The organism is Gimesia aquarii (assembly GCF_007748195.1).
In the GTDB taxonomy this organism is placed as follows: Bacteria; Planctomycetota; Planctomycetia; order Planctomycetales; family Planctomycetaceae; genus Gimesia; species Gimesia aquarii.
Window position 1 is genome coordinate 749,731 of record NZ_CP037920.1, and the last position, 57,671, is coordinate 807,401.

The window sequence follows — 57,671 nt, forward strand, 5'->3', positions numbered from 1 at the left end:
AGTCGCTGATGGCAATTCAGACTAAGCTACTGGCAGAGACAGGACGCGTTGTTGATGCTATTGAGACGTTAGAAGTGCTTTCGGATTTACAAGATCGACTGAAAGAGCAAGTTGCATCCATGAACGGTATGAGGCGTGAACTGCTTGACATTGTTCTGATGGAGAGCACTGTCGCAAAAGCGACTCGAATCCTGGAACCATTGGTAGAGTTAGGCAATCTGAGTCGGTTGAGTGATGCAGAAGTTCGAGAAGCAGCCCGTGTGATCATGGATCAGCGAGATACTCGGATGGGTAAACTTTCCTCACCAAAGTATCGCCGAACTCATCACGGTCCAGTACCTTCACGGACATCACAACTGACCTCAGATGAGAACACTTCATTAGAAGTAGAAGATAGCAGCAGCGGTGTTGAAGATAAGCTCGTTCCTACACCACCTGCTGATGAAGAGTAAAGAGAAAACAGTCTCCTGGGCTGAAAGTGGCTTGAATTAAAACAAGGCATGGGTGTTCCATGCCTTGTTTTAATTTGGTGAAGAACTATGTGAAAGAAGCTGTAATTACTGTTCTTTTTTCTCAGGCTTTACTTCTGGTTTTCCTGCTTTTTCTTTTGATTTCTCAGCTGGCTTTGGTGCCGTAGCAGGTTTTTCCTTTTCAGGTTTTGATTTTGGCTCGGTAGTCTTGTAGGTAATTGTCCCCGATACCGGAACTGAAGCAACCTGAAAGACATCTTTGGAAAGTTCCCCTTGGACGAAAACGACTAAGTGGAGTTTTTCCAAAGCCAAAGGGGCACCGGTGAAGTTTGCTCCTGATTTTTCTTCAAAGGCTGATAGATAATCTGTGAGACGGCCTTTGAAATCATTCAGTGGCAACGTTTTATTCAGAGATAATTTACCATCAACGGCGGGAAAGCCATTTGGCTCGCTTAACATTGATCGCACAATCATATCATGCACATTGATTCCGTTAGGGGCTTGAAATTGCAGTTCGTCTTCGGCGAGTACCGCGACGAGGCGCAGTGGCTCTTTGATTTTCTCTGTCCCAGACACATTTGCTTTTAATTCTAGATTGTCATCTTTGGCAATTGCAGACAGATCGATTTTGACATTGGTATTTTCTGAAAGAGTCGGGATTAGTGCTTCCAGAATTTGTTTATAAGATGAATCAACCTGCTCAACTCCACCAGCGACACCGGAGATGGGCTGACCATTCAAATTCGTCGATGGTGTTCCACGGTGATTATAAAGAATGAATCGCGCTTCAGAGTCAGTATTCGTAAGCGGGTCTGGAGCAGGAATATGTTGATGATATCTTAAGACAATGACTTTGGAGTCTGGGAAAGATGCTTCAATCACACCTGTTGCCAAGTCGGCGGCAACACAGGGAGGACAGGATGCCCCTGTAAACAACTCAATTAGCGAGACGCGATTCCCCTTCTTTAAATCAACTTCTTTAGCTTCTTTAGAAACAAAGCTTTGAAGAAAACGTTTGAATGACTTTGTGAGATATTCATCAAGGCCATCTGTCGAACCATGTTTCTCTTTCCAGAGTGTCGTGAGTGTATCCATAGGATGTTCATATTTGACAGCCTCAGGATTTTGTTTTGAGACAGCAATGAGTTGTTGTTCCCGACCTGTCAGAGGAGAACCTGCTAAAACTCCGAGGTAATCAATCGCCTTATCAATGCTACCGTGTGATTTCTCGTAGGTCACGAGTTCTGTTAAAAGTTGACGATTGTTAGGATGTTCTTTCAATTCGTCCTGAAGTAGTTTTCCAGCTGCCTGAATCTGTTCGGGTTTATCAGACTTTAATCCAGCACGTGCTCTGGCTAAGGCCATTTCTAATTTCCAGCCACTAAGTGGCGCTACCCCGTCTTTGATCAATTTGTCTGCCTGATCCAAATACTTTACAGCCAGATCAGAGTCGGAATCACTCCTCGCCAACATAGAACCAACACTGATTAAAGAATTCGCTTCCTGTCGTGTCCCCCAAAGTTTCGCCGTTTCCAGATAACGACTGATAATTTCTTCAATCGTTTTTTTATCTTTCTTCTGGCTGAGGGCGATCGCCATTAATGTGGGATAGGCATCCATGATCAGCGGAACGGACTTCATTTTGAGAGTGAACTCGTTCAGTTGTTTAAATGGATCGGGAGATTGCATTGCCTGCATTAATTCCTGTGAACCAGGTGAAGGCATTGGGCCTTTAATTTTGCTAAAATCCGTTTCCATAGTTGGCAATAAGAGTGCGGGTATGCAGTTTTCATTGTTAAAGGAAATATTTCCCAGGATCACACCCTGGTCCAATTGTAGTTTTCCTTGAAAACTCAATCGGAGAAATTCTTTTCCATCGTTTAACAGGCTCTCGTTAAATTCCACTGTAGTATCACTGACTTTAGATGACACGATTTTTGCTGGTGCGACATCTGCTCCTTTAGCAAGAATTTTGACTGCTTGTGCTTCGGTTTTTTCTTTGGATTGGTTTTTATCTTCGTTCGTAGTCGCATTTAGAGTAATCTTATAAAGGTACAATGGCATCATCTGCTCACGCTGTGGTAGCATTAAAACCCAGTTGCCTTGAACCGTTTTGGGAAGCTCCGGAATTTTGGGTTTTTCGTTTTCCTTTTCAGAAGGTCCTTCGGTTTCTGCTGACGAAGATGCGGGATCACCTGTGGTTTTTTGAGCGGTTTGCTCGGTTGACGAGGATGGTTGATTGTCACTGCTTGGTTCTGAGCCTTTCTGCTGGCAGCCGACAGTGATAATCAGCAAGCAGAGTATTAGGCTAACTCGAGAAATCGAAAGCATTTTTGTCCTCAAAAAAATTTAAGTGAAATTTATTCGAAAGTAGTTCTTATCCTGGTTTTATACGAATTCAGTACAAATGTTGATGGATATTAAATAAAAAAGGTCAATCTTCTCAAAATTGGACAGTGATTGACTTATTCCTGTATTTGTAGACAGGTATTTGTTGTTAGATTCGTGGAGTGTTTCTTTAGTTGATTTCTCCCCATTTATACTCTGCATAATACAGATTTTTTTACACGCTACCGAGTTCCTGCTTTAGATCTGTCAATTGTTGGCTTAACACTTGAACGGATTCTGTCAACATTTCAATCTGTTGTTTCATGGATTGATTCTCAGTCTGGAGTTGTTCAATCATTTGTAGCAAGCTACTCTCGTCACTCGAAGAAGTATTTACGGCAGGCTGATTGTGGGGGCCGCTTTCGTCTTTAGCCGATTCACTTTCGAGTGAAGATTCAAACCCCAGTTTTTTGCTTTCACTTTCTTTATACCAGTTGTGATCAACCTCGATGCCACGCCGTTCGATGCTTCCATTAGATTGTACATAGTTTTGGTCAAGAAGGCTCTTAAATTCTGCTCGCAGTTGATCTAAAGATTCAATTGGTACCATTCGACTGGCTCGACCGCGGAGTTCGCCCATCGTTTGACGGCCGCGCAACCACAGTTCTGTTAATATCGCCAGTTGAGGTTCTGTAAAATTGAATCGATGGCGCATGTAATGCCTGTAACGTTCAGTGCGACCACTTTCTGAGTGAACAACAGCCACAATGCCGGTTTCACGAAGTGTCTCCAGCGTTTCAAAGACTTGTGATTCGCTGTAATGTGAGATTGGATCCCTATTACTTTTTTGATTGCAACCTGTTGTGATTGCCTTTAATGTAAGAGGGTATTGATCGGGAGTGGTAAATGCTTTCTCTAGTAAAACACCTAGCACGCGGCGTTGTGGTTTTGAAAGTTCTGTGATTTTCAGGAGTTCTTTTTCTCCTTGAGTTGTATCATTCATCTTAATTTCTATTTTCTTTGTTGAGTAGAATGCTTAAGTCTGGGAAAGAGATTTTAATATCCACGATGAAGTATCGATTTTGTCGCTTCCAAACTACCCTGAGCTACCTTTGTGAGAAAATCAAAGTCGAGAGTGTCCACAGTGTCCGTAGGTTGATGATAATGTGGATTCCGCAAAAAACTGGTGTCGGTGATCATCAGAGCTGGGTAACCAGCGTCCCAGAATGGACTGTGGTCACTCAAACGAGTTGCTTGCAGCATTTCACCATTTTGAGGAACTTGTAGTGTCTCTACGGGTAACTCTACCACCTTTTCCAAGCCATGCTGGAATGCGGCAATCAGTGCTGCTGAGTTTTGGTTTCCAACGACAGCGATGAAATCTCCGGTGTCCGGGTAAAGCCCTACCAGTTCTCTGGGTAATGTCTGACTTCCTGGCGTAGAATCACAATATCCCAGCATTTCCAGAGAAACCATGCCTCGTAAATCGGTTTGTCTTTGTTGATGCAGACTGGCATGTTCTGCGCCACCCAGCATTCCATTTTCTTCTAAGTCAAACGCAACCAGTTCAACACTCCATTTGCAGGAAAGCTCTTCAAATAAAGGCAATAGTCTCCCTAGTTCTAACAAGGTCGCGACCGCGCTGGTATTGTCGTCTGCTCCGGGAGATTCAGGTCGCGTATCAAGATGAGCGCCAATACAAAACTGTGGTTTATTTTGCGAACTGAGTCGAGGATGCCGTGCAATCAGATTTTGCCCTTCAAGTGTCTTCAGCATAGAGTCCTGAGCTTGAAAGTGATGACGTTCGACTTTCCATCCTGATGTTTCAAGTTCCTGAGTCACATATTGACGAGCTGATTCCAGTTCTGTACTTTCAGCAGGTCGTATGGATCTACAGAGCAGTTCACAGTGCTCTTTCAATCGACTTTGTTGTACGTCCTTCATTGTGGCTTTCGATCCCTTGAACTGCCAGAATAAAAGTGGGTTTGTTTTCGAGTCACTACTAAATCACTGAGACAATTCGAACTGTTGAAACGACTCTGTTATGAATTTTGTGATGTTTTATCTCCAGCAGATTCTACAACGAATTTGAAATCTTTGTCACTGCGTAGAGAATCAAAGTCAGATTCTTCTTCAATTAATTTTATCAGTTTTGGTTCCATTCGTAATGAACGGCCCAGCCAGGAAAGGGCATTGGTTTTGTCACCGGCTAACGCAAAATAGCAGGACAAATTGTAAAGCACGACGGCTTCATCAGAGTGGTTTTGATAAGCCTCTTCCATGATCGAGATAGCCAGAGGTAATTGATCAGTCCTTTTATGACACCAGGCCATTCCCATCAGAGTCGTCAGGTTTTCAGGGGATTTTTCATAGGCGCGCTGATATGCATCTAGTGCTTCTTTATACCGCTTAGCGAGTTGCTGAGCCTGGCCCAGCAGACAATAGTATTTTTCTGAATCTTTTTCAGTAGAGCCAATACGGGAAAGCTCTCGCAAAGCTTGTTCGGGCATCTCAAGCAGTAGATAACCTTCTGCGGCATTAAAATGTCGTTTTTGTCGCGAAGCAGGCAGTAGTACCATTTGAAAACCCGTTGATAAACAGAAAAGCTTTGCCGCCTATTTTAATAGATCTGGCAAAGACTTTTCTATTCATCATGGAACCTTATTTTTGTCGTTCATCAAATTAGGTTGCGATGGCTGTGAGCCAGGCTCTATAACCGCCTACGAGATCGACGACGTTTTCAAAACCCTGCTTTTCGAGTAGACTGGCGGCAATCGAAGAGCGATAACCACCCTGGCAATGGACTACAACGGTTTCATCACGGGGAATTTCATTAAATCGTTCCTGTAGTTGATTTAATGGGATATTGATACTGTTTGAGATGTGTCCCGATTCCCACTCTGATTGAGAGCGAATATCAATGACTGTGATTTTTTCGTCCCACTCATGCAACGCTTGCGCAGAAATTCGCTTTGTTTGCGAGACCAGTTCAGGGTGTTCGTTGAGGCTGTTCAAGCCATCTTTTAGAAAGCCTTTGATCTGGTCAAAGCCAATCCGACCCAGTCGCATCATTGCTTCTTCGATCTGTTCCTCATCTTCAGCAATCACCAAAATCGGTAATTGTTTTCTAAGGACAGTTCCTGCCCAAGTCGCATAGCGGCCATCCAGTCCAATGTTGATCGTACCTTTGAGATGTGCTCCCGCAAATTCCGTGGCATCTCTGACATCGATAACTTGAACACTGTTGTTTAGCATTTCCAGGGTTTCATCCAGTGAAAACGCGTGCCATGCAGCACTGATTGATTCATTGAGTGTTTGTCTGTCTTTTCGATTCAGGATAGCATCATGTACAAAATAATGAGGAGCTTCGGGGAGGTCGGCAGTGACCATTTCAACGAAAGCTTGTTTACTCATTGGCTGTAGTGCGTAGTTGTACTTTCGCTGTTCTCCCAATGTGGTAACGGACTCACTGCTTAACTGTTTGCCACACATCGAACCAGCGCCATGTGCCGGATAGACCAGTGTTTCGTCTGGAAGTTTCAGGATTTTTTCATGCAACGAATCGTAAAGCATGCTGGCCAATTCCTCTGCCGTGACTCCAATTGATGCTAATAGATCAGGTCGGCCTACATCTCCCAAAAACAAAGTATCTCCGGTAAGCACCATTTCCGGCTGATCCGGATTTTCATTCAGATTATATACTAAAATAGAGATCCCTTCAGGAGTATGCCCGGGTGTTTCCAGGATGGATAATTTCACCGACCCCAGAATAAGTTCGTCTCCTTCTGACAGTGGGTGAAAACGGAATTCGGCGTCTGCTTTGTTTCCCAGATGAATTTGGGCACCGACTGCTTCTCGTAATTCAATATGACCTGAGATGAAGTCGGCATGGAAGTGAGTCAAGATGACGTGTTCAATCTGAAATCCATGCTCCTTCGCATCGTTCAGGTAGACCTCGATATCTCGTTGTGGATCAATCACTACAGCTTTTCCTGTTTGTTTATCAGCAATCAGATAGGACGCAAGTGATAAACAATCCAGATAATAGCGTTGAAAATACATCGCTAACTCCCTTACTTTTTGATTTTCATACGTGGCATTGTTTTTGTTTATTGTCGGAAACCTGATTCCAAGGCATTTTCGCAAGCAACATCGCCATGCCACAGGTATCTGTGATACCGGCAAACATTAATCCGGCACCTACAAAAGCGGAAAGGCAACTGAACCAGGGATTGACGAACATTCCTAACAACGCTCCTGTGAGAACCAGAAAGCCAGCGGCAATTCGGACTTGCCTTTCCAGTGAAATGGTTTTTTTTCCACGGTTCACCGGCAGTCCCAATTGATCCCAGGCACTGGTACCCCCTTCGACACTGACTACATTCGTAATGCCAGCTTCAATCAATTTCTGGCATGCTCGTGTGGAGCGGTTTCCACTTTGACAAATTACATAGACAGGCTCTGCACCATTTCCGTTTTGCCGTTCTTGAATGTGCTTTACGTCCAGTTTATCAAGCGGAATATTCACGGCGATGGGTGCATGGATTTCCCGAAATTCTGCTGGCGTACGGACGTCAATTAATTTAACGCCTTGCTCCTCATGGATTTTTGCTAACTCTTTTGGTTTGATCGTTTTGACATCTGACATTTTTGCACCTCGCTATATCGCTATTTTACGATATATGTCTTAAAAAAATACTAATTCTGAAAAAAACGTCCTTCGATACAATCCATTATTTTATTCAAATGTGGTTCTGCAACTTGATAATAGACGCTTCTTCCTTCTCGCTCACTGACAAAGAACCCACAGCGTTGCATCAATCTTAAATGCTCTGAAGCGACATTACTGGGAATGCCACAATCTTCCGCAAGCTCACCAACTGTATAACGACCCCGTAAAAGCAATTGAACAATGCGAATACGAGCCGGATGTGCCAGAACTTTGAGGCATTCAGCAGCCTCTTCCAGCGCTTGTCCGTTATACTCTGGGGTTTCTTTTAATTTCATATTTTTAACTCCTCGTATATATCATATCGTGATGTCACGATATGTCAACTCAATTTGTTTTCATTTTTTCAACATAAAATCTAATCGGGAATTTATTGTTTCGACATTGAATATTCATAAATGTCTGCCAAAATTATAACTTAACGCACTAAACTGGGTTTATGTTTGACAGGGATATTATTGATGAAAAAAAAGCCTTTATTTCCGACAGAGTCGCTGGGAAGACGTGCTTTTCTAAAAAATGGTGCTTTGATTCTGGCAGGGCTTTCATCAAACACAATTGGATTGCTATCAACCCGGGCAGTTGAAGTCAGTCAAAGAGGTGCCGTACGAATTGGTTTGGTAACCGATCTTCACTATGCTGATAAACCGGCGGCCGGCACTCGTCACTATCGAGAAACCATTGCCAAGCTAAATGAGGTCATTGCGCGATTTAAGACGGAGCGACCTGAATTTGTCGTCTTCCACGGAGATCTGATCGATTCAGGAAAGTCGTTGGAGCAGGAAAAGGGACACTTGCAGACGGTGGTCAAAGCCATCTCTGCAATACCTTTTCCTAAGCATTACGTTCTGGGTAACCACTGTGTTGACCTTTTAAAGAAAGTAGAATTTCTGGAAGGAGTAGGGCAGAAAGCTTCATATTATTCTTTTGACCAGAATGGCTTTCATTTTGTGGTGTTGGACTCTTGTTTTAAAAGTGATGGTACTCCTTACGGTCGTCGAAATTTTAAATGGACCGATGCTAATATCCCGGAACCAGAGTTGGAGTGGCTGCGTGCTGATTTAAAGCAAACGAAACATCCCACAATTGTGTTTGCGCATCAACCGCTTGACCTGAAAGATTCTGATGCGCATGCCGTCAAAAATTCGTCAGTTGTACGAAAAATTCTGGAAGAGTCGGACAAGGTTGCGGCCGTGTTTCAAGGTCATAGCCACCACAATAAATATTCAGAAATCGGTGGCATTCACTACTGTACGATGGTTGCAATGGTAGAAGGGTCTGGCCTGCAAAATAATGGCTATAGCACATTGGATCTTTTCGAAGATGGTTCTCTCGTTCTGAATGGATTCAGAAAGCAGCAGGACTATCGCTGGACTTGAAATAATAGCCGGTTGATCTAATAAGATGAATCACTCTTTCTTGCAGTTGATAAGCGGGGCTGTATAAGATGTATTCTTACTTAATGTCCAAAGTCAGACCGACTCGATGAGGAGCCACTTATGACCCGCTTTGTCAAATTGATCTTATGTTCCCTTTTATTGCTTTGTGTTTTACTCACGAGTACCTCCAACACTGAAGCAGCTTCAAAACAGTTGCCTAATATTGTTTTCATAATCGCCGATGATTTAGGCTATAAAGAGTTAGGTTGTTACGGGCAAAAATGGATTCAAACACCAAACATAGACAAGATTGCAAAGAACGGGATTCGGTTTACCCAGTTCTACTCAGGAAATGCTGTTTGCGCGCCTTCGCGCTGCAATCTACTGACGGGAAAACATCCCGGACATGCTTACATTCGCGATAATCGCAATCCCAAGCACCTGCAACATATGAAGGAAAAAGAGGGCTGGGAATTTCCCGGCCAATATCCGATTCCTGATGCGGAAGTGACGATTGCAGAAATGTTAAAGCAGAAGAATTATGCCACGGGAGCGATGGGCAAGTGGGGGCTGGGGCACTTCGGAACAACGGGAGATCCCAATCGACAGGGATTTGATCTGTTTTATGGATTCAATTGTCAGGTGCATGCTCACAATCATTATCCGAAATTTCTGTGGCGCAATAACACGAAAGAAACATTGCCCGGTAATGATCGAACATTATACGGCGATACCCATTCACAAGATAAGTTTGTAGAAAACGGATTGGCTTTTATCCGAGAGCATCAAGATCAGCCGTTCTTTTTGTATCTTCCTTTTGCGATACCACATTTGTCAATTCAAACTACTGAAGCATCATTGGCCAAATATCGAGGGAAAATTCCAGAAGAAGAATACAAACATCGTGGTTACATCAAACATCCCCACCCACGGGCTGGTTATGCTGGCATGATTACTCAAATGGATGATGGTGTCGGTCAGATTATGGCTTTATTGAAAGAACTGAAACTGGAAGATAACACAATTGTCTTTTTTACTTCTGATAATGGCCCCACCTATAACCGTCTGGGAGGCTCCGATTCCAAATTTTTTGAATCCGCTGGACCTTACCGTGGATTTAAAGGAAGCTTATATGAAGGAGGAATTCGCGTTCCTTTGGTTGTACAGTGGCCAGGGCACATTCAACCGGGAGAAGTCACCGATCATCTATCAGCATTTTGGGATGTGATGCCAACACTCGCTGATTTGACAGGCACAAAAGCACCAGCGGACATTGATGGAATCAGTTTCCTGCCCACATTATTAGGCAAAGAACAGCAGCAGAAACAGCATGAATATCTCTATTGGGAGTTTCCGTCCTATACGGGGCAACAAGCCGTTCATATGGGAGACTGGAAAGGCGTTCGTCAGAAGCTGATGAGAAAAAAGAACCCGCAAATGAAGATAGAGCTTTACAATCTCAAGGATGATCCTGGTGAAAAGCATAATGTTGCCGATCAACATCCGGAAGTTGTGGCCCGTATCAAAGAAATTATGAAAACAGGTCGTAGTCCTTCGGAAATGTTTCCATTCCCCGCGTTGGATCAGCAGTAACGAAAGACTTTTATAAGTGCTGGTTTCAAATCTAGCAGTCTATTTCGAGATTTCTTTCAACCAGCAGAACACAGTGTCACCGATTTGAAGATATCCATTGGTAGCAGGGTGAACGGCATTGTATTGGCGTAAAACTTTTTCAGAGTTATGTGCGTTCCGAGATTCATTTCTGGCTGGATAATTATGTGCGCAGTCCAGATTCAAATTGGTAGGCACCAAATAAACTTGCTGGTCTTGTTTGTTTTGGTAACGTTTTGATATTTGTTCTACTACATATTGCTGATTTCGTTTGTATTGCCAGCGAGTTTGACGACGACCATTTGTTGTACCAAACGCATTTTGAGTCGCTGCCGGCGGTACTGGTAGCATGAGGCCAATTTTTGTTTGATTACTGTAACTCTGAATCATCTTCACCAGAATATCCAGATTTGTGAGCATCGTGTCTGTTTTCTCTTTGATTGTCTCATCTGTAGCAGAATAGACATCATTTGGGCCAAGAAAGATGGTGACCAAGTCCGGAGCTTTTCCGTCGTTAAATTCTTTACAGTAGCGTGGAAAATCAAGTTTGGGTTTGCCACTTTCATCTGCATACAAAAAAGGGCTTCCCCGTTCCCGATAATTTCCAGTTCTTGCTGTTTCTTTGAAATGAGTTGCAAAGCGAACGGCAGTCCAGCCACCATAGCCTTCGTGTTTGACCTCGGGATCATTTTTCGGGTTATGAGAGCCGACAAACTTGAGGGAAGGTCCTTGGAATTTTTTACTCAGTTCGAGTACATGTTTGGGATAAATTGAATTATGTGTCAAACTATCACCAATCATGAGTAAGCTTACAGGTTTTTCTTTTCCCGCACTCTGTGGAACCACACGAAGTTTCGATTTTTGTGAGGCGATGATCTGATTATTCTGGTCAAGAATATTCAACTCGAAAGCATAATCACCAACTTCCTTTTCCACTGGGGTGTACGTCCAACGATCATCTTGTAAATGTCCTCTGTTGCAGTGCACATCAAAAACATAATTCGCGGGATTAACGACAAGACAGACATTATCAAAATACACATTCGTTTCAATGCCAGGGACAGCATAGATGATGGGTGGAAGAATTAACCTCAGTGAGTTGTTTGGTTCAGACTTGGCTTCGGTTTTTGTCGTTTCTCCTCCAAGCGAAGTAACGTTGTAAGTGAAGAAGATTAGATTGAAGAGCAGAATCAATTGCAGTGCAAATTTCATGCTGGTTCCTATAAGAATATGATATTTCGGAAGTATGAATCATTCAGAAATTGTCAGGGAGTTATCCTACCCAAATCGGGCTGGACCAAGCCAATTGTCCGTTAGACTGTGTGACACGAACGTAATACCAATCCGTTGTCTGAGTGTCACTACGTTGATCTTGCCAACGAATTTGTGCCGAATATTCACTTTGTCCCACGAGTCGATGGAGAATATAACTTTCACTGGTAAAGACACCCGTAAACTCAACCACATTATCATCAATCAGATCTTGCAACCGGGCACTGATGGTTTCTTCATAAGGTTTGCGTACGTGCAAAGTGAGCGTTGTGTCCGCTGTCCCCTCAATTTCACAGACAATGGATTTAGTCGGGTCTTCGCCGTAGCATTTCACACGTGTCGTATTTGAATCTAGGCTTAGTTCTTGATTGGAGATGATTTTGAGCTTATCTCGTAATTTTTCACTGAACGGGGCTGACTGAAAGCAGGGAATAGCGCGAGTGAACTTTCCGTTATCAAGTTTAACAGTCATATCCCACAAACAGGTGCGGCCCATTGCCAGATCGGCCCAGGGGCCCCAGCCATATTGAATGCGGCATTTAACTTTACCTGGTAACATTGGTTTGTCACCTAAATGGTCTTCTGGAAAATGACGCTCAATGACTTGCCCATTGCGAATGAGTTCGATCATCGAAATCGCGTCTTCACCTTGGACACGCACATCAATCTGGCGGTCTGAAGTTGCTGGAATATCACTACCCATTGGTTGACCATTGAGCGAAACTTCCAAAGCGATTCGATCGCCGGTGGCGGCATAAGTTCTTCGAGCGCGGACTGCTTCCATAAGAGATTTAGAAGACAAGTCTTCTGCCCAGACTCCGACCACTCCTTCACCGTAGGCGCCAGGATATCCCAAGTGGTCATCAGTTGAAGCGACAAAACCGAACCGCATCCCTTTTTGCAACTGTGGAACAATCATATTCGACGCGGAACGACCGCCATTGCTGTGTCGAATCATCGGAAAAGGAGAGCGGTCTGTTTCCGTACACCCATGCTCTGAAAAAACTTCCACAACAGGAGAGGCTGAGGGACGATAGTGTTTGAAGTTCGCACCGCGCCAGCCGATCTTGTAACCTACATGATGTGGAATTGCCAGGGCATATTTGTCTTCTGCAAAGTCGAGTAGTTTTTCGACATGATTGGGTAAGAACAATTCGGGTTGGTCTTCGGGGAATATCATGCAGTAGTCACCAAATTGACTGGAATGCCACTCATAACCGAGAAAAGCAACGAATTGATCTGAGTTTGCATCCTGCATCAACTGACGAGTTTTCGACCAATGTTTGGAATGGACTTCAAATCCATTAACCCATTTCATGTGGCGGTCACCAGGCATCTTTGGCATATCGTGCCAGGATGCGTGTCCGGTGAATGCAAAAAAATCGAGATGCTCTTGAGCCAGATCAATGGAACGTTCCAGCGAGCCTTTGGCATACCCGACGGCATTATGATTATGTAAGTCACCCCAGAAGAGTTGGAACTGTTTTTTGTCTTCACCACCATACAACTCTGAATTGACACGAATCCCTGATAGGACTGTCGCTGCCATTGATTCGCCCAGAAATTTTCGTCGATTGATTTTTTGAGAATCCATGTTGACTTTCTTAGGTTCATTAAGACATAAATGAGTTCGAAAAAAGAGGGACAGGTTGATTGCCTGTCCCTCCGATCTTTTTCAACTGCTGGCTATTTCTTTCCAATACAGTAGAGCTTGTCTGTCATTTTCAGATAGATTTTGCCATCTGAGAAAATGGGAGTTGCCAAAGCAAAACCTTCGAGTGGATTTTCTGCTTCCACTTTGAACTGGTCTCCTTGGTCCAGAACAAAGGTCGTACCATCTTCTCTGGTAACATAAATATGACCATCGGCGAGAATCGGTGAAGAGCTAAACTTGTGACGGCTTCGAGGCAGACGGCCTCCCCAGATTTTTTTTCCGGTCTTGATATCAAAGCAGAGAACCTCACCTTTGTCTGCACAAATATAGAAACGGCCATTGATGGCGGCTGGTGTAGGGACATCCGAAAATTCCCCTTTTGCTTCATTGGTCCAGGCTACATTCGACTTTGTGATATCTCCCGTTCCACCTAACTTGATTCCTGTGATTGAGCCACCACGTGCATAAGGGGCAATCAGATAGCCATCGCTGACAACAGGAGAGGAAATAGAGCGAAAGTATTTATGCTGAGTGGGATTCAGGCCACCGACTCTCCAGATTTCTTTACCGGTCTGTGCATCATGAGCCGTCACATGGTCTGCTCCTAGGACATAAATGATTTCTTTACCATCACGGCTGACGACAACGGGAGTCGAATAACTCTGGTTGGCCTCTTCCGGAGCATTGAGGTTACGAGTTTGTTTCCAGACTTCTTTGCCAGTGGCTTTATCAAAAGCGACAAGATAAGAGTTATCGCTCTGCATGCAGGCAATGACGACCAAATCGTTTGTCAGAACAGGAGATGTTCCCAAGTCCCACCAAAGTGTGTCTTCCCCGTAAATCTTCTGCAGGTTTTTTTTCCAGAGGATTTTTCCATCACGATTAATACAGGCTAAGTCCCCACTTTTGAAGTAGGTAAAAAGGTAATCATCATCGACGGCCGGAGAAGGGCTACTACCACTTCCTTTTTTGTGTTTACCCGCTCGCTCTGTGCCGAAGTCAACATGCCATTTTTCCTTGCCGGAATTTTTATTTAGACAAATGACTCGGTTTTTTCCACCAGTGGTGGTTGTCAGGAACAGGTCGTCTCCCCAGATTACGGGCGTCGAACCACTGACTCCGGGAAAGTCGACTTCCCAGAGAATGTTTTTTAAACTATTCCAGGAAACAGGATATCCGTTTCCCTGAGCGACGCCATTTGAAGTCGGCCCCCGCCAACCAGGCCAGTTTCCGGCAATTGTGGTAGAAGCGATGAACAGAGTTAGAGTGGCTGCTGCCATTAAAGCTTTCATGTCGTTCCTCAGACTGTGTTAAACTTTGTTTGAGTTTGTATTGAGATTAAATTCATTGTTTGTGGATGGAAAACACTAATCGGTAAGAATCCTGATTATAGCATGAGCTGAAACCGGATTTCATTCAGAATCGAAGTATTTTTCTATGATCCAGCGAGGTTGATGTTGGTCTGGTTTGCGCTTTCGTCCTGTTAAATCAATGGTTTCCGACTTGGGATGGTCGGATGTGAGGGGTTGTTTGTCGTCTGTTTTCTGCTGCCAGGTTTTCAGTAACGCCAGCATGTTCTGAACACGTTTTTTCTCTCCTGGTCTTTGGGAGAGATCATGTAATTCGTACGGATCATTTTTAAGATCAAATAACTGTGTTTTATTGATTTGCGGATAGCGAATCAATTTCCAGCGATCGTCTCTGACAGCCCGCATTAAGTCTTCATAGGTAGTGAAGAGGGAATCGCGGACTCGGTCTGTATCCCTTCTCCAGATCGGAGCCAGGTCAGAACCTTCCACTCCTGCGGGAACGGGCGTGTGAGTTAAATTGCAAACTGTTGGGAAAATATCGTACAAATACACGAGTGCATCACTGGATTCGTTTTGGGGTATACCCGGTCCTGAAAAAATCAGCGGAGATTTCATGCTGTGTTCATACAAATTTTGTTTTCCAAGTAAACCATGACTACCGATCGCCAGTCCGTGATCGGATGAAAAAATGATGATTGTATTTTTATCGAAACCATTTTTTTTGATGACGTTCAGGATACGACCTATTTGCATATCCATATCGGTGATCATCCCATAATACTCTGCCAGTTGTTCCTGCACGATTTTGGGATTTCGAGGCCAACCGGTTAACGATTCGTCTCGACCTGTCATCCAACCATTATTAAAGGGATGTTGTGGCATGAAATTTTTTGGTAGTGGAGGGGGATTTTTTTTATAAGCTTTCATTGCCGCAGCAGGGGGCATTCGTGGATCATGGGGGGCTGTGAACGCAACGTACGCATAGAATGGTTTCTCTTTTGGATGCTGGTTCAAAAAGTCAACGGTCGCATCGACAAACAGCTCACTCGAAAATTTATCACCAGTGCGTTTGTTTTGAAACTGACCTTCTTTCAAGTCCATCACGGGAACTTTTAAATGGTTGGACATACCTCCAATGAAGGCAGCTGTTCCTGTTGTAAAACTTTTTTGAAACGAATCGCGGTGATTGTGCCATTTACCTGTTCCAAATGTAGTGTAACCCGACTGCTTCAATAGTTGCGGTAGGGTAATAACCCCTTTGAGATTCATGGGAACACGATAAAGCGAGCGTCCACTGTTGAGCATCGCTCGGCTGGGTTGGCAGACCGCGCCATGAATGGAACCCATACAAAACGCATTTCGAAAACTAAAACCGGTTCTGACAAGCTGATCCAGATTCGGAGTCTGAATGTGTGGGTTATCGTAAGCAGAAAGTGCATCAGCACGTTGATCATCGCTGAAGAGAAACAGAATATTTGGTCGCGACGGAGCCTTTGATTCTGCAGAAGCTCTGTTTGAGATGAGGAACAAACAAGATATAAACAAGAGAACCAAGAAAGCATTTCGGAGATGTGCAGTCATAGCGAGTATCCGGCAGGAATAGAGTGAAGGCATGGATGATGTATGAATTACTTTTATGTTACAGAAAAGTGAGACAATCTTCGAATCCTACCATGTTTCTTTGGCAAGATCCCGCGATTTATTATCTTCATTAATGAAATCAGTCGATTTTGAAGAAACGACGACCTTTAAGCTCAAAACGTGGTAATGCTCCGGGGGCAACTGTACTGACTTCTGCATGGAAATTGAGGCGATCTTTGATGGTATTGCTGACATCGGTAATAAGCTGACTTTGCTGTTCCTCACTAGTAAGAGTCCCAGTTGGTTCTAGTTCAATTTTCATGTGTTGCATCGCTCGTATCGTGTGGACTTCAATTCGATACTCCGCGATTTGATCGAATGTGCGGAGAATTGCTTCGAGGCTCGAAGGGAATACGTTGTTGCCGCGAATAATGACCATGTCATCTGCGCGGCCAAGAATGCCTCCTTTTAATCGTAGTAATGAGCGACCGGAAGGGCAGTCTGTCGTATCTTCGCAGACTAAGTCACCTGTGCGGTAACGAATCAAAGGCGAGCCGATTCGTCCCAGATTAGTGATGATTAACTCTCCTTGTTCCCCTTTTACAACTGGCTGTAAAGTTTCCGGATTCACGATCTCAGCAATACATTCAGTTTCGAGAATGTTTAAGCCTCCCGGATTTTCCAGAGGTTCAATACCGAGTGCACCAATTTCTGTCATTCCCCAATGATCGAAGACGCGCGCTCCCCAGGCTTGACCAATACGTAGCTTGGTCGCTTCAATGTTGCCCCCCGGTTCACCGGCGACAATTAAGGCACGCACACGACTCATTGCGAGATTGATGTTTTCTGATTCTGCCACTTCTGCCAACCGCAGAGCATAAGTGGGAGTACAGCAGATCGCGGTGATTTTGTTATCCAGAATCATTTGCAGTCTGGCTTCACTTCCCATGCCGCCACCTGCCAGACAAAAATGACCAAGTCGTGTGGCACCTTCAAAGGCAGCCCAAAAACCCACAAAAGGACCAAATGAGAATGGAAAAAATAACCGATCTTCTGGATAGAGTCCTACCATGCGATAAATTTGTGACCAGCATTCACCAAACCAATCCCAACTTGCCTTGGTATCGAGCCAACGCATCGGAGAACCTGTTGTTCCCGATGTTTGGTGCATGCGTGTGTATTTTTCTACAGGATAAGTCAGATTTGAGCCATAGGGTGAGTGGGCTAGATGATCTTCTACTAATTCCGTTTTGGTTGTAACCGGCAATTTTTGCAGATCGGATAAGTTTTGAATCGCGTCTACTGAAACTCCGGCAGCCTCCCACTTCTTGCTCCAGAAAGGATTCGTGGCAGAGACTTCTTTCAGAAGGCCTTGTAAGCGTTGCAGTTGGCGTGCTTCGATTACGTTGCGATTCTGGTTTTCCGGCAGGTTTTGTAGATCATTCATATAATTACTTGTTTGCTTCATTTAGAGGCATCAGGGAAGGTTATTTCATGGTATCTCTTATTCTGTCGCAACTTGAATGATTTTCCAACCTAAAGCCCTATCTACGAGAGAAATTATCATCTGGAAACGAGTATAGAACAATCGTCGGAAAGAGTTATTAAATAAAGAGTTATTAAAGTGAAACTATCTAACATGACCAATTCAACAACCACTCAAGTCATGAAATGTGGAGGACGATGATATCGATACAGTAGGCTGTCCTGATTAAAAAAAGAGATAGGGTTCAGATGAGAATCAGGATCACCTGAACATTGCCGACAACAACAGAACTGACATCCGGAGACGAGAGATTTATGGGAGCGGACGGTAGTAGTAAAGAGTTGAAACTTGGGTTCCTGGCCACGATTGAATGTGCGGATGGTGCATTGATTGGTGGTTTACTGGTCACCAATCATTTTGGCAGGCCATTAGAGTTTCAATGTACCACTCCTGTAAAACCGAACCGAACACAAGAAGTTTTATATGGTCCGACACTTGTTCCTTTTCTCGTTGGCGAGGTAATTGGCCAGACATTGGTACAAAAGATGAATGTCAAACCGAATTTGATTCTGGTTGAGCAAGATCAGGCGATGGAATTGCAAAAACACATTTCGATACCTGTGGCTATTTTGTCTGATGTGGAGCAAATCCTGGATGAGAATGCTTCTTTTATTATCGAAGAAGTAGGTAAGAACAAACTGCGGTTCGATGCCGGTCATCAAGCAGGGCGAGTCGTAATTGAGAATACCAGCAAAAAAATACCCGGTGATGCCGACCTTGGGGAACCTTTTGAGCGTGTGCGCGAAGCCTTGAATGAAGCTATCAGAATGGGTTCATCCCGTTGATCTGATATTCATGCTGGTATTGTGAATTGATTCAGAAGACGTTTGTTTCAGGTCAGGCGAGTACGTGGAAAATTCAGAAACAAAACCAAATAGCGGAAACCATCAGGACATTTTCGATCATTCTGGTGGTCCACATTTTTTACCGCAAACAGCGGTTTCTAATTCAGCCCTGATTTCTCAAACCGATAGGCATAATCTCAAGCAGCAGATTGGCTGCGAGTCGATGGCGTTAGCGGTATCGACTTCTGTTTTTGCTTCGGGAATGAATGGCGCGCTCACACGCAAATTCAAAGTGGAAACATCATCGGTTGACCTGCTTGAACCGGCAGGCATGATGCCTAAATGGAAGCCGACTCGTCCACGCGTCAAAACCTTTGGTATGACATTTCCTGACGGTTTAGAATTTATTCCTCCCAAAGAAGAAAAAGAATCCGAGTCGGAAATTAATCAAATCAAAGGGCCGACACCGACAGACTCCGAAAACATGGAAAGTAAAACAGCAACTAGGTTACAACCTCCGCCAAACGCATTGTCTCTAGAAGATCGACTCTTTTATCTGTTGCAGCCTCCATTAGAAACCTGGTTGGCGGGACAGGAATTGCTTATGCCGTTTGAACCATTTCCTTACCAGTATGAGGGGATAGCCTGGCTGTTTTCGCAAAAGTCTGCATTGCTTGCTGATGAAATGGGGCTCGGTAAAACGATGCAGACAATTACTGGAGTTCGTTTGTTATTGCGGAGCGGTCAGGTTCGACGGATTTTATTGCTCTGTCCTAAGCCACTGATTCCCAATTGGCAGCGTGAATTTAAATTTTGGGCTGAAGAACTACCCGTTACCATTGTACAAGGGGATTCGAATCGTCGTAAAATGATTTGGGAAATGCCTAATACACCAATCTTGATTGCCAATTATGAATCGATGACGCGCGACTTTGAGGCGATGGGGGAAGAAAACATACCCCGGTTCGACTTGGTCGTTCTTGATGAAGCGCAGAGAATTAAGAATCGCAACTCTCGAACTGCAGAGATTTCACGCTCTATACCTCGTAAACGGAGTTGGGCTCTCACAGGTACTCCCATTGAAAATCGACATGAAGAAATGTCATCTTTATTTGAATGGATGGAAGTCGTTCCGCCACGGGCAACTCCTGATTTGCGGCAGCTCCAGGTACTTTCCAAAGAGTTTATTTTGAGACGGACAAAAGATCTGGTGATGACCGACTTACCGCCCCGTCTGGATCGTCCTGCCTTCTTGGATTTGAATCCCGCCCAGCAAATTGCCTACGAGACAGCTGAAAAAGATGGCGTGATTCAGCTGAATGAGATGGGAGATTCGATTACCGTACAGCATGTCTTTGAGTTAGTGCTGCGTTTGAAGCAAATCACTAATTTCGATCCGGTAACAGGGGAAAGCTCAAAACTGGATCGACTGGAAGCCGACATGGAAGAGATTGCCTCTAGTGGTGGCAAAGCAATTTTATTCAGCCAATGGACAAAGCCTTTGGATTTCATGGCTGAACGGTTAGCGCGTTTTGGGACTCTTGTCTATCATGGTGGAATTCCTACAAAACAACGTGAGCCCATTCTCGATCAATTCAAGCACGATCCGAATTCCCATTTACTGTTGATGAGTTATGGAACAGGCGCTGTGGGTCTCAATTTACAGTTTGCCGGTTATGTATTTCTGTTCGACCGCTGGTGGAATCCAGCGATTGAGGATCAGGCAATTAACCGTGCCCATCGGATCGGTCAGAAAACGCAGGTAATCGTAACAAAATTCATCTGTAACAATACGATTGAAGAACGCATTGATCTGGTCTTGCAGCAGAAACGCGAGTTATTTCATTCCATATTGGGAGACGGAGATACGACTTGTGAATCGAGGAGCCTGACCGCAGCAGAAATCTTTGGGTTGTTTGATCTGAAGCAGAAAAAAGGGGATGTGACTAAGAAAATTGCTCCACAAATCCCACAAAAACCGGCTGCCTGAGATCGACTCTTGATATTATAGTTTCCTCATCAGTGGGCTGGATGTCATCGCACCCGTTTCATCAGTGACATTGATAAACCAGATTTTTGTGTTTCCAGGTGGCGCTTTGCCTGAGACTTTCCTCCCTTCAATTTTTAGTGGGATCGAATGCCACTTTCTTTCCGGGTTAGGACCATCATCGGTTGTGTATTGCAGAACTGCTGTTTTCACTGGGGCAGACTGAGACAATTCCGCTGATATTCTTTTGCCTTTCATCACGGGGCTCTGAACCAGCGGTAAGGCAGTCGTGTGGTTGAGTTTTTCATTGATGAACTTTGCAATCTCTTGAGGTGCCCAACCAGCTGGGTGGCTATGTCGCATATTGACTTCAATACGAATGTTACGCGGCGTAGATTCAGGAACGGCTTCATAACTTTTCTGGTAAGCACTCAACCAGTATGCGAAATCATTCGTGCCATTAACAAAAAAGATTGGCATTTGAACTGCAGGCAGATATTGCCCCGGATCATAGAGTTGCATCCAACGCTTGGCGTCTTTGGGGGAAAGTTTAGTGATCGATTTTTCAAAAACCGAGTGATTATCTAAGAAACCACACCCATAAACGGGGACAGCCGCCTCGAAGCGATTGTCAAGTCCCGCAACAACACAGGTTAGATAGCCACCCCATGAGATGCCCGTCACAGCCGTACGGTCTTGATCAACTTCAGCAAACGAGCAGATCAGTGAGTGTGCCAAAATGACATTGGCCGGTGCGTGATAACACCAGTGTTCTGAAATATCAGATTTGATAGCATCAAATTTTTCGACATGTGATTGATTTGGTCCACCCTCAGCAAGCCGTGTTCTATTTTTGCGATCATGTGGATTTTTACCCTCAACAGGCTGGAAACCAGCCAGATCCATGGCAATAGCTGCGTAACCTTTCTGGACCCATAGTTCGACCCACTCACGGAAGGCAGTTCCACCTCCGCCATGGATCAGGACGACGCTGGGAAAGCGAGGGGGATTCGTCGAGTCTATTTTGGGTAACTCGGGGGAGCCATAATAGGCAAATACTTTTGTCGGTTTTCCTCGATAATCTAAGCCCTGGTAAAGCAGTGATCTGACAGAAGAGTTCTGATCGACCCATTCAAATTTAGGTGCCTTGCTGAGTTCCTTCAAATCCCATGGAGTTGTTTTGGGCAGACGGGGATTGGGTTTGATTGGCTCAGCCGCTTGTAAGTGCCCAGTGGCAAGCAGAAAGAGAATGAAGAGACCCAGTAAAGACCTGATTAGTCGAACTGTATTCATCAAAATAACCACCGTAGTTCAAAGTATCAAATTTGGAGTGAACTGTGATTATCTGAAATGAAAACAGGGTTCGCAATAGAAGTAAGTAAGTCGGTTCTTACAAATTGTGTTTAGAAGAGAAGACGGTAGAGGGCAGAACAAAATATGATTGCAATCGTGATCACCGAACCAATAATACTGACACAGACAGCGGCAGTACCTGCTTTAAATGTATTTTGTGATTCTGCAGGTAAATGGTTTCCGAGCAACTTCCAGATCGATTTCAAAACTTGGTTAAACATTTGAGCGCACAATACGGTTGTCATTGCCAGAACAATAATCGCCCAGTGCGTTGCCGATAAACCTAGTAACATGGCACCGGCAATGACGGCGCTCCCGGTAAAGAAGTGTATGAAGAACGTGCTGTCCAGGCGGATTCCGAATGTGATACCACGTTCGGCGTCAACAAGACGTTGCCTCCATTCAGATCGTAATTTTGTTGTCACTTCGCGCGGTGCTGAGCCTGCACGGTGTTTTTTTACTATAGTATCCTGAGATTTGATCACCGTCGAAATTCCTGTTATTGAGTATTATTACCAAGTAACGAAGAAAAATCAGCTGGCCCCGCGCCGAAGTTCCCAAAACGTGGCATGATGGTTAAACCGATGCCGGCATTGCCCGTACTTTGATCATAAGTCATTCCAAGGCTCATGAGAAAGTCGGCTCCCGTTCTAGTGAGCGAGAGGGTTTGTCCGCGGTTAATGTTTTCTCCTAAATCATAGGCAGTGCTGATCCCGGCACTCCACTTTTGACTCATGACATAATTCAGAGAGGCAGATAGAATTTGACTATCTAGACCGCCGCCTCCTTTAATTTGTTGCAAAGCAACATTGACGGACAAGCGATTCGTACGTTGGCTGGTCAAAGAAACATCCCAAAGTTGTTGGCCTCCATCGAACAAATCATAGTAGGCGTTCGCTGCTAATGTGGTGCGGTCACCAAGAAACCATTGATAATGTCCTCCGAGTAAACCGATATCTTCGCCAAAGTTATCGCGTTGGGCATCGGGAAAATAGGATGCTTCCAGATCAAGCGTCATCCAGTCTTTGATTCGCATTCGATCAGGAGGGCCTGTTTTAGTTTGCAGGCGATGTCGCCAGGCCATTCTCAATACTTGTTGGTCATCGACTAATTCATAGTAAGGATCAGTTACACCGCGGCCAGCACCTGTTCGGACAGCATAGAATCGAGGATCAAACTGGGGTGGTAATGTCCCTCCAAAGGTATTGATTACCAGTCTTTGACGAAAGCGCTCCTGAGCGTTGTCATCAAATTCATTGTATTGAGCAATGTTCGTCAGGTCTTCACTTGAATTACTGAATGAGTAGTCCCCTTCCAGTGACATCTTATGGGCTAGTCCGTTAAGATTAAAAAATGAGCTGTAGACATCTGGGAAAATGCGTTCAAATAAGATGCTACCTCGCAATCCCGCAGAGCCATAAAGTCGATCGATTTTTTGTTGTTGTAGACCTTCTTCCCAATACGCGGCCTCACCCATGACGTAGGGCACCAGTTTAATCGGACCCAGATTGAAGGGGGCTTCAAGTTGATGTCGAGTCATTGCGACTACACCTTGAGAATCGGCAATAAAAGGCAGTGGTGTGAATACGTCTTCAGTAGGATTATAAGGTGGGGCGCCAGGCTTTAGTTTTCCATAACCGATCGAAGAGTGTGAAGTCCAGCTCAACAGATTTCCGAACAAAGGCTCCCCGAGTAAATAAAGGTCACCTTTAGGAAGCCAGTCTGTAGTATTGGTAAAATCATTCAATCTGGTCCTACCTATGATTGACCAGGACCAGTTTTCCTGTTGCTGCTTGAGATGTAGCAGCGTTTCGATATCTTTGTCGTTGTCGAATTCTGTTTCAAAATATTGTTCCAGAAAGTTTCGATCAGAGAGCAGACCACCTTCTGCGATCAGTGTGACTCCAAAGGGAGAATCCTGTCTGTGTCTATGGTTGAGAAAGTAACGATCTTTTGTAGAAGGAATGAGTGCTCTGCGATCCAGACCCAGGTTATCTGTACCACTGTCATGTATGTAAAACAATTCTCCATTACCATTGAAAATATTATCAAACCCCAGCAGGTTTTCCCCTGCATAACTTCCCGCTTGTCCTATGCCAATACCGCGAATTGAATAGTAATCGAGCTGCCCTTCCCACTTTGTTCCCGGTCGACGTTCGAGGCCAAGCAGCTTGTACATATCCCATTGACTTTCAATCTGAAATCCAAAGATACGATCGTTTCCAGGCCGCAAACCGATAATCGGGAAGTAAATGTCTTCAGCCGGACTCGTGATGTAAGGCAGATAAAATAGCGGAATATTTTTTATACGGAATGTATTATTAGAACTGGAGAGCCAGGCGCGTTTGTGGGGAACGGGTTGACCTGTGAGGGGGTCAAGTTCGTTCGAGCCTGCACCGAGCCAGGGAGTTGTATACCGATCTTCAATAAAGATATCGGATGATTGAATGCGATAGCCGGGCTTTCCAAATTGACTTCCTGTGGCCCAGCCATTTTGAGCCAGATAAGCACCTTTCGATAACTGACGGATATGGCTCGCTCGAATTCGGATCTCTTCTCCCAATTCAGGAACATGAGTCTTGAGTTCTGCGTCTAGCAAAACCCCTCTCTCTTCGCGCGCGTCATAAAAGGCACGGTTTGCTTTGAGATAGTAAGTACCTTGACGAATTTCAATATTGCCTTCGAGATAGATTTCGAAGGGAGTTTCTTTTGACTGACGGATCTCAGAATTAAAGTTTTGTGTATTACGTCCATCAGTCCAAATGATGATGCGATCTGCTGACATATCAACCATCCCCACACCGTCGATACCATCAATTAAAAGGTTCACTCCACCTGTAATGACCCAGATCTGCTCAGGAGGAACGGTATGAGTAGAGGGAAAACTTTGGACGTTGTACGGGACAGCGCTGCGTGGAAATAGTCGAATTCTTCGAAAGTTAACCTTGAGTTCAGGTGCAGGAACGGTGTTTAATTCTGGTCCTTCAAGTGGAGGTTTTTCAACAATAAATTGCGCACGTTTCAACTGATGATCATGTGGAGTACCACGACGTTGGATGGCTCGTTTCAATAAAGGGTCATCCTGAGAGGCTGTGATTGTGGATGAACGCCTTATATCTGCCTTTACACCTTTTTGGGTAACCAGATTAACCAGCAAACTGTTTTCGTTCTTTGACTCTCCCGGAAGGTCAACACGAACTTCTCCCTCAAGATAGATCGAAACACGATTGGTTTTTCTGGTTTTTCGATGCCAGATGACCATTTGCCGTGCTCTGAGAACGGCCTCTCCCTGTTTGATAAGACAGTTGCCTTTCAGAATCGAGACTTCTACAAAATCTTTCTCCCATCGTTGGGAGTATTCAGCAGAGATTTCAATGGGAGCCTCTTCGGGGGGGACATATTCTGATTCTTCATAAGAGGCTTTGGGGGCACCGAAAAAACTTGTTTGAGCAGGCGCAATCGTGACTAGGCCGCCAAGCATTGTTAATATAACAACAGCTTGCCAGATCGTGTGCGAAACATAGCGAGAGACGGGATTGATCTCGCCCGACACGGGCACTCCTGAAACGAAAAACCGGGTAGGTCTATCTTCTGATGAAGGGGATAGTCTGAATTGAATCCCCACTATCATCGAAAGGACAAAAAACAGGGGGGAACGGATCGAGGTCAGAAGACACTAACTTCGTCTGCTGTACCAAGATAAATGGGCGCGGATTATAGGGCGTTTTCTTAAAGAGTGTCAATAACAGTTAGCGAGTCAAATCAATGTCTGAATGCGTGATAAAGTGCTACTCTATCTATTGTTATGACGATCATTTTGAGAGGCTTTGCTTGGTCTGGCGAATTTGAAAAATCGAACGATTTGAGACCAGCCATATATGCTTAACAAAGCAATTGCCGGAACAAGTGGAGCACGCATTCTCATGTTGGTCCAATAGAAGAGATGGACGAGAGTAAAACTAAATATCAGCAAAACTAGTGGTGCCCATTTTTTTTCTTTATTCCATATTACCATGAAGAGACCACCGAAACAGCCAATGAGAACCAGAGAATAATATCCGGCAATGATCCAGTTGATGAGAGGCTTGGCGGTTAAGGTAGAATGTGTAAGTGGAGAGACATTCCAAAAACGTTTGAATCGAAGAATACAAGACTGTACAAATTGCTCAGGTTGTTTGGAAATATTTTGTTTTGCGCGCTGGTACATCCAACGGTCTCGTTCCTGCTCTGATTTGATTGCTGGCACTTGTTGAGTGATTTGCTCATCCAGACTTTTTTGCCAGGTGTGTAAACTTTTACCAGACCAGACCGTTCCCCATGGTTTTTGAACAACCTCTTGATAGAAGACCGGATTATTTCCCAGTAAAAGTGTGTAACCGCCATGAGTTGTCGTCAGTATGGGAGAGTGGAAGACTACGAGGTTCCGTATCAACCAGGGAGAGACTGCGAGTATGATACCCAGTGTGAGATAGGTTATCTGCTCTGATTTCTGCTTTACAGATGATTGGATTTTAACAATGTGGAATCGTTGTAGAAGAGAACTCGTTAATCGAGCGGCGATCCAGACACCGAAAAAAGCCAGATAAGTGGGGCGGCAGAGGATCGCTGACCCCCAGATAATACCTGCCCAGAAGGAAATGGGAACTGGCAACTTTGTACCTGTTGGAGACTTTTCTGCTGAGAAGCTGGAGATCAGAAAGTACAGCAGTAGGATCGATAGGAATGAGGCAAGTACCTCAGTCATGGCATATGCTGTATATTGCAGCAGAACAGGGTCGGTAGTGACAATCCCAGCAGCGAATATTCCACCCACTTCCATTTGTAGACATTTTGCTGTTCGCCAGGTCAACCAGACAGTAAGTATTCCCAGAATGATTTGAGCGATACCAATGCCAACAGGTACCGCTCTGAGATAATAAATTACCGCAAGCAAACAGGGATAAAGTGGAGGGCGAAACGCTGTCGGCTGAATCTCGTTTGTTTCTGTACTCATACTGGATGAATAACCATGCCCAGTTGCCAAATTATGGGCGATCGCAAGATAGGCGTCCCGGTCCTGCTGTAACTGATCAGTCTGTAAATAGACGAGAGCCACACGCAGGCTACCCGCGAGAATGAGAACCAGCAGTATTGCTAAATAGCGACTTCTAGTTTGTGTCACAGAAACGTATCCGTAGAGTCCAGAAAGGGAAGACTTTTAAAGTATGCAGGTCTGGGAGAGAAGAAACAAGGGGAGGCTCCAGATGGTTTTTGACTTTGACAGATAGAAAAAAATGTCCCCTTGGTAAAAAAAGTCCGCTTAGAGATGAAATCATGTATTCTCTGCGATATAGTCCGTCATGAGTCTATGAATCAGTAATGGAGGACAGAACGCATTTCTCCATCGTAATAACGGGCTAAAATTTTGATTAATTTGCCTTGCAGGCAGTAGGATGTGGTCTTTCCTTATGAGTAGTCACCCGCGGCGATGGCTTGAATCATTGGTAGATCGTCTCTACAACCTGCGCTGGGGCTTACTTTTAATCTCTTTGATCTTGACAGGCGTCGCTATTTTCCCGGCCTCTCAACTTACCTTCGAACAATCAATCGAGTCTCTCTACGCCGAGGATGACCAGCACTTGCTGGACTATCTGGAGAGTAAATCATTATTCGGAGGCGATGAATTTATCTTTGTTGCCTATTCAACGCCTGATTTATTAGAACCGGAAGGCCTGCTAGAAGTTCGGCGTTATGCTAAAGAACTAAGCAAGATACCGGGTGTAAATACTGAAGTCTCTCAAAATCTGGCAGACGCACTTTCCCCCCCTAAGTTAAACTTTTTTCTTCGTGCCCTGATTCGTCGAAAAAGAGATGAACTAACGGAATTATTTCGGGGTGTTCTCATCGGCGATGACAATCAGACAACGGCCATTGTTTTGCGTTTATTACCGGAGAGTGAATCTCCGGTCTCCCGTGCAAAAACTTTTCAAATGATTCGCAAGATGGCGAATGCTCATACGCCCGTGGCTTACGTTGTCGGTGAACCCATTCAGGTGCACGATATGTTTCGCTATGTGGAGGAAGATGGCGAAATCCTTTTTAAAGTCTCCCTTGGTCTATTGGCATTGGTTTTGTTTCTTTTGTTTCGACGTTTGCGCTGGGTGATGTTACCTTTACTGGTTGTAATCTGTTCCATTTTGTGGACTGAGGCACTTTTAGTTTTAGGTCATTTCCAGTTGAGTATGGTTAGTTCCATGCTCAATTCTCTGGTTACTATTATTGGGATCGCGACGGTAGCACATGTTGCTGTTCATTTTCAGGAATTACAACGTAGCAATATCTCACGGCCACGAGCGATTCGACAGACGATGGTGGAGTTGTTACCAGCAATTTTTTGGACTTGTGCTACTACAGCGGCTGGTTTCGCTTCATTGCTTTCAAGTGAAATTGCACCTGTCAGAAGTTTTGGAATCATGATGGCCATCGGAACAATGATGGTGCTCCTCGCAGCGATCGTTTTGTTACCGGGAGGAATATCCTTAGGTCATCTAAGTGCACCTCTTAAACATTCCTCTGAACGTGGTCTGGAGCGATTACTGAAGAAAGTTTGTATTGGTACCGAGCATTATCCAAAAACACTATTGGGAATTGCTTCTCTGTTCGTCGTACTGGCGGGCGGGGGATTTTATCGTTTGCAGATTGAAACTGATTTCAGCAAAAACTTTCGAGAGTCAAGTGATATCGTGCAGGCACTCGATTTTGTCGAGACACGATTAGGAGGCGCTTCGACCTGGGAAGTCAATTTTCCGGCACCATCTAAGCTGGATGAAGCTTTTTTAGAGCGTGTACGAGCCTTAGCAGAAGATCTGAAAAAGGTAAATCATCCAGACAAAAAACAGTTAACCAAAGTGATTTCGATTACTGATACACTTGACTTTGTACCAAAAAATCCTTTTGCCTCTGACCCAGTAAAATCTAAACTGGACCAACTCAAAAAATTACAGCCCGATTTTGAAAGCAGTCTTTATAATCCCGAAAAAGGAAGAATGCGACTCGTGTTGCGGGCCTTAGAACGCCAGTCTGCTGAGGAAAAGTTATCCTTGATTCACAAAGTCGATACTCTCGCTAAAAAACATTTTCCCGGTTCTGAAGTCAAACAGCCGGCTAATGATTCAAAGACAAAACCTGCAGAATCAGGTAAAGCGGCCGGAATTTTTATACTACTGGCTTATCTGATTGACAGTCTGTTGAAAGATCAGTTATTCAGCTTTCTGTTAGCTGGTGCCAGTATTCTGACAATGATGACGATTGCATTTCGCAGCTTGAAAATAGGTATGATTTCCATGGTTCCGAACTTGTTCCCCATCGTATTAGTAGTGGGGGCAATGGGCTGGTTTGGATTGCCCTTAAATATTGGTACAGCGATGATCGCCAGCGTCTCAATGGGGCTCACAACCGATTCCAGTATTCACTTTATTACAGGCTTTCTAAGAGAACGTTCGCGTGGTGCATCAATTACAGATGCTTTGCGGCGAACTCATAAGAGTGTCGGTCGGGCGATTATCTTTGCGACATGCGCGCTGGTAGCCGGGTTTAGTGTGCTCACTCTGTCACATTTCATTCCACTGATCTATTTTGGTGCGCTGGTTAGCGTTGCCATGATCGGTGGTATGTTTGGTTCCCTGATTTTATTACCTATTTTATTACGGCTGTTTTATTCTGATCACTTAGAATCAGCTGCGTAGTGGCAATGGTTTGTACTTTCGTTGGTCCATACCAACGTATCGTGACAAAGGCTGAAAAAGGTGATTATTTTCTGATTGCTCAATGATATGAGCGACCCATCCTGCCAGGCGGGAAACGGTAAAGATTGGCATAAATAGTTCTGGTTCAAATCCAAGGTAATGCAGCAGACGGCTGGCATGCCACTCAATTCGTGGATGAACTTTCTGAACTTTCAACATGATTTCTTCGATCGTATCTGCTGCTGATTCCATTTCTTTCTGTCCCAGCGCATCTGCCAATTGCCAGCAGTACTCTTTGAGAACAGCTGAACGGGGATCTCTTGGTTTGTGGTGCGACGCTTGAAATCCGAGCACTCTTTTGCCTTTGGCAATTTCCTGACAGACCCATTCTTCAGGGTTGCCCGAAAAAATCGATTCTTGCAAGGCATCCAGAACTCCTGCTCCCGAACTACAATGCAATAGTCCATTGATCGAACCAATGGCAGAACAGACTGCTGAATAGAGGGGGCTACCGGTTGAAGCGACTACACGCGCTGCAAAAGTAGAAGGAGCTAATCCATAATCAGCATAGGTAATCAAAGCAGCATTAAATGCTTCTTCTTCCAGTTGAGACGGTTCTTCACCCTTCAACATGTACCAGAAGCTGCCGGCATAAGAATGATGAAAATTCGGTTCAACCGGATTTAAGTTATGTACCTGGTGATATCGGTAAGAGATTAGTTGTGGCAACATTGCTAAAAGATATTGTGCATTGGCGACCTCAGACATGAAAACGCCATATTCCATTTGGGGATCGAAGTGTGACAATAAACTGATGCCGGTTCGAATCACTTCCATCATCTCTATATGGGGAGGGATGGCCTGAATAGCGGCGATAACGGGCTTGGGTAAATTGCCTGTTTCAATCAGCAACGTTTGAAAGTCGGCTAATTGCTCATGGCTGGGGAGCTCACCTTGTAAGAGAAGATAGGTGACTTCAATAAAAGAAGCTTCCTTAGCCAACTCTTCAATGGGATAACCCCGATAAGTTAAGCCATCTTGAACTTGAGAAATCTCAGTTTCTGTGGCAATGATCCCAGATAAACCGGGGCGATAAGGGTGACGTTCCATGTCTCAAGCCTTCCGCTCTTCCTGAATACGTGTATAATAGGCAGTCCATTCGCTCTCATTGTATCTGATTTTCAAAAGAGAATCGACATCCCTTGTAGTGCCATTTTGGGAAGATTAGAGAAATAAATCATAGGTGTCTTTTTCGACTTGACGTGCCTCTCTTTGTCTCTGTCGATACGAAATCATAAATTCAAGAATCGTCATTATTTGAGATAAGCCGACCAGCACCTGAGTCGAGTAATTTTTTCGCGGTATCAACACCGATTTTCCTGGCATCTGCTAATGAACCCGAGGCAGAGGCAGTGATTCGTTCCTGGCCATCACCACTGAGGACGACTGCCTCCAGTTGGAGCTGATCTTCTTCGAGTTGAGAAAGACATCCAATCGGGGCATGGCAGCCAGCTCTTAAGAAGGAAAGCAAGCTGCGTTCCGCTGTTGTAGCTGCTTTTGTCGGTTGATGAGAGATTTCGTTGAGAAGCAAACCGGTTTCCTCGTCATCTTCACGGCATTCTATTCCCAGTGCACCTTGTCCAACCGCAGGATAAACCTCAGGTGGAGTCAACAGAAGTGATACACGCTGATCCAATAACTCCAGGCGAACCATGCCGGCTTCAGCTAGGCAGAGTGCATCGTATTCACCTGCATCAAGTTTTTTAAGCCGCGTTTCGACATTCCCTCGGACTTCCTGCATCTGTAGATCAGTTCGTTGATTCAGCAACTGTACCCGTCGACGTAAACTGCCGGTTCCAATTCTGGCATTGGGAGGGAGTTCAGACACACCGTTGAGAGGCTCAGAGTCCTGCGGAAAGATCAGGACGTCATACAGAGGGCCTCGTTCTGGAATACCAGCGAGTTGCAATCCTGCTGCCTGTTCAGTAGGAAGGTCCTTCAAACTATGTACGGCTAGATCGGCTCGGCCATCTAAAACGGCTTTCTGGACTTCTCTCGTAAAAACACCCACCCCTCCAAACTCAGACAAAGGAGAAGTCAGGTTACGGTCTCCTTCTGATGTAATGTGAACAATTTCAATGGGGCGTTTGCTGGAATGTTTTTTTAGCAAGTCTGCAATATAATGTGCCTGCCAGAGCGCGAGGCGGCTGGCACGGGTTGCGATTCGCAGAGGACGTTGTTGAGACGTCTGGTTCATTGATGACTTTCTAACTACTTGAAGATCTCTGAATAGGCCTTATTTAAACATCTGCTGATCAAACATACGAACTGTTTTTTCTTACTAACTAAGTACCATGGTTTGCTGACTGATCAATTTGAGTGTGGTGGATTTTCCGGGTCCTCTGTTTGATCAGTCGAAGGCTCTTCTGAGTTTGTTTTATCTGTGGCAGGTTCACTTTCGAGAGTGGGAGTTTGGGGAGTTGCTTCCGGTGGTACAATCTGAACTTTAAATCCGGCCAGCTTTCCGTCTCCTAACAGCCGTTTTCCCAACTCCTCGCGCAGTAGTTCATCGGTCACTTTTTGTTGGGGAGGTACAAGTACACCACAGGAAAGGCAAAACTGAAACGCTTGGTCGACAGTGATATTCAAGTCGACAACTTCACTTTTCGGGATGCTCATCGTATATCCGGTCACCGGCATGGGAGAAGTCGGAATGAGAATCGCTACCAGTGGTTCTCCCGCAGTAACTGTCATTTCCAGCATACTGTCACCCGTAACAAATCCCAAAGACCAGATCCCTCGCCGGGGATACTCCACCGCCACTACGCGGCTATAGTCCACAGTTCGTTCGTTGAAAAAAAAGTCTGTTACTTGTTTAACTGAGGAATACACATTACTGACCACTGGCAATCGTGCGAGTATTCCTTTTTCAAATTTGATGACCATCCATGAACCGATGCGAGCTGTGACAAAACGTCCCAGAAAATACAAGGCGATAATTGTTAAAATGACTGCAACGGCACTCAGATTAAACAGGCTTTTGAACCAACGAGTGGTTGCCAGTTCCATATACAGACCCATTGCAGTGGTGGGCATTTCCGAGGCGCGAATTCGTTTTGCTACTTCGCGGTAGTCCTCATAAGGTACTGCTCGATCTCCAAATGGAACCCAGGCATAATCGATCACCATGTTACGAGTTACAGCACCAGGACCGGAATTTTTTTCTATGGTCTGGAACTCTTTGGCATGTTTTTTACTAATGAGATAATCTGTTCGACAGTATTCGAGAGGTGGCAGGTTCTCTACTTGAACAAAATTATCTCTGGGCTCGGAAGTATCAGTGAAGTAAGCAATACAATAGCGAACTGTAGTCGTTGTCGGAGAAATTATATAATCGTTTACAATCCCCGCGACCCAGATCACAATGACCAGTGTCAGAATAGGAGGCAGGCTAATAGCCAGTCCGCGTACAAAAAAATGGTGCTTAGGCCTGATTTTTTGGGCCTCCGACTTATTGTTTTGGTTCTCATCCGCGGGAGGTTGAGTTGTACTCGAATTCATCGAAGTACTTGCCTTAATTATTGTATCCACCAAAACGGCTGCCGTCTTGTGTGGAGAATTTTTATTCTGAACTGTCTACTCAAACACCCGGTGCCCTGGCAATCACTGCAACATTAATTTCTTTCGCACCTGCATCTAGCAGCACGCGAGTCACAGCGTTCGCAGTTGAACCAGTAGTCATGACATCATCAACTAGCAAGATTGTCTTCCCAACTACCTGTTTTTTTCTGCGAATTTCAAATGCGTTTCTTAAGTTTTTTCTTCTATTTGAAGGAGTCAGACTGGCCTGTGCGACAGTCCGTTTCCGTTTTGCGAGTATATTCCCAGAGTATTTTGCTTGCAAGCGGTGTGAGAGCACCTCTGCAATGATACTAGCTGGATTATGAGCGCGGTGTAAGCGTGCCGTCCAATACAGGGGAACCGGAATGATCAAATCGGTAGCGAGTTTCTCGAACGTCTGTTGATTTCGGTAATATAATAGATTACCCAGATCACCTCCTAAATGGGCCCCGTGGTTTTGTTTCAACTTTAAGATAAATTCACGTAGAGAGCCCTGATATTTCCCCAGAGCTATCGCACGTGAAAATAAAAAACGTTCATTTTTACAGTAACTGCAGCCTTGCGAAGTATCCAGGTACGGACCTGCAGGGGCACCACATCGATCACAGGCCTGTTCTATTTGTGGAGCAATTCGTTCGATCTGTTCACCACAGTCCGATCCAGAACAAATCTTTGCGTTTCCACAGAGAGAGCAACGAGGAGGGTAGATAAAGTTTCTCCCGGTTTGCAGCCAGTGTATTGACTGGCTTTGAATCTGTTGAATCCCCAAATATTTCATGATTTAACAGAGCCACCCCTAGGATCACGTGTTAATTTCGATATCCTCACATATTATGTCAGCACGAACGGGAAATACAGACACAATGTCCGAGGTAGAATCCTTTTCTTAAAACAATCGCGTTTGTCAGGAAAAGTCATTGGGAGACAAAAACTCAGAAGCTGTCATCATTGGAGGTGGATTAGCCGGCTTGGCCTGTGCGGTCACACTTGCGGATCGGGGAGTATCGGTTTCATTATTTGAGTCTCGTCCCAGGTTGGGAGGGAGAGCTAGTTCCTTTGAGGATAAACAGGCACAGGCTCTCATTGATAATTGTCAGCACGTTAGTATGGGCTGCTGCGAAGAGTTTAATCGGTTTTGTCAAACAGTGGGAATCTCATACTGTTTTCGTAGAGAAAAACAGCTCTATTTTGTCGGGCCTGCTAAATCTAACAACGATCTCTCCGCTTCTAATGAATCCGGAGCACGGTTCAAGGTGAATTCATTTGCAGCGAGTTCATGGCTGCCGGCACCCTTGCATTTACTGCCCGCATTCGGAGGTCTTTCTTATTTATCGATTCAGGAAAAAATTGAATTGGCCCGTGGACTCAAGCGATTGGCTCAGATTCCCGTTGATTTCAACAATGAACCTACGATGGCAGAATGGCTTTCTGATCAGGGGCAATCTCAAAATGTGATCAATCGGTTTTGGAATGTAGTGTTGGTGAGTGCCTTAAGTGAAAGTCTGGAGCGTATTTCACTATCGCATGCACAAAAAGTTTTTGTCGATGGCTTTTTAAGAGCACGCGATAATTGGCAGGTCTTCATTCCCACTGTGCCACTCGAGCAGTTGTATGGTGATGTGATTCTAAGACGCCTGGAACAGAAACAGGCAAAAGTTCATCTGCAAACGGGAGTTGAGCGGGTTCAGATCGAAGCGGGAAAAGTGGTCGGTGTACAATTGCGGGATGGACAGGATCTTTCCTGCGAGCGTGTCATCATTGCAGTACCTCATCAGCGTGTTTTGTCCCTGTTACCTGATGCTTTTAAAGGACGCGAGTTTCTAGAAAGTGTCGAACAGATCGAAGCGGCTCCGATTACCAGCGTACATCTTTGGTTTGATCGGGAAATTACAGAACTTCCACATGCAGTTTTTGTAGATTGCCTTTCACAGTGGATGTTTAACCGTAGTCGGATTATGCAACCTTCTTCTGAGACAGATTTTTATTATCAGATCGTGATTTCTGCCAGTCACCATCTGCGAGGTGAAGAGAGGCAGGGGCGCTCTCAGAAAGAAATTATCGCAGAAGTTGTCGAGGAGCTAAGCCAAATCTGGCCTGAGACACGACAGGCAAAACTGATTCACAGCCGTATGGTAACGGAGCATCAGGCAGTCTTTTCTGTTCAACCAGGGATTGAAGAATTGCGCCCTTCACAGAGGACTGACGTGTCAGGTTTGTACCTCGCAGGAGATTGGACTTCTACCGGTTGGCCTGCCACGATGGAAGGGGCGGTTCGTAGCGGATTGAAGGCGGCTGAGTTCTTACTGGATGACCTGGGGCGAGGGGAATCATTATTATTACAGCAGACTCAGACTGGTATTCTATCCAAAATTCTCTTCAGACTGTAAAATCTCACGCATGTTTTTTCATACATTGTCAAACATGAATCAGGTAAGAGCACAGAAGCAGACGGTAGGGCAGGTGATTCGCATTGCCGGGCTGCTGTTAGGGTTTACGATTTTTGGTACAGTGGGAATTCGCCTGATCGAGGGTTCTTCGTGGTTGAACAGTCTGTATATGATTGTGATTACCGCGACGACTGTGGGGTATGAAGACCCGGTTACTTTAAGTGACAATGGTAAAATTTTTATCATTTTCTATCTTATGTTTGGTTTGGGAATCTTTACTTATAGTGTTTCCCAGCTCGGTCAGTGGATCGTTCGACAACAAATGAGTTCGATGTTGGAGCAACGACGAATGCAGAAATCAATTGCGAATTTACGTGGGCATTACATTGTGTGTGGCATCGGTCGCATGGGGGAAACCATTAGCGAATACCTCCACGAACGGGGAAAGCCATTTGTGGTGATTGACAGTAACGAAGAGCGTTTACAGGCAGTTTGTCAGCCACGCGGTTGGTTTTACGTTTTTGGTGATGCGACCGATGACTTTATTCTGAAAAGCGCGGGCATCGATTACGCAAAAGCTCTGGCGTCTGCTTTACCCGGTGATGCTGATAATGTGTATGTCGTATTAACGGCACGAATGCTCAACCCTGACTTTCAGATTATTGCTCGTGCAAGTGATGATAAAGCGAGCGAAAAAATCAAGCATGCTGGAGCGACCCGTGTTGTGAGCCCCTTTCGCAGCGGTGCAGTTAAGATCGCTCGTTTTATGATTCACCCCGCCGTGGAAGATTTTGTTGAAGTCGCCAGCAAGCATGTTGGCGGATTCCAGGTTGCCGATTTACAGATCAGCGAAAGTAGCCCTTATTGCGGAAAAAAGTTGAGTGAAACCGACTTCAGTGATAAAGGAATCATGATCATTGGTATTTGTCGACTGGATCAGGAGCCTGAGATGCCCCCTCCCAGCACGACGATTCTCAATGCCGGCGACAGTATTTTTGCCCTGGGTTCTTCGACGGCCGTTAATCAACTGATCGAAGAATTCAATGGGCCCGATGTATTCACTGAAATCGAAGACTCGAAAGCTTAAAAATTTACCATTCTTGTTTGAATGTCGCAATCAATTGTAACACAAAACTCACTTGACAAATTCAAGACTGTAAACTCCCACGAAAGTCTTTTTAAAAGTGCTTCTTTTCTCATCTTGACGTGATGCTGACTCCCCATAAACTGCGCAATCTGCGTCGCGCGCGCGGGAACATTATTTTCCGATAAACCTTTCCTCATCTGCGGATACGATCACTGTCAAATCTCGCTGTATTTTGAATATCTTCAGGTGTTCAAGTCGAAGTCATTCAAAATCAACACTCATTTTTGGGAAGCTATCAAACACGTTCGCAGTGTGATCAGATATTATCGAACTGGCATCATAACGCGTCACTTCACATTCGCGATACATCACTCTTGACTGGTTGATGCCTTTTCTTAGGATCTTCATTGAACGTATTTTTCATTCAGCAGACGAAATAAGGAAATCATGATTGGCTACAGAAGTTGAACAATGCGACGAGAGATCAGCTTACTTGATGTCCCAAAATCGAACTGAAAATAAACATGTAAGGATTTCTGAAATAAAATCAAAACAGGGATATTTTCGCGTATAGATTCAGGCAATGAAATAGGAGAACTCATCGATCACGAGGCTTCTGTGCCCAGTTGTTCGAGGGCGGCTGGCATTCGCTGAATGTTTCCCTCGCGATCGACACAAGCGATTACGCTATGTGCAGCCGCAATGGATTCACCATCGCGGAAAAGTTCGTAATCATGCTCCAGTTTGGCACCAGTGACTTTGGAGAGTGTGGTTCTGAGTGTCAACACATCATCATAGCGAGCAGGCCGTCTGTAACGACATTCAATTTTTGAGACAACGAGCAGGTACCCTTTCTCTTCCATTTCACGGTAATTACCCCCTTGAGAGCGAAAGAGTTCAGTACGGCCCATTTCGAAATAGCTGAAATAATTTCCATGGTGAAGAAAACCCATCGCGTCAGTTTCACTATAGCGAACGCGGATTTCCATCTCATGAGAGGCAGACATACGCTAAGCATTCCTTTATCGAATTAAGATCTGACAGGGCTGGTAAGCGAAACGTCATAAGTTCGATGGGGGTCATTGCCACTATCGTTTTGCGAATTCTCGACGGCGATTTGATACAGCTTGCGACCGGCTTCAGTCGGATAAGTCGTATCGATACAGGCCTGACAGAGCGAATTGTCAGGCAACCCAACGGCACGAGCAATCGATTCCTTTGGCAGATATTTCAAGCTGTCTGCACCAATGGCCTTCGCCATCGCTTGTTCCACTTCCGGAGTCATTTCGCCTCCCTGTAGAAAACGGGGGGCGAATAACTCGTTGATGGTCGACATATCAATGCCATAGAAACAAGGGCCGATAATGGGTGGGCACGCCACGCGTACGTGAACTTCTCGGGCTCGACCGCGCTCTTTCAGTTGGCTGATCAGCGCTTTCATTGTGGTTGAACGTACGATCGTATCTTCCACAAGCAGCACCCGTTTGTCTTCGAGAACTTCAGGAAGTGGGGTGTATTTAGCACGTACCTTATCTTGACGGTTCGCGCCTTCGATAAACGTGCGTCCGATATAGCGATTTCGAATGAGGCCTTCGAGACTGGGAACGCTCAAATTAAAGGCCATGCTATCTGCAGCCGCTTTTGCGGTATCTGGGACAGGGACCACGATCGTATCTTTATCGATCGGAACGGTCTCTTGCTGAGCTAATTCTTCTCCCAGTCGTTTACGAACGATGTAAACACTCTGGTCATCGAGTGTGCTACAAACGTTGGCGAAGTAGATCCATTCAAAAAAGCAGTGCGCTTTTTGCATCGGTTTGGCATATTCACGAATGGTGAGTTTTCCATCCTGAATGACGATTGCCGAGCCAGGGGGGAGACTGTGAATCTCGTCTGCATCAAAGCCCATGTTTGCCAGTGCCACACTCTCACTGGCCGCAGCAAAAAGGGATCCATCAAAGGCGTAACACAGAGGGCGAATTCCAACCGGGTCGCGCGAGACAAACATATTTCCTAACGCATCCAGAAAGACAATATTGTAGGCACCGTCCAGACGTTGGCTGAGATTTCCCAGAATGTCAAAGAGTTCCCCGGGATTTTCTTTCGAAAGTTCCTGAGAGATCAAATGCATCAGAATTTCAGTATCCGTTTCTCGCGCGAGATGAAAATCGGATTCAGCCAGAATTTCCTGACAGAGTTCCTGGTAGTTTGCCAGTTGCCCGTTAAAGCCAAAGCTGAACCACTTCGATTTCTGAATGTGATGCCGTTCGAAAGGTTGAGCATAGCTCCGTTCATCTTTCCCACAGGTAGCATAACGCACATGACCAATGGCAGCAGAGCCCTGGTACTTTTTCATCAGATTGTTAAAGGCGTTCTGATGATTGAGTTGGAATACTTCGGTGACGGTACCTACGTCTTTGTGTGTGTCGATTAACTGGTTTCTTGCAGGGTTAAACGTCGTCATGCCAGCCGCCAACTGACCACGATTTTGAATATCCAGCAGTAACCGGGAGATCAGTTGCGATGTCTTACCAGGGTCTCCCATAGGGGCCAGAGGACTGGGGTCGCTGTTGGGAAGATGATAGACGGCAGCAATGCCACATTCGTGGAAGAGTTCCGACATAAATGGCCTTAGTTCGTAGTAAAGGGTTTGAAGATCTGTGTGATCCGCGTGAACTATGCGTTAATTGTTTCAGAGCTACCAAGGAAAGACAAACTGAATTAGAGAAACTATAGTGAAAAAGAGACGAATTTTAGCGAAAACGGCCTCTTATTACTGTCAAACTCTCTCCGAAGAATGCCTATCTTACAGCCACTGACTACTATATTATGGTAGTATTAAGAAATCGTGCTCCGGTGGGGAGTGCTTGAATAAATTATTTTTTGTGATTCCCAGAAAAAGTGCAGACAGTGAGTCTTACAAGGCGTGAAGTGATCGAGACGGCGGAAACGCTCGTTATTAAAATTGGAACAAACGTTCTCTCTTGCGCAGACGATAGTCTCGACCTGAAACGGATCGAATCCCTGGCGGAGCAGATTCACCGTATTAAGGAAACAGGACGTCGCGTGGTTGTTGTGTCTAGTGGCGCGGTTGGGGCAGGAATGGGACTTTTGGGGCTGAAAGAACGCCCTAAAGACCTTGGTCACTTACAGGCCTCTGCTGCTGTGGGACAGGCGCATTTAATCCGCCGCTATGATCGTTGTCTGCAAAAACATGGGTATCACGCAGCCCAGCTACTGGTCACGGCCAATGATTTCAAGCACCGTACTCGTTATCTAAACGTACGCAATACAATTCATACTTTATTCGAGTATGGTGCTGTTCCTATAGTGAATGAAAATGATACGGTTAGCATTCATGAAATTAAATTTGGAGACAACGATCATCTGGCAGCAATGGTGACCAGCCTCGTAAAGAAGCCCTTGCTCGTGGTTCTCTCTGTCGTGGATGGCCTCTTTGATGGTGATCCGGGATTACAAACGAGTTCCCGAATATCTCTCGTTCAGGATTGGACACCCGAATTATTGGCGCTTGCAACCGACGATAGCAGTACCCTGGGAACGGGAGGTATGAAATCCAAGCTGCATGCGGTTCGCTCTGCGACAGCGGTAGGTGAAAATGTCATCATTGCAAATGGAACAGAAGAAGGTGTTCTCGACCGCATTCTCAAGGCTGAAGATGTCGGCACACTATTTCTGGCACAGGGAGCCACTGTTTCTGCCTGGAAACGTTGGATTGGTTACACCATTCGTCCGAAAGGAAAGTTTCACCTCGATGATGGTGCAACGAAAGCCATCCGTGAAGGGGGAAAATCACTGTTAGCAATTGGCATTCGTTCCATTGAGGGAACATTTGAAAGTGGTGAAGTCGTCACACTGGTCAGCCCGACAGGTGAAGAATTTGCGCGCGGGTTGAGTAATTACAATTCGGGTGATATGGAAAAGATTGCCATGCGACGTTCGGATCAAATCGCCACGATCTTAGGGGGCGTGCCCTATTCCGAAGTGATTCATCGAGACAATCTGGCGGTTCTCGAAAACCATCCTGCTCTGTAGGAGAGAATATCATGTGGATTACCGAGACAGCAATTCCGTTGATGATCATTTGCAGTATTGCGGCAGTGTTCTTATTTATAAGATGGTACTTAAGGCATCAAACCAGATATCTCGTTGGTTGTGTTGTGATGCTTGCCGCGTTGGGCGGTTTTTATTTTCTTGAATTAAGTATTGTCACCGAACGTGAACGCGTCGAAGCTGATTTATACGGTTTGATACATGCGTTTGAGAATAAGGAAGAGAAAACTACACTCGATTATTTCAGTCCTCGAGCAGATGCGCTAAGGGGAATGGTTCAAGTTGCTCTAAAGCTGGTAACCATTGATGGCCAACTGCGTATTACGGATCTAGAGACAGAACTCAGGTCAGAAAATTCGGTTGCCACCACGCACTTTCGGGCAAACGGGGCAGCGACATATGGTGGAATTACCGGTCGTCAACCGACCCGCTGGGAATTAACCTGGCAAAAAATGGGAGGGGAATGGAAGGTGACAAAGGCGCGCCGCCTGAACCCCATTACCGGAGAAGAACTTCAAGTATTGGCAGCACAGTAAGAAATATTACGGTTGTGCTTGCGAAAGTGAGCGTTCCTGTTTCATTAAGGTTCTTGCGAAGAACTCTTCCATCAGGCGATGAGTTTTTTTTCTACATTGACTAAAAACACCATGTCCAGATGCCTCAAAGCGATGATAATTAATATCTTTGGCTCCGGCTGACTTTAAAGCTTCCACAAAGTGATCTGCTTGAGAGACATCAACCAAATGATCTTGGATGCCATGAAACAACAGAAATGGTGGTGCTTTCGAGTGGACATGGTTTATCGGAGACGCTTTGGCAGCCTGTTCATGAATATTCGTATTAGGAGCCTTTAATAATTGTCTGAGTGAAGATTTCGTTTCAAAGCCACCAGGCCAGTTGGTAAAGTCAGTGGGTGTAGCAGCTGCGCAAACCGCATTTAACTGGCTCGAATATTCTTGCCAGGGACCATCTCCTTCCATATTTGCATTTTTTTTGACTAACCCCAACATGCAGACAAGGTGTGCGCCTGCCGAATTTCCATAGCCGCCAATCCGTTCCGGATCGACATGATATTTCTCTGCATGGGCTCGAAGCCAGCGAACAGCACACTTCACATCTTCCACACATGCGGGGAATGGAGCTTCATCACTCAAACGATAATTAACACTAACGCAGACATATCCTTTGCGGGCATATTCAATGGCTCCCGTACGAAAGAAACCACGCCCTTTATCTCCACCATGCCAGCCACCGCCGTGAACAAAAACGATCGCAGGGCGTTTTTGGGGCCCTTTTTCCTTCTGCATGATGAGATCCAGCTTCCACGCTTTTTTCTTTCCTTCACGATAGGAGATGCTGTCGAAGATTTTGAGATCGCTTGGCATTGCTGGGATATCTGAGGAATTATAATCAGTGTCAAGCTGTGCTTTGGCAGAGGTCCTCACAGGCTCGGGAATGAAGTAAACAATAATTGAGAATAAGAAGATCCCAATGAAAAAACGGGCAAATATCGTAGTCATTATGCAGCCTCAAATGCACATACATAGTAAAAAGTCAGTATTTGTGAGAGAATTAACCCCAGAAAGCTGAGGAAGTTTTCCTATCTTTTACGATCTGGTACATTTTTCTGACTCAGGAATCTTTGTTGTGGAATATATTAGTTGACACAAAATCAATAATTATATTAAATATATAATTATTATATATAATTATTGCGAACCCATTTTTTTGTCTTAATAATTAAGTGATTGCAAATGGCTAGCGTTGTTTCAAAACAATTAATGCATGGTTCTCGAAGGCAGACGCTTGTGCATCAGGTTTTATGCAAGTTCTTCCAGGGAGAGTATGAGCCAAATCAGCGAATGACCGTTCAGTCATTAGCGAGGGAATGGGATGTGAGTGCGACACCCGTTCGAGAAGCATTGGTCGAATTGGAAGGAATTGGCATCGTCGATATTTATCCTAATCGTGGTGCTGTTCTACGGAATTTTGGGGCAAAGCAACTTCATGAAATTTGTCAGGTACGCCGAATTCTGGAAAGTGAAGCGACACGCTGTGCCTGCGGTCACATCACACCTCATGAATTATCAAAGTTGACTGAAGTCTTTAGCGAATTAGCAACCGCGAAAAGAACGGTCACATGGTCGGAAAGAACGCAAGAATGGGACGACTATCTCCACGAACTGATTTATCGTCAGTGTGGGAGCGAACGGTTATCCCATGAGATTAATCGATACAGAATATTATATCGAACCTTAAGGCAAGTCAGGCACAGTAAACGACAGACTGTCAAGAACTATGCATACATGGAAGAAAATGCAGAACATCTGAAAATTGTGCAAGCACTGGCAGCAGGAGATCCTGAAAAAGCAGCCCAGGCGATGAACGATCATTTGCTACAGACTCCAATCGGGCTGGAACGCGACCTGTTTCAACAGCGAGATTCGTAATTCAAAATTAGCCAACTGGGTAACCGGCGCGTAACGAAAAAAAGTATAGATGAGGATGAAAATAGCGATGCCATATTTCTTTTTCAGGTTCTGTTTGGTTAGCTTGCTCGTTGGAAGTACCTGTGTGCGATTATCGGCTTCAGGGAAAGTACCAGAATCTTTTTCAAAAGTCGATTTTGAAAAAGAGATCGCCCCGCTGATCGTAGAGCATTGTATTCGTTGTCATAACCCCGGGAATGAAAAAGGCGAACTTTCATTAGATTCGGTTCAAGCATTGAAAGAGAAAGAGTATCTTTCACCGGGCAAACCGGAAGAGAGTTATCTTTTAGATGTCATTCGTGTGAGTTCAAAGAGTGGAAAAGCGGAAATGCCCAAAGAGGGTAAGCCACTTTCCGAAGCAGAATATTCACTATTTAATCGCTGGATCAAGCAGGGAGCAGATTGGCCTGATCAGTTGAAATTGCAAGAAAAGTCAAAGGCTGATCTCAGTTGGTGGTCGCTTCAGCCATTGGCGCACCATGAACCACCAGCATTAAAAAGTTTGCCAAAACTATGGCAGCAAAACGCCATCGATCGGTTTATTTATGCCAGGTTACAGGAAAAAAATCTGGTTCCTTCACCTCGGGCAACGAAACGAGAATTGATCAGAAGGGCCACATATAATTTAACCGGATTACCTCCGACTCCTGAAGAAGTCGCTGCATTTGAAAGTGATACTGCACCGAATGCCTATGAGAAACTAATCGATCGTCTGCTGGATTCGCCTCGCTACGGTGAACATTGGGGACGGCATTGGCTGGACGTGGTGCGGTTCGGCGAGAGTAACGGATTTGAACGTAATGTGATCATCGATAACGCCTGGCCTTTTCGTGATTATGTGATTCAGTCGTTCAATGATGATAAGCCCTTCGATCAAATGGTGCTGGAACATCTGGCCGGTGATGTGATTGGCAAAGGTGATTCTAAAATAGAAGTGGGGACAACGTTTCTTGTTTGCGGTCCTTATGACAATGTCGGTAACCAGGATCCGGTTCAGGCGGCCCAGATTCGCGCGAATACGATTGACGATATGATTCGCACAACGGGTGAGGCCTTTTTGGGACTGACAGTTGGCTGCAGTCGCTGTCACAATCATAAGTTTGATCCCGTAAAACAACAGGATTACTATGCTCTGTACGCTACATTTTCCGGTGTCTTTCATGGAAGTCGCGTGCTTGCCACACGGGCAGAACAACAAAAACGCACAAAAAAAATTACACCTTTAAATGCCAGAAAAGCAGAACTGCAAAAAAAGAAATCACAACTCCAAAGCACGATTCATGCTCGGGCCGAAAAAAAATCAGCCGAATATGAAAAGCTCTGGGTCCGAGAGTCTGTCAAACGGACAGGAGTCGAAGACACTTTTTCACCAATCTCTGCAAAATTTGTGCGACTGACTTCTGAAGGGCTCGATACGAATCCTTCGTCAAAGACAGGTTATCGAATTGATGAGTTCGAGGTTTGGACAGCGGAAGAAACATCGCGAAATGTGGCACTTGCGAAACAGGGAGGGACTGCTAAAGGTGCCAACAGTCGTGTCGCCGGTGATTTTTCCGGTGCCTATGATGTTAATCTCACCATTGATGGCAAGATTGGTGCCTGCTGGATTGCCGGTAGTCCAGATCTTGTCATTGAATTCAAGCAGCTTGAAACGATCAATCGTGTCGTGTTTTCCAGTGATCGCTCTGGTGCTGCGATGAGTAATTATAAAGCAACGTTTCTGGCCGATTACAAACTCGAAGTCTCTACCGATGGAAAGGTCTGGCAGGAAGTTGCTTCCTCAAAGGATCGTAAACCCGTTAACGCGAATCATCGTCGAAAACGGTTCTATACTTCTGAAGTCACTTCCGGCGAACAGAAACAGATCAGCGAATGGGATACAGAAATTCGTCAAATCGATCGTAAGTTGGCCGCGATACCTGCTTTGCCTGCCTGGTGGGTAGGTAATCATCGGCAGGTAAACGGGCCGTTTCATGTGTTTGTCGGTGGAAATCCGCAACGCAAAGGAGAACATGTGGTTCCCGCCAGTATGTCAACTTTAAGCAAAGTGACCAATGGTTATCAACTGGATGAAAAATCGCCGCACGGAGAGAGAAGGCTTGCGTTGGCTCGTTGGCTTGTCGCAAAAGAGAATCCACTCACTCCGCGCGTGCTTGCCAATCGGCTTTGGCATTATCATTTTGGGACTGGCATCGTTTCGACTCCCAGCGACTTCGGTTATATGGGGACACGACCCACACATCCTGAATTGCTCGACTGGCTCGCGGTTCAGCTTCAGGAAAATGGCTGGCAACTCAAAGCCATACATAAACTGATTATGCTGTCGCAAACGTATCAACAAACCAGTACATTTCGCGCAGAGGCAGTGCGTATTGATTCAGACACTCGGTATTTGTGGCGATTCCCACCGCGTCGTCTCTCTGGTGAAGAAATTCGCGACACGCTGCTCTCGGTCTCGGGAAAACTGAATCTCAAAATGGGAGGGCCTGGTTTTCGTTTGTATCAATATTTACAGGATAACGTGGCCACCTATGTACCTCTCGAAAAATTTGGGCCGGAAACGTACCGTCGTGCCGTCTATCATCAAAATGCAAGGGCAGCCCGTCTTGATCTATTGACCGATTTTGACTGTCCTGACAACGCCTTTGCCGCACCAAGACGTAATTCGACTACGACACCATTACAGGCACTGACGTTAATGAACCATCAATTTACCCTGGATCTTTCTCAATTTCTGGCAGACCGATTACAGAGTGACGTTGGAACAGAGCATATAGAACGGCAGATAGACCGTGCGTTTCGTCTTTTGTATGCGAGACCTCCCGTCCTACAGGAACAGTTGGCAGCCAAAAAATTGATTTCTGCAAATGGTTTAAACGCATTTTGCCGTGCCATGATTAATTCGAATGAACTGATTTATCTCGATTGAAGTGGAAAATCCAAATGTTAAATCCATTAAATAAAATAACAACAGGATGTCTTTTGAATCAGGTGCATTCTCGTCGCTCATTTTTTTCCAGCGTTTACACGGGCGTCGCGGGCATAGGGCTGACGAACCTATTGCTCAATGATCTTTCAGCTGAGACAAAAGCGACTGGTTCCAGGAATCAGAAAGACTGGCAGCCGGGTAAGAATGAGACGCATTTCCCTGCCAAAGCAAAACGGGTGCTGCAGATCTTTTGTCCTGGAGCAGCCTCTCATATGGATCTGTGGGAACATAAACCAGGTTTAGATAAATACCATGGCAAACCCTTACCGGGTGAAGAAAATCTGGTCAGCTTTCAAGGCAAAAATGGAAATTTGATGAAGAGCCCGTGGGCGTTCAAACCAGCAGGTCAGAGTGGCAAGATGTGTTCGACGATGCTGCCCCATATATCACGGCACATTGACGACATTGCCTTCGTCCATTCGATGACCACAAAAACAAATACGCATGGTCCCGGTTGTGTTTTCATGAATACCGGCCATGATACCGAAGGACATCCCAGTGCCGGTGCCTGGCTGGGTTATGCGTTGGGAAGTGAAAATGAAAATCTGCCAGCGTATATTGCGATTCCCGATATTCGAGGCGAACCTCCGAACGGAAAGGCCAACTGGAGCAATGGATTTCTTCCAGCGCAACATCAGGCGATTGTGATGAATGCGCAATCTCCAATCCGAAATTTGAAAGTTCCCAAAGGGATCAGTCCGAGGGAAGAACAGGCAACGCGAGAGTTCTTAAAACTATTGGATCAGCGCCATGCAGAACAGCGTCCTGGTAATTCCGATTTGCAGGCGCGTATTGAAGCGTATGAACTGGCAGCGCGGATGCAGTTGTCTGCGCCCGAAGTTTCCAACCTGGCTTCCGAGCCGAAATCGATTCATACGCAATATGGAACCAATGATCCGAACAAATTAAAGTCGGCATATGCCCGCAACTGTTTGCTGGCAAGACGATTTCTGGAACGTGGTGTACGTTACATCAACTTATATTGTGCTTCACGCGCTTCGGGTGTGGATGGATTATTAAATTGGGATGCGCATAAAACGTTGAAAGCAGACTACGAACGACATTGTCCCGTCTTCGATCAGCCCACCGCAGCTTTGCTGACCGACCTGAAACAACGCGGTTTGCTTGATGAAACGTTGGTCTTATGGACGACCGAGTTTGGTCGGATGCCCACTCATCAGGCGGGAACGCTGGGCCGCGATCATAATCCGGATGGGTTTACGTGTTGGATGATGGGAGCCGGCATCAAAGGGGGGACTAGCTATGGTGCGACCGATGAATTCGGACGCCGGGCCGAATTGAATCCGACGACTGTCTGGGACTTTTACGCGACGGCGTTGCAACTGCTGGGATTTAAGCACGACAAGCTAACCTACTACAATAATGGCCTGGATCGCCGTCTAACAGACGTTCACGGACATTTGATTAAAGAAATTTTAGCTTAATGCTGATGATGTCTTTAATAACCGAAACAATCTCACTCAATCCACGTCACATATTTTAGCAAGAGATGACATAGAACCATTGACGCCTTCTATGTGTCTCTCTAAACTGTGCCTCTAATAAGTTGCGGGGCGTAGCTCAGCTTGGCTAGAGCGCTGCGTTTGGGACGCAGAGGTCGCACGTTCGAATCGTGTCGCCCCGATTATAAAACGAAAAAATGGACGCTGTAAGCTGTTTTTAGAGAACAGCTTACAGCGTTTTTTTGTGGGTAGTTTTCGTGGGTAGATTGGTGGGTAATTTCGTGGGTGATTTTTTGATTTCAAAACGACCAGTACAAATTTTGGATTGGACGAAATGAAATACAATTTTTGCATTGGAGCAATAAAGCCAACTGACAAGGAATCACGAAATGATAACAGAATGTCATCAAAAAGACGGCATTTACACTAATTATGGGAAAGAGTATTTTTGCTGTAAGTCTTTATAAATAAGCTTTTTCAGATTGTTCGATAATTTGGAACATGGTATGCCTATACACAATTAAGTTGAGTCACTGACCTACTTACCCCTCACAATACAACAAACAGGAATTTGTCATGTTGAAATCTTTGATTGCTGGTGCATTTCTGGCTGGTTTCACTGCTCTTATTGGATTAGCTGATGCTGGAACTGGGGATGGCAATGGCTTCCAGTCAAGTCCTATTGCTGTAGCCGATGAAGGTGGCGGCGGTAGTGATGACTTCCAGCCAACTCCAATCAAAGTTGCAGATGATGGTGGCGGTGATGGCACAAATGACTTTCAGCCTGCCCCAACCACTATAGCTGATGATGGTAGCGGTAATGGCGACGATTTCCAGCCAACTCCAATCAGCTTAGTCTGATACACGAAGAATACATTTTTAAGCCTTGCTTAATTATATTTAAGCAAGGCTTTTTTTATATCTTTTCTCTTTGGATTATCAGCATAACTGAAAGGTTCTGCAAATGAACAATCTTCCATTCGATTCATACCCAAATAACGGACGAAATCTTTTGGGAAAGAAGTCTACCGAAAATTGCCGTCATGGTTATGGTTTGAAGCTTCAAAAACTCACAGGTATTTCTAATTGTGGTTATTGTGGCATTAGCCTAACAATCAACTATGAGCAGTGGCTTTTAATGCAAGTCGATCATGTTTTACCAACCAATATGGGAAATCGGTTACGCATTTCTTCAGAATGGCTCGACGACTATTCAAATTGTCTATTGGCATGTTCTGCTTGTAATACGTTTGACCCCCTGTTTGATGAGAAGTCAATTACAGAATCTCCATCGTCTCTTCAAGGCTTTTACGATTTACGTGATCGAGTGTATTTAATTAGAAAACGAAAAATCTTGAAATGTCAGAAAGTAGAAAGAGAGTTTTACGATTCTAAACCGTGGGAATAATCAAACGGATTTATTTCACACGATCCTGCATCGCTTTAACCTGCTCTGCTGTCAGTCGTGGCTGCTTTCCTTTGCTGCAACATCTCTTTTTCTCGTCTTCTTTTGTTGCTGCACAATAGGACCATCACACTCACGATCTAAACTCTGATCATCAGTGCGAAACATGCGTGCAGAACAATCAAGACTAATCCACCATTGAAAATATTTGAGTCCATCACGAACCATTTTCATTTGGATAGTAAGGACACCGGCAATACCAGCAAAAAAACTTTCAAAAGGAGAACAAAATGCTGGTTGCCAGATTGTTCATTATATCACCACTGTGGGTTGCGTACTTTTTTCATGAGACCTATGACGGCCCACTCCACGAACAGATGAGCTTCGGCTCGCTTCTAATTTGTTCGGCTGTCGCCTTTTTGTTTCTGGCGTGGTGGGACAGCGGAAGAGCGCCTCGCTCGGCGATCTCCGTCATCATGAGAAACATGGTGTTGATGTACTGCGTGGTTTGGTCGATTTTGTTGCTGTTCGGCATTGGCTGGTTTTTCTGGTATATGCTCGCTCATGCGACGATGTGGGTGATCGTTTTCTGGCAGTTAGTGACGCACTGGGTTGCCCACCACTTTGTCTATCCGTTTGCTGATCGGAATTATTACGCTGTGCGAAAGACTGGCTGGCATCCATTTTGGGACACTACGGTTTTCAATTGGGACTCGGAAATCATTAAAGATGGTGGCTTCGAACAGCCAACATACGAAGGATTCGTACCACCCGAGCATTTTCGATTTCAGTGCCCAAGGTGTCTCGCTCGTGTTGAGCACTCCTTTGGTGTGTGCTGGAATTGCCGATACGGAAGTTGTCCCAGCGATGAATCAGAATACTACGAGCGGTGGGAAAATTGACAAGTTCTGCCAACAGCAGACAGTAGAACAGCAAAGTTCATGGTTTGAATCGTTCCCAGATACCATGATTCTCTTCGCCGCTCAGGTCAGTCACATACTCTCCATCATTCGATGAACCGTCATAGATGAGAACCGTTTTGTTCGGATAGTTTTCATCATCTTTTGTGAAATATTTGTCAGGAACAAAATCTTTTGTAAAGCGTCCTCCTTTTGAAATACGGATAGCTCAGATGTGTCCAAGAAAAAAATTTATCGGATTTTATACTGGAAATTTACCTATTGAAGCGGTGGAGTTTTGTTGGACGAATGCTTTGGAGGAACATGGGCAATATGATATTGACTATAGTGACGTGAAGGGACAAGAATATTCGAAGCGGGCCATCACTGTAGCAGTAGCCGGTATGCACCATTTACTTAAATGATGCTAAAAAGCCTATCAATGGTATTCAGGGATTTAAAATATTTTCAAACGCAATTCTCCCCGCTCTAGCTCCCCCTTCATCACCTCCACATAACTTTGTTCCCACCTAATCACATCTGATCGATCCCACATGATCACATTAAGGCATCTGTTGCTGCCCCCATAGCCACAGAACTAACAGCATCCAGAAGATCCCTCTAGGCTGATTGACACATGTCTTTTCTGGCTGCAAAATAGTATCCTATGAGTTCTCTTTGATTCAATTTGGCTGGGAGAAATATGTTATGGCTCAAGGTAAGTGGCAAGAGATAGCTGGTGCTGCTGCATTTGTTGTTTGTTTGATTGTGCTTAGCGGATGTCAGAATGATCAAAAATCCACTCCACAGCCTGACTCAGCTTCCATCTCAATTAAATCTGAGAAGGTAAAACACGAGGAAAGGCTGGAGTTTGAACGGTGCCGTAAAGCTGCTGAATCAGGGGACGCCGTAGATCAAAACAATTTAGGAGTTATGTATTCTAAAGGAGAGGGAGTCGAGAAAGATCAAATTCAAGCGGTGAAGTGGTATCGTAAAGCTGCTGAACAGAAACTTGTTGAAGCACAATATAATTTAGGAGAAATGTATGCTACAGGAAAGGGTGTCAAGCAAGACCAAAAACAAGCGGTAAAGTGGTATCACAAAGCTGCTGAGCAAGGAGATGCCAAAGCACAGTTCAATTTAGGAGCGATGTACGAACAGGGAATAGGTGTCACTCAAGACCACAAACAAGCGGTGGAATGGTATCGTAAAGCTGCTGAGCAGGGAGATGACAAAGCACAATTTAATTTAGGCGTCTTGTATTTTAAGGGAGAAGGTGTCAAGCAAGACCACAAACAAGCGGTGGAATTGTATCATAAAGCTGCTGAGCAGGGGCATACTGGTGCTCAAATCAATTTAGGCGGCATGTACTCGACAGGAAAGGGTGTGAAACAAGACCAAAAACAAGCGGTGGAATGGTATCGTAAAGCTGCTGAGCAAGGAGATGCCAAAGCACAGTTCAACTTAGGAACAATGTACGCTCAGGGAAATGGTATCAAGCAAGATCAAACTCAAGCAGTTGAGTGGTATCGCAAATCTGCTGAGCAGGGAATTACAAGAGCACAATATAATTTAGGAGTTAGATATTATGAAGGAAAGGGTGTCGAGCAAGACAAAAAGCAAGGTATAAAGCTAATCCGCAAAGCCGCTAATCAAGGACACGAGTTAGCTAAAGAAACTCTAAAGGATTTGGGAGAAAATCCTTAGAGCAATGACTCCAAAAGCTAAAACCAATGACTTAAATTAACGTTTTGCCTCGATGTTTCAGAAGAAGAATGTGTTATGAAAATAAAAGGGAACAAGGTAAGTAACAAGAGAGAATTGGTGCTGCTGTTGGAGTAACTGAGTAGTTAATATGAACGAAGCAAATGAAGATCATATTGTGGCACACGATCATTCAATCCGGCATCGTGTAGAGATCGAGGAAAGCGATACTTGCGGTTGCTTCTACTGCTGCCATGTATTTCCACCATCAGAAATCGAGGAATGGATTGACGATGGCGAAACCAAAGCAGAGCAAACAGCACTTTGCCCACATTGCGGCATTGATTCTGTTATCGGTTCCGAATCGGGCTATCCAATCAATCCTGATTTATTGGACCGCATGAACCGACATTGGTTCTAACCGTCCGATTCAACACTTACGGCTGCTTTAGGTCAAAGTACGATGAAATTATTCGCCGAACATTTGCCCCCTACCCATTTCTAAACATACTCCAGACCAAAGTACAACTCAATTAATAGTAGCCCAACCCAATTATCCCACCTGCACCTTTAAGATCATAAAGCATTCTTTTTTAAGATTTTATGATCTAAGGGGACAAAACATGGAAAATATAAATGATGCAACTGATGACCATGAAGAAATCAAAATTCCATTGTGGCTCAAGATCACATTTCTAGTCTTCTTAGCCTGTAGCATCTGGATGATCTACTGCTACGGAATAATTATCTACCTCGTCTTCCTACTGCCTTTTGTTTTAATCATGTCATTGATTGCTTCAGTGATTGGACTGCTCAGCGGCAAAAAAGAAGACCAGATTTTCTACATGATCTCATTATCTGTGATGGTTGCTATTTTGGCAGTGATTGTCAAAGCTAGTACAGAATCGGTTTTTCGGGATGAGGAGTGAGTTGTTTGGTGCTATTCCAAAACCACTTTTTTAATCACCGATTATTTTAGAATCTAAGCAGCAGAAGAAAATACCGCTGATGAACTAGCGAAAAATTTTGCAATCGGGAAATGCCTTTTGAAATTTTTCAACTCCTTTATCCGTGACTTTGGAATCTTTCAGATAAAGTTCCGAAAGTTTTTCCATCCCAGCCAAGTATTTCAAACCGGCGTCCGTAACATCAGTGTTCTCAAGAAACAAATATCCAATACTCCGCATCTCTGCTAATTCCTTTAACCCTTGATCTGTAATTTTACATTTATTGAGGGAAAGGGAATAAAGTTTATTCAATCCATTTAAATATTTTAGCCCGGTATCCGACACAATGGTATTGTCTAAATTGAGTAGGATCAAATTCGTCATTCCGACCAAATGCTCTAAACCTGAGTCTGTGATCTTAGTGTCAGCAAGTTTCAGATACCCCCACTGTTTTTCGACTGATTCAAGATGCTTCAATCCAGCGTCAGTAATTTTAGTACTGGAAACGTCAAGGTCCTCTAAACTGGATATTTCGGCAATTTTCTCAAGCCCAAAATCGGTTACTTTTGTGTGAGCAATGAAAAGACTTTGCAGGTCATTCAATCTTTCGAGATACACGATTCCCGTATCAGAAATATTTGTGCCACCAAGATCAATTTTTTTTAAACCGGTAATTCCAGTTAAAATCTTTAATCCATTATCAGTAATGTCTGTGTGTTCTAGGGAAATACGACGCAGAAAATCCAATCCTTTGAGATACTGCATACCATCATCAGTGATCTCGTTGTAGCCAATGTACAGGCCTTCCAGTTTGGTTAGATTCCTGATGTGTCGAAGTCCATCATCAGTAATTTTTGTGTGTTCTAGAGAAAGATCATTCAAGCTATTAATCTCTGCGAGATACTGTATGCCTTTATCAGTAATGTTGTTGTAGTCAAGGATCAGCATTGTAAGCTCATCAAGATACTTGAGGTTTATCAATCCTCGATCAGATATTTTTGTGTCTCGCAAATTTAGAGCATTTAATTGAGGCCAACTTTTGAGATTATCTAATCCTGTATCGGTGACCTTCGTTCCTACAAGATACAATAAATCGAGTTTGGAATTATTTTGTAAGTAATTCAGACCAGAATCTGTGATTTGAGTATCAGTGAGATGTAGCAAACCGAGATTGGGCATTTTTTCAAGATGTTGCAGCCCCTTATCTGTGATTTGAGTATGACCGAGATATAACGCATATAATTCAGGAAAATGTACGAGATCCTCTAATATCGTATCGTCTGCTTTGGTGCTATCTAACTTGATTGTTACTACAGGTCTTTCAGCACCTTTTTTATCAGGTGATGATGTGGCTTCTTCTGAAAAGTAAACTTTCCCACCAAGTTCTTCTATTTTCTGAATGGCTGCTTCTCGTGGAGTTTGTTGACATCCAAGAAGTGAAAGGAAGAAGATTACGATAAGAATGTTTTTCATTGATAAGTTCTTGACCTAAAACAGTAAATGAGCTTGATTTGATCAGATGCAGACATGTTTTACGGTCACATGTTTCAAGAATTCCTATTCTCAGACCGGCACTAATATCGCCAACTAGAAGTTAGAAAATTCTCTCCTTGGAGTGGATAGTAGTATCACTCAATTGTAATATAAGTACAGTAGCTTCGTCCAAAGTCGAAGCCAACAAAAGAAAAACATAAAGGAGAATTACTTAACGGCCTTGAAAGGCCAAACTAACAATTTGAACGACGTGCGAACGTCGGTTCTGCTTTCCACAAACGACCAACCTGAGCCGCAAGGTTCTTGAAAACACAAGAAGCAGTGCTGGACGGACGCCCCGCTACAGGCGGGGTGTCTCTAGTGCTATTCTTGTGTGCCCTTGGTCGGGTAGTGGGAGTGGCCTAGCATGGCACTCCGTCTTTTTTTGTCATCTCTGACACCCAAAAAAGTTGCCGAGCAGAACAACACACACAGCAACTTCTTTGAAAGGGAAACAGCAAGATGACGAAATTACACAACCAGCAGGGTAGAGGTCGAGAACAGTCCTTTAAGACTATTATTGTTCTCATGGTGATATTTTTCTTGCCGGTCGCATCTGGCGAGACACCAGCATCAGAACAAGATCCCGTTAAATTTACGGTGATCACCGTCGAAGCGACGGTCAAATCTGTTGATGCAAAAGCTCGCACCATTACCGTCCAGAGAAAATCCAAAACAACAGAACTAGATGTCAGTCGCAAAGCAAAAATCACATTGCTTGACAAGGATGCAACCCTTGAAGCATTGAAAGCCGGACAAGAAATCACTTTAACATTCCACACGGATCTGGAGATCGTGCTAAAAATCGTAGCTAGCAAAAAGTCTACAATATCCGAGGTTTTGAATCTTTCGGAACTCAACACAAGTGAGACAGATATTACTCCGTGGCTATCATCTGACGGCCTGACAATTTACTGGAGTTCGGGCAATTTTCCTTCAGATTGGTGGATCTGGACTGCTTCCCGAAAAGATGCAAACTCATTGTTCAAAGACAAAAAGCGATTATTTAGAGGACATTCACCAGTCCTTAGTGACGACGGGCTAGAGTTAATCTTTAATTCACCTGATTCTCCTAAATTCTTCGTAGCGACAAGAGATTCGATCAAGGATGAATTTCGAAGGCCAAGAGTAATCCGAGAGTTGCGATTTAACGAGGAAAATCAATCCGCCCCTCGCTCGATCTCACATGATGGATTAAGCCTGTACTTTGATTTTTTAGATAAGAGGCAAGCCAATCCAAAATTTCAAATTTGGTTTGCGACCCGAAAGAGTCGCAAGTCTCCTTGGAAAGCAGCCCAGCCAGTTAAGATTTCTAAGCAAGGTGATCTGAAAGGATTACGTTTCACTCAGCCCTATATGACGGACGATCAACTGGACATGTATGTGGTCGTTGGGAAGGAATCTGAAAAGTCAAATATACGACTCGGCATCCTTTCACGAAAAACTCTTGATGCATCTTTCTCATCCATTCGATATCTCGATCTCAAGGATGACAAAGGTCAATTCCCAAATTGTCTGACACCACGCTACGTTCCTGCCACACGAGAACTATTTCTCATCTCAAGACTTCTCTTTCGCTCCGATGATGAGACAAAAAAGAATGGTATAGATTTATGGGTGGTGAAGGAGTTCATTCCTCCAGCACATTAAATCGAGAACCTGAAAAAGTCACATGCAAACAATCAGTACAATTCTTGGAGATACGAAGATGAAAACTTTCAGCTACACTTCAATAAGTAATGCTCATCAACGCTTCACTCGCCACACGACGAACTGACGAATTTTCATCGTTTACCATCCGCTCCAATACTGGCATGGTTTCTTCGGTCAGCTTCCCAAGTTGGCCAAGTAGCCATGCTGTTTGACAGCGAATCCCGAAATCGTCAGATTCTAAAGCCTTGAGAAGAATCGGTACGAGTTCTTCGGCCTTCGATGAGTCAATCATCAGTATGTGCCCGACTGCGCTAACATGCCTGAACTCGTCATCGCTTCCAATCCACTTCTCCAGAATTGGAACGGCATCAATCGCCTTTGCGCCAAATGAAGCTACTGGTGTGAGGGCACAGATTCTTACATTGCGGTCGGAATCTGTTAGTGCCTTGATCATGGCTGGAAGTGCGGGTTCCGTATCATCTTCGAAGTATTCGAGAATTTTTAGAGTGAAGATACGAAGGTCGGGGTCAGGATCGTTGAGAGCTTCAATGAGAGCAGAGATTGCCGCTTCACCGGATGGCAAAATCGCTTGCTCGGCATCTGAAACTTGGTCGGGGTCAGTCCGATGGGCGAAAGTTTGGAGGAGTTTGATGATTCTGTTTTGATCGTCCATGATTGTATATACGTGCGAAAACTGAGAAATCAATTTATGATTGTTTACGGGATGGCACAACTACTTTGATTCGATCCCACGCCCATCGAAGACCAGAAGTATCTCAGTAATTTTCCCGTCCTCACACTTGAAAAGTTGGGCAAGCATTACCGTTTCGTCCGTCTTCTGGTACTCATAGAAGACGGCAACATGGTCGTCGTCCTCTGTGACGCTCAATACGTGAAATCGACTCCGTGTCGGCGGATTGTCTTTCAGGCACGACACATAAGCATCTCTGGAGTCGAACTGGTGAAATGGCCCTCGAAATCGAAGGTCTTTTGCTAGCAACAACACGAGGCCCTCGACATCTCCTGCACAGAATCGCTCCACAAAGCTGATTGCTAAATCATGGTTGGTCATGCAAAAGAACCTCAAAGAGTGATCGTTTTGTGAAAGGAAGACTGAATTAAAGCCCTTGCGCAGTTTTTGTAGGATTCATATAAGGTATGAGATCAGGAAGTTTATGGAACACAAAATTCGAAAATGACCCGAACTCATCGCTAACGCTGTAAAAATTGATGGTATTGTTGTCGAACTTTGGATATCTCGTTCCGTTTTAGCATTCTCAAATATGTTGATCTTCAGTCTTTGCAATCTTTCAACACATGTCTGGTAGAACATCACTTTCATTGGGAACTCGACCATTTTCAACGAAGAAAGCATATACCTGTAGATAGCCTTCAGCATCACCTTGTAAAGCTCGCTTCCACTGTTGAAAACTGTCTGCATTGCACCACTGTTCGCTGATTTCTTGACGCAACATGTCTCCACGGGTTCGCCACCAATCCCGAATCAAAGAGAGTCGCCAATGGGAGTCTCCATCTATTCCGTAGCCTTCAAAACACTCACATATTGCTGCACTTACTAGGTTTCGGAACTCATTGACATTAGATGCTTGCTTGAATACAAACTCCTGTCCAATCTCATCTAGTAGCACATTATCAGGTGCCTCTTGTGGGCCTGTGCAACAGGTGTCTGT

48 protein-coding genes and 1 tRNA gene (2 of these 49 only partly in view) are annotated in these 57,671 nt (G+C 44.7%); 22 read left to right on the top strand and 27 right to left on the bottom strand.

Annotated features, from left to right (window positions below; all coding sequences use genetic code 11):
* Positions 1–452 carry the final stretch of a hypothetical protein gene (locus V144x_RS03110; protein ID WP_144981231.1) on the top strand. It extends 799 nt beyond the left edge of the window, so 452 of the gene's 1,251 nt are visible here — the last part of the coding sequence; its start codon lies off the left edge, out of view; it ends in the stop codon at positions 450–452.
* A 105-nt stretch (positions 453–557) separates the two neighbouring features.
* Here the strand turns inward: V144x_RS03110 and V144x_RS03115 are convergent, their stop codons facing one another.
* From V144x_RS03115 to V144x_RS03145, 7 genes are all read right to left on the bottom strand, one after another.
* Positions 558–2,801: a hypothetical protein gene (locus V144x_RS03115; RefSeq protein WP_144981234.1), complete on the bottom strand. Its 2,244-nt coding sequence runs from the start codon at positions 2,799–2,801 to the stop codon at positions 558–560.
* A 232-nt stretch (positions 2,802–3,033) separates the two neighbouring features.
* Positions 3,034–3,801 carry a DUF480 domain-containing protein gene (locus V144x_RS03120; RefSeq protein ID WP_144981237.1) on the bottom strand — a complete coding sequence of 256 codons (768 nt, stop codon included), beginning with the start codon at positions 3,799–3,801 and terminating at the stop codon, positions 3,034–3,036.
* A 53-nt stretch (positions 3,802–3,854) separates the two neighbouring features.
* Positions 3,855–4,742: a M28 family peptidase gene (locus V144x_RS03125; protein ID WP_144981240.1), complete on the bottom strand. Its 888-nt coding sequence runs from the start codon at positions 4,740–4,742 to the stop codon at positions 3,855–3,857.
* Positions 4,743–4,840: 98 nt separating this feature from the next.
* Positions 4,841–5,377 (bottom strand): tetratricopeptide repeat protein, encoded by a 537-nt coding sequence (locus V144x_RS03130; RefSeq protein WP_144981243.1) that lies wholly within the window; start codon positions 5,375–5,377, stop codon positions 4,841–4,843.
* Between the two features lie 103 nt (positions 5,378–5,480).
* Positions 5,481–6,860, bottom strand: a complete 1,380-nt coding sequence (locus V144x_RS03135; RefSeq protein WP_144981246.1) for an MBL fold metallo-hydrolase — start codon at positions 6,858–6,860, stop codon at positions 5,481–5,483.
* Between the two features lie 25 nt (positions 6,861–6,885).
* Positions 6,886–7,446: a rhodanese-like domain-containing protein gene (locus V144x_RS03140; RefSeq protein WP_144981249.1), complete on the bottom strand. Its 561-nt coding sequence runs from the start codon at positions 7,444–7,446 to the stop codon at positions 6,886–6,888.
* A 50-nt stretch (positions 7,447–7,496) separates the two neighbouring features.
* Positions 7,497–7,805, bottom strand: coding sequence for an ArsR/SmtB family transcription factor (locus V144x_RS03145; RefSeq protein WP_144981252.1), 309 nt, complete (start codon positions 7,803–7,805; stop codon positions 7,497–7,499).
* Between the two features lie 183 nt (positions 7,806–7,988).
* Here V144x_RS03145 and V144x_RS03150 point away from each other — a divergent pair, with 183 nt between their 5' ends.
* Together V144x_RS03150 and V144x_RS03155 are read left to right on the top strand one after the other, a co-directional pair.
* On the top strand, positions 7,989–8,906 hold the full coding sequence (locus V144x_RS03150; RefSeq protein WP_144981255.1) for a metallophosphoesterase family protein: 918 nt from the start codon (positions 7,989–7,991) through the stop codon (positions 8,904–8,906).
* 120 nt (positions 8,907–9,026) lie between these two features.
* The gene (locus V144x_RS03155) at positions 9,027–10,499 is read left to right on the top strand and encodes an arylsulfatase (RefSeq protein ID WP_144981258.1); all 1,473 of its coding nucleotides are present in this window, start codon (positions 9,027–9,029) and stop codon (positions 10,497–10,499) included.
* 39 nt (positions 10,500–10,538) lie between these two features.
* Here the strand turns inward: V144x_RS03155 and V144x_RS03160 are convergent, their stop codons facing one another.
* The 5 genes from V144x_RS03160 to V144x_RS03180 all read right to left on the bottom strand — a co-directional run bounded on the left by V144x_RS03160 (position 10,539) and on the right by V144x_RS03180 (position 17,802).
* The gene (locus tag V144x_RS03160) at positions 10,539–11,729 is read right to left on the bottom strand and encodes an SGNH/GDSL hydrolase family protein (RefSeq protein WP_144981261.1); all 1,191 of its coding nucleotides are present in this window, start codon (positions 11,727–11,729) and stop codon (positions 10,539–10,541) included.
* A gap of 61 nt (positions 11,730–11,790) precedes the next feature.
* On the bottom strand, positions 11,791–13,383 hold the full coding sequence (locus V144x_RS03165) for a PHP domain-containing protein (RefSeq protein ID WP_144981264.1): 1,593 nt from the start codon (positions 13,381–13,383) through the stop codon (positions 11,791–11,793).
* Positions 13,384–13,475: 92 nt separating this feature from the next.
* Positions 13,476–14,735, bottom strand: coding sequence for an outer membrane protein assembly factor BamB family protein (locus V144x_RS03170; protein WP_144981267.1), 1,260 nt, complete (start codon positions 14,733–14,735; stop codon positions 13,476–13,478).
* A 120-nt stretch (positions 14,736–14,855) separates the two neighbouring features.
* Positions 14,856–16,334 (bottom strand): sulfatase-like hydrolase/transferase, encoded by a 1,479-nt coding sequence (locus tag V144x_RS03175; RefSeq protein ID WP_144981270.1) that lies wholly within the window; start codon positions 16,332–16,334, stop codon positions 14,856–14,858.
* 139 nt (positions 16,335–16,473) lie between these two features.
* The gene (locus tag V144x_RS03180; RefSeq protein ID WP_232102698.1) at positions 16,474–17,802 is read right to left on the bottom strand and encodes a phenylacetate--CoA ligase family protein; all 1,329 of its coding nucleotides are present in this window, start codon (positions 17,800–17,802) and stop codon (positions 16,474–16,476) included.
* Positions 17,803–18,092: 290 nt separating this feature from the next.
* Between V144x_RS03180 and V144x_RS03185 the strand changes: the two genes are divergently transcribed.
* Both V144x_RS03185 and V144x_RS03190 read left to right on the top strand, forming a co-directional pair.
* Positions 18,093–18,665: a hypothetical protein gene (locus tag V144x_RS03185; protein WP_144981272.1), complete on the top strand. Its 573-nt coding sequence runs from the start codon at positions 18,093–18,095 to the stop codon at positions 18,663–18,665.
* Positions 18,666–18,729: 64 nt separating this feature from the next.
* Positions 18,730–20,655 carry a DEAD/DEAH box helicase gene (locus V144x_RS03190; RefSeq protein WP_144981275.1) on the top strand — a complete coding sequence of 642 codons (1,926 nt, stop codon included), beginning with the start codon at positions 18,730–18,732 and terminating at the stop codon, positions 20,653–20,655.
* Positions 20,656–20,670: 15 nt separating this feature from the next.
* Here V144x_RS03190 and V144x_RS03195 read toward each other — a convergent pair whose 3' ends face one another.
* From V144x_RS03195 to V144x_RS03210, 4 genes are all read right to left on the bottom strand, one after another.
* A complete protein-coding gene (locus V144x_RS03195; RefSeq protein ID WP_144981278.1) occupies positions 20,671–21,945 on the bottom strand; it encodes an alpha/beta hydrolase family protein in 1,275 nt (424 codons plus the stop codon).
* 110 nt (positions 21,946–22,055) lie between these two features.
* Positions 22,056–22,490, bottom strand: a complete 435-nt coding sequence (locus V144x_RS03200) for a diacylglycerol kinase (protein ID WP_197998732.1) — start codon at positions 22,488–22,490, stop codon at positions 22,056–22,058.
* A 14-nt stretch (positions 22,491–22,504) separates the two neighbouring features.
* Complete coding sequence (locus V144x_RS03205) at positions 22,505–25,558, bottom strand: LPS-assembly protein LptD (RefSeq protein ID WP_144981284.1); 3,054 nt, start codon at positions 25,556–25,558, stop codon at positions 22,505–22,507.
* Between the two features lie 240 nt (positions 25,559–25,798).
* On the bottom strand, positions 25,799–27,166 hold the full coding sequence (locus V144x_RS03210; protein WP_144981287.1) for a glycosyltransferase family protein: 1,368 nt from the start codon (positions 27,164–27,166) through the stop codon (positions 25,799–25,801).
* A 271-nt stretch (positions 27,167–27,437) separates the two neighbouring features.
* Between V144x_RS03210 and V144x_RS03215 the strand changes: the two genes are divergently transcribed.
* Positions 27,438–29,729, top strand: a complete 2,292-nt coding sequence (locus V144x_RS03215; RefSeq protein ID WP_232102699.1) for an efflux RND transporter permease subunit — start codon at positions 27,438–27,440, stop codon at positions 29,727–29,729.
* Here V144x_RS03215 and V144x_RS03220 read toward each other — a convergent pair.
* From V144x_RS03220 to V144x_RS03235, 4 genes are all read right to left on the bottom strand, one after another.
* Positions 29,718–30,839, bottom strand: a complete 1,122-nt coding sequence (locus V144x_RS03220; protein ID WP_144981290.1) for a citrate/2-methylcitrate synthase — start codon at positions 30,837–30,839, stop codon at positions 29,718–29,720. The genes V144x_RS03215 and V144x_RS03220 overlap by 12 nt on opposite strands.
* A 190-nt stretch (positions 30,840–31,029) precedes the next feature.
* On the bottom strand, positions 31,030–31,986 hold the full coding sequence (gene hemC / locus V144x_RS03225; RefSeq protein WP_144981293.1) for a hydroxymethylbilane synthase: 957 nt from the start codon (positions 31,984–31,986) through the stop codon (positions 31,030–31,032).
* Positions 31,987–32,099: 113 nt separating this feature from the next.
* Positions 32,100–33,290 carry a DUF502 domain-containing protein gene (locus V144x_RS03230; protein WP_144981296.1) on the bottom strand — a complete coding sequence of 397 codons (1,191 nt, stop codon included), beginning with the start codon at positions 33,288–33,290 and terminating at the stop codon, positions 32,100–32,102.
* A 79-nt stretch (positions 33,291–33,369) separates the two neighbouring features.
* Positions 33,370–34,128, bottom strand: coding sequence for a ComF family protein (locus tag V144x_RS03235; protein WP_144981299.1), 759 nt, complete (start codon positions 34,126–34,128; stop codon positions 33,370–33,372).
* Between the two features lie 139 nt (positions 34,129–34,267).
* Here V144x_RS03235 and hpnE point away from each other — a divergent pair, with 139 nt between their 5' ends.
* Together hpnE and V144x_RS03245 are read left to right on the top strand one after the other, a co-directional pair.
* A complete protein-coding gene (gene hpnE, locus V144x_RS03240; protein WP_144981302.1) occupies positions 34,268–35,737 on the top strand; it encodes a hydroxysqualene dehydroxylase HpnE in 1,470 nt (489 codons plus the stop codon).
* Between the two features lie 10 nt (positions 35,738–35,747).
* Positions 35,748–36,824: a potassium channel family protein gene (locus V144x_RS03245; protein ID WP_197998733.1), complete on the top strand. Its 1,077-nt coding sequence runs from the start codon at positions 35,748–35,750 to the stop codon at positions 36,822–36,824.
* 605 nt (positions 36,825–37,429) lie between these two features.
* On the opposite strand, the gene V144x_RS03250 is transcribed toward V144x_RS03245, so the two are convergent.
* The gene (locus V144x_RS03250) at positions 37,430–37,831 is read right to left on the bottom strand and encodes an acyl-CoA thioesterase (RefSeq protein WP_144981309.1); all 402 of its coding nucleotides are present in this window, start codon (positions 37,829–37,831) and stop codon (positions 37,430–37,432) included.
* Positions 37,832–37,854: 23 nt separating this feature from the next.
* Positions 37,855–39,447, bottom strand: coding sequence for an amidophosphoribosyltransferase (locus tag V144x_RS03255; RefSeq protein WP_144981312.1), 1,593 nt, complete (start codon positions 39,445–39,447; stop codon positions 37,855–37,857).
* A 287-nt stretch (positions 39,448–39,734) separates the two neighbouring features.
* Here V144x_RS03255 and proB point away from each other — a divergent pair, with 287 nt between their 5' ends.
* Together proB and V144x_RS03265 are read left to right on the top strand one after the other, a co-directional pair.
* The gene (gene proB, locus V144x_RS03260) at positions 39,735–40,880 is read left to right on the top strand and encodes a glutamate 5-kinase (RefSeq protein ID WP_144981315.1); all 1,146 of its coding nucleotides are present in this window, start codon (positions 39,735–39,737) and stop codon (positions 40,878–40,880) included.
* A gap of 11 nt (positions 40,881–40,891) precedes the next feature.
* Positions 40,892–41,434, top strand: a complete 543-nt coding sequence (locus V144x_RS03265) for a hypothetical protein (protein WP_144981318.1) — start codon at positions 40,892–40,894, stop codon at positions 41,432–41,434.
* Positions 41,435–41,440: 6 nt separating this feature from the next.
* Here V144x_RS03265 and V144x_RS03270 read toward each other — a convergent pair whose 3' ends face one another.
* On the bottom strand, positions 41,441–42,418 hold the full coding sequence (locus V144x_RS03270; protein WP_144981323.1) for an alpha/beta hydrolase: 978 nt from the start codon (positions 42,416–42,418) through the stop codon (positions 41,441–41,443).
* A gap of 234 nt (positions 42,419–42,652) precedes the next feature.
* Between V144x_RS03270 and V144x_RS03275 the strand changes: the two genes are divergently transcribed.
* The 11 genes from V144x_RS03275 (at position 42,653) to V144x_RS03325 (ending at position 52,776) form a co-directional block, all read left to right on the top strand.
* Entirely contained in the window at positions 42,653–43,348 is a 696-nt protein-coding gene (locus V144x_RS03275) for a GntR family transcriptional regulator (protein WP_144981326.1), read from the top strand.
* Between the two features lie 124 nt (positions 43,349–43,472).
* The gene (locus V144x_RS03280) at positions 43,473–46,316 is read left to right on the top strand and encodes a DUF1553 domain-containing protein (RefSeq protein ID WP_232102700.1); all 2,844 of its coding nucleotides are present in this window, start codon (positions 43,473–43,475) and stop codon (positions 46,314–46,316) included.
* A 14-nt stretch (positions 46,317–46,330) separates the two neighbouring features.
* A complete protein-coding gene (locus V144x_RS03285) occupies positions 46,331–47,821 on the top strand; it encodes a DUF1501 domain-containing protein (protein WP_144981331.1) in 1,491 nt (496 codons plus the stop codon).
* A gap of 125 nt (positions 47,822–47,946) precedes the next feature.
* A tRNA-Pro gene (locus V144x_RS03290) sits at positions 47,947–48,021 on the top strand.
* A 394-nt stretch (positions 48,022–48,415) separates the two neighbouring features.
* Entirely contained in the window at positions 48,416–48,700 is a 285-nt protein-coding gene (locus V144x_RS03295) for a hypothetical protein (protein ID WP_144981334.1), read from the top strand.
* Positions 48,701–48,803: 103 nt separating this feature from the next.
* Positions 48,804–49,247: an HNH endonuclease gene (locus V144x_RS03300; protein WP_144981337.1), complete on the top strand. Its 444-nt coding sequence runs from the start codon at positions 48,804–48,806 to the stop codon at positions 49,245–49,247.
* Positions 49,248–49,534: 287 nt separating this feature from the next.
* Complete coding sequence (locus tag V144x_RS03305) at positions 49,535–50,146, top strand: hypothetical protein (RefSeq protein WP_144981340.1); 612 nt, start codon at positions 49,535–49,537, stop codon at positions 50,144–50,146.
* A gap of 230 nt (positions 50,147–50,376) precedes the next feature.
* Complete coding sequence (locus tag V144x_RS28260; RefSeq protein WP_232102701.1) at positions 50,377–50,568, top strand: ATP-binding protein; 192 nt, start codon at positions 50,377–50,379, stop codon at positions 50,566–50,568.
* A gap of 283 nt (positions 50,569–50,851) precedes the next feature.
* Entirely contained in the window at positions 50,852–51,850 is a 999-nt protein-coding gene (locus V144x_RS03315) for an SEL1-like repeat protein (RefSeq protein ID WP_144981342.1), read from the top strand.
* 148 nt (positions 51,851–51,998) lie between these two features.
* On the top strand, positions 51,999–52,268 hold the full coding sequence (locus tag V144x_RS03320) for a cytoplasmic protein (protein ID WP_144981345.1): 270 nt from the start codon (positions 51,999–52,001) through the stop codon (positions 52,266–52,268).
* 202 nt (positions 52,269–52,470) lie between these two features.
* Complete coding sequence (locus tag V144x_RS03325) at positions 52,471–52,776, top strand: hypothetical protein (RefSeq protein WP_144981348.1); 306 nt, start codon at positions 52,471–52,473, stop codon at positions 52,774–52,776.
* 84 nt (positions 52,777–52,860) lie between these two features.
* Here the strand turns inward: V144x_RS03325 and V144x_RS03330 are convergent, their stop codons facing one another.
* Positions 52,861–54,267, bottom strand: a complete 1,407-nt coding sequence (locus V144x_RS03330; RefSeq protein ID WP_144981351.1) for a leucine-rich repeat domain-containing protein — start codon at positions 54,265–54,267, stop codon at positions 52,861–52,863.
* A gap of 522 nt (positions 54,268–54,789) precedes the next feature.
* On the opposite strand from V144x_RS03330, the gene V144x_RS03335 reads away from it, so the two are divergent.
* The gene (locus V144x_RS03335) at positions 54,790–55,977 is read left to right on the top strand and encodes a hypothetical protein (protein WP_144981354.1); all 1,188 of its coding nucleotides are present in this window, start codon (positions 54,790–54,792) and stop codon (positions 55,975–55,977) included.
* Positions 55,978–56,056: 79 nt separating this feature from the next.
* Here the strand turns inward: V144x_RS03335 and V144x_RS03340 are convergent, their stop codons facing one another.
* The 3 genes from V144x_RS03340 to V144x_RS03350 form a co-directional block, all read right to left on the bottom strand.
* On the bottom strand, positions 56,057–56,653 hold the full coding sequence (locus V144x_RS03340) for a HEAT repeat domain-containing protein (RefSeq protein ID WP_144981357.1): 597 nt from the start codon (positions 56,651–56,653) through the stop codon (positions 56,057–56,059).
* A 60-nt stretch (positions 56,654–56,713) separates the two neighbouring features.
* Positions 56,714–57,052, bottom strand: a complete 339-nt coding sequence (locus tag V144x_RS03345; RefSeq protein ID WP_144981360.1) for a nuclear transport factor 2 family protein — start codon at positions 57,050–57,052, stop codon at positions 56,714–56,716.
* Between the two features lie 238 nt (positions 57,053–57,290).
* A protein-coding gene (locus V144x_RS03350; protein WP_144981363.1) for a hypothetical protein crosses the window boundary here: on the bottom strand, positions 57,291–57,671 show its 3' portion. Its footprint extends 243 nt past the window's final position; only the last 381 of its 624 coding nucleotides appear in the window; the start codon falls outside the window, past its right edge — the gene reads right to left on this strand; its stop codon occupies positions 57,291–57,293.

Coding starts and splice junctions, on each gene's coding strand:
- V144x_RS03115 (WP_144981234.1), bottom strand. CDS start 2,801: ATGCTTTCGATTTCTCGAGTTAGCCTAATACTCTGCTTGCTGATTATC.
- V144x_RS03120 (WP_144981237.1), bottom strand. CDS start 3,801: ATGAATGATACAACTCAAGGAGAAAAAGAACTCCTGAAAATCACAGAA.
- V144x_RS03125 (WP_144981240.1), bottom strand. CDS start 4,742: ATGAAGGACGTACAACAAAGTCGATTGAAAGAGCACTGTGAACTGCTC.
- V144x_RS03130 (WP_144981243.1), bottom strand. CDS start 5,377: ATGGTACTACTGCCTGCTTCGCGACAAAAACGACATTTTAATGCCGCA.
- V144x_RS03135 (WP_144981246.1), bottom strand. CDS start 6,860: ATGTATTTTCAACGCTATTATCTGGATTGTTTATCACTTGCGTCCTAT.
- V144x_RS03140 (WP_144981249.1), bottom strand. CDS start 7,446: ATGTCAGATGTCAAAACGATCAAACCAAAAGAGTTAGCAAAAATCCAT.
- V144x_RS03145 (WP_144981252.1), bottom strand. CDS start 7,805: ATGAAATTAAAAGAAACCCCAGAGTATAACGGACAAGCGCTGGAAGAG.
- V144x_RS03150 (WP_144981255.1), top strand. CDS start 7,989: ATGAAAAAAAAGCCTTTATTTCCGACAGAGTCGCTGGGAAGACGTGCT.
- V144x_RS03155 (WP_144981258.1), top strand. CDS start 9,027: ATGACCCGCTTTGTCAAATTGATCTTATGTTCCCTTTTATTGCTTTGT.
- V144x_RS03160 (WP_144981261.1), bottom strand. CDS start 11,729: ATGAAATTTGCACTGCAATTGATTCTGCTCTTCAATCTAATCTTCTTC.
- V144x_RS03165 (WP_144981264.1), bottom strand. CDS start 13,383: ATGGATTCTCAAAAAATCAATCGACGAAAATTTCTGGGCGAATCAATG.
- V144x_RS03170 (WP_144981267.1), bottom strand. CDS start 14,735: ATGAAAGCTTTAATGGCAGCAGCCACTCTAACTCTGTTCATCGCTTCT.
- V144x_RS03175 (WP_144981270.1), bottom strand. CDS start 16,334: ATGACTGCACATCTCCGAAATGCTTTCTTGGTTCTCTTGTTTATATCT.
- V144x_RS03180 (WP_232102698.1), bottom strand. CDS start 17,802: ATGAAGCAAACAAGTAATTATATGAATGATCTACAAAACCTGCCGGAA.
- V144x_RS03195 (WP_144981278.1), bottom strand. CDS start 21,945: ATGAATACAGTTCGACTAATCAGGTCTTTACTGGGTCTCTTCATTCTC.
- V144x_RS03215 (WP_232102699.1), top strand. CDS start 27,438: ATGTGGTCTTTCCTTATGAGTAGTCACCCGCGGCGATGGCTTGAATCA.
- V144x_RS03220 (WP_144981290.1), bottom strand. CDS start 30,839: ATGGAACGTCACCCTTATCGCCCCGGTTTATCTGGGATCATTGCCACA.
- hemC (WP_144981293.1), bottom strand. CDS start 31,986: ATGAACCAGACGTCTCAACAACGTCCTCTGCGAATCGCAACCCGTGCC.
- V144x_RS03230 (WP_144981296.1), bottom strand. CDS start 33,290: ATGAATTCGAGTACAACTCAACCTCCCGCGGATGAGAACCAAAACAAT.
- V144x_RS03235 (WP_144981299.1), bottom strand. CDS start 34,128: ATGAAATATTTGGGGATTCAACAGATTCAAAGCCAGTCAATACACTGG.
- V144x_RS03245 (WP_197998733.1), top strand. CDS start 35,748: ATGTTTTTTCATACATTGTCAAACATGAATCAGGTAAGAGCACAGAAG.
- V144x_RS03250 (WP_144981309.1), bottom strand. CDS start 37,831: ATGTCTGCCTCTCATGAGATGGAAATCCGCGTTCGCTATAGTGAAACT.
- V144x_RS03255 (WP_144981312.1), bottom strand. CDS start 39,447: ATGTCGGAACTCTTCCACGAATGTGGCATTGCTGCCGTCTATCATCTT.
- V144x_RS03265 (WP_144981318.1), top strand. CDS start 40,892: ATGTGGATTACCGAGACAGCAATTCCGTTGATGATCATTTGCAGTATT.
- V144x_RS03270 (WP_144981323.1), bottom strand. CDS start 42,418: ATGACTACGATATTTGCCCGTTTTTTCATTGGGATCTTCTTATTCTCA.
- V144x_RS03275 (WP_144981326.1), top strand. CDS start 42,653: ATGGCTAGCGTTGTTTCAAAACAATTAATGCATGGTTCTCGAAGGCAG.
- V144x_RS03285 (WP_144981331.1), top strand. CDS start 46,331: ATGTTAAATCCATTAAATAAAATAACAACAGGATGTCTTTTGAATCAG.
- V144x_RS03295 (WP_144981334.1), top strand. CDS start 48,416: ATGTTGAAATCTTTGATTGCTGGTGCATTTCTGGCTGGTTTCACTGCT.
- V144x_RS03300 (WP_144981337.1), top strand. CDS start 48,804: ATGAACAATCTTCCATTCGATTCATACCCAAATAACGGACGAAATCTT.
- V144x_RS03305 (WP_144981340.1), top strand. CDS start 49,535: ATGCTGGTTGCCAGATTGTTCATTATATCACCACTGTGGGTTGCGTAC.
- V144x_RS28260 (WP_232102701.1), top strand. CDS start 50,377: ATGTGTCCAAGAAAAAAATTTATCGGATTTTATACTGGAAATTTACCT.
- V144x_RS03315 (WP_144981342.1), top strand. CDS start 50,852: ATGGCTCAAGGTAAGTGGCAAGAGATAGCTGGTGCTGCTGCATTTGTT.
- V144x_RS03320 (WP_144981345.1), top strand. CDS start 51,999: ATGAACGAAGCAAATGAAGATCATATTGTGGCACACGATCATTCAATC.
- V144x_RS03325 (WP_144981348.1), top strand. CDS start 52,471: ATGGAAAATATAAATGATGCAACTGATGACCATGAAGAAATCAAAATT.
- V144x_RS03330 (WP_144981351.1), bottom strand. CDS start 54,267: ATGAAAAACATTCTTATCGTAATCTTCTTCCTTTCACTTCTTGGATGT.
- V144x_RS03335 (WP_144981354.1), top strand. CDS start 54,790: ATGACGAAATTACACAACCAGCAGGGTAGAGGTCGAGAACAGTCCTTT.
- V144x_RS03340 (WP_144981357.1), bottom strand. CDS start 56,653: ATGGACGATCAAAACAGAATCATCAAACTCCTCCAAACTTTCGCCCAT.
- V144x_RS03345 (WP_144981360.1), bottom strand. CDS start 57,052: ATGACCAACCATGATTTAGCAATCAGCTTTGTGGAGCGATTCTGTGCA.